This is a genomic window from Microbispora sp. H10830, assembly GCF_014161375.1.
GTDB classification, from domain to species: domain Bacteria; phylum Actinomycetota; class Actinomycetes; order Streptosporangiales; family Streptosporangiaceae; genus Microbispora; species Microbispora catharanthi.
In genome coordinates this window covers 57,672-105,899 of the sequence record NZ_JABBWX010000011.1, presented here as the reverse complement: position 1 = coordinate 105,899, position 48,228 = coordinate 57,672, and the positions used below count along the sequence as shown (strand labels likewise).

The following is a 48,228-nucleotide window of genomic DNA, read 5'->3' as shown; positions in this document are numbered from 1 at the left end:
GTCGTTCAAGGTGGTCGCGCCGCCGGCGAAGGACACGACCGCGCCTCAGGTGTCGGCGCAGGTGGCCGGTGACAAGGACACCAACGGCAACTATGTGGGGTCGGCCACCGTCACGATCTCGGCGAGCGACAGCGAGTCCGGGGTCGACACGGTCGAGTACTCTCTCGACTCGCAGCCGTTCGCGCTCTACTCGAAGGCGCTGACGGTCGACCAGCCGGGGGCGCACCGGGTGAGCTACCGGGCCACGGACAAGGCGGGCAACACCTCGGCGGTGGCGTCGGTGACGTTCACGGTCGTGGTTCCGCCGGCCAAGGACACCACGGCCCCGCAGGTATCGGCCGGCGTGTCGGGCACGAAGGACGCCGACGGCAACTACGTCGGTTCGGCCACCGTGACGGTCTCGGCGACCGACACCGAGTCGGGTGTCGACAAGGTCGAGTACGCGCTGGACGGCGCGGCGTTCGCGGCCTACACGGCCCCGGTCTCGGTGAACAAGACCGGGTCGCACACGGTGCAGTATCGGGCGACCGACAAGGCGGGCAACACCTCTCCGGTCGGGTCGGTGACCTTCAAGGTCGTCGCACCGGAGCAGAAGGACACCACGGCCCCGCAGGTGTCGGCCCAGCTCAGCGGCAGCATGGACTGGGCCTGGAACTACGTCGGCTCCGCCACGCTCACCATCTCGGCGACCGACGGGGAGTCGGGCGTGGCCACGGTGGAGTACTCCCTGGACGGGCAGCCGTTCGCGCTGTACTCCAAGCCGGTGGCGGTGGGTCAGCCGGGGGCGCACACCGTGAGCTACCGGGCCACCGACAAGGCCGGCAACACGTCCAACGTGGGCACGGCGAAGTTCAGCGTCGTCGGCGCCGGACCGGGCTCTGACTGCACGAAGCCGGGCAAGGACAAGGGCTGCAAGGACGACTGAGTTCCTTCAGCCGCAGGCGGCCTCGGTCCGGCGACGGGCCGAGGCCGCCTCTTTTCCCGTCCGCCGCACCCGTGTGGAGTGCGCACGAGGCGCGGCTGGGCATGGTGGTCCTGCGCTCGTTGTCGTACGGATCCCAGCCGGGGCCCGCCAGGGCCCACCGCAGCCCTCGAAGATCATTCGGCCCGGAAGGGGTCGTGCTCGGCGAGGAGCTTGTCGAGCCGGGCCTGGTCCACCCGGCTGACGACGGTCGCCTCCTCCTGCCGGTCCCGTACGCACTTGGCGAGCGTGAACGTCGAGGTCACCACGTACATCAGCCCGAGGGCGAGGAAGGAGCGCACCCAGGTCGTCACCGGGAGGTAGAGGATGCCGAGCGCCAGGCCCACGAGGGAGATCGCGAACGAGATGACGGCCTGGACGTAGAAGGCCGTCGTCGTCGAGGGTTTCACCGGTTTCGCCATGGTGCCATCGTCGGCGGCGTACGCCTGCCGGGACATGAGCGCCGATACTCAGTTACCGGTGAGTACGAACCCCCGCTTCAGTGGTCCGGGTTCAGGGCGTTGCCGATGTACATGGCCGCCAGCATGGTGAACAGGAACGCCTGCAGGAACTGGATGAAGATCTCCAGTCCGGTCATCAGGACGGCCATGGCCACGCCGAGGAGGCCCACCGAGAACCCGGGCACCGTGGGGTGCTCGACGAGGAACCAGAATCCCACCGCGCTGAAGAACGCCAGCAGCAGGTGCCCCGCGAACATGTTCGCGAACAGCCGTACGGCATGCGTGAACGGCGCGAAGACGAACGTGTGCAGCAGTTCGATGGGTGCGTAGAACGCGAGGGCGAGCGGTTTCGGCAGGCCGGGCGGGAACATCAGGCTCTTGAGATATCCGCTCACCCCGTGGTGCCGGAAGCCGAGATAGAGCTTGATCACGTATACGACCACGGCGAACACCACCGGGAACTCGATGTGGGAGTTCACCGGGAACTGCACTCCCGGGATCACGCCGAACAGGTTCCACAGCAGGATCAGGGAGAAGAGGCTGAGCAGGAACGGCATCCACCTCTCGGCGTCCGCGCCGAGGAACGGCCGGGCCACCTGGTCGCGGACGAACAGGTAGCCGTACTCGCCGAGGTGCTGCAGGCCGCGCGGGACGAGCGACGGCCGCGCGAACGCCCCCCACGCGAGCACACACAGCAGGATCACGCCGACCGCGGCCAGCAGCACGGGCTTGTTCAGCCAGTGTGGCGCGCCCGGCCACAGCGGCGGAAAGTCGAACAGCTCGACACCGGGAGCCGTGAAGTCGTCCCCGGCGAGGCTTGCGGGCATGGGGAATCCCCTCGTCCGGCCGTCCAAAAACTGAGTACGACGTACTCACTTTCTCGATGAGAGCCTACATACCCGGTACCGTGTACGCAATAGCGCGACGACCTGGGACGATCAACGATGACGGGCCACGAGAACCTGTGGATGCGACCCGAGCGCCCTGCCCGCGGGCCGCGGCCGAGCTTCAGCCGCGCCGCCCTCGCGCAGGCGGCGATCCGCATCGCCGACGCCGAGGGGCTGGAGGCGATCTCCATGCGGCGGCTCGCGGCCGATCTCGGAGCGGGCACGATGTCCCTGTACCGCTACGTGACGAGCAAGGACGAGGTGTTCGACCTCATGGTCGACACCGTGGTGGGGGAGTACCTGCCGGAGGACCGGCGGCCGCCGGACGACTGGGGCGAAGGACTCCGCCTGCTCGCCTGGCAGGCCCGGCGCACCATGCTGCGTCACCCGTGGCTCGCGCCGCTCGCGGCCGGCCGGCCGCAGGCCGGCCCGAACAGCGCGCGCCTGACGGAGACCGCCCTCGGCATGCTCGACGCTCTCGGCCTGAGCGTCGACGAGATGCTGACCCTCGTGGGCGCGGTCTTCGCGTACGTGCACGGCTATATCCAGAGCGAACTGGCCGAGGCCGAGGCGCTCCGGCGGTCGGGGCTCACGCTGGCGCAGCGGCTGGCGCAGCACCTGTCCTACATCCAGTCGCTCATCGCGACGGGGAACTATCCCATGCTGGAGCGGATGACGAAGGAGGGCGGGCGGGAGTACATGGGCACCGACGACCGCTTCGCGTACGGCCTCGACCGGCTGCTCGACGGCATCGCCGCGGGTCTGCCGCCGCGTGACGGCTCGGAAGGGCCCGCGTCGTCACGGTGACGCCGACGCCCGGTCTCGGAGGCGGGCCCGGTCTCGAAGGGGTACGGATCAGTTCGGGGTGATCTCGTGGAGGCGGCAGACCTGCCGCCAGACGCGCGTGTCGAGCGTGCCCGCCCTGTCCTGGAAATCGGCGACGGGCACGCGGACCGGGCCGGTGAGGTCGAGGAAGCTGTTGTGGTCGGCGTCCGGGTCCCAGGTGCGGGTGGGGATCTCCACGTGGTCGGAGCGGTCGCTGCGGTCCTGGCTTGTGATCTTCAGGACCTCGGCGCCGCCCCGGTGTGTCCTGAGCACCACGCAGGGGCGCACCTTGTGGCCTGGCCCGTCCTCGTAGGGCACGTCGGCCCACCAGATCTCACCCGGACGCGGACCGGCCTGCGTTGCCGCACCGCCGCGCGCGCCCGCTTCGCCACCCGTCGTTCGGCCCGCAGCCCGGCCTCCGCCCCGGCCTCCACCCCGGCCTCCACCCTGGCCTCCACTTCGGGCCCCGGCCCCGGAGGTGGTGCCGCGCCTCGTGCCGGGAGCGGTGCCGCCACCGGGCCTGGTGCCCGGCCGCGCGGTCCGGCCGGCGTGGCCTGACGGGCGGCCGCCCGACGAGGGGCGCGGCGCGGACCGCCGGCGCGAGGTCCCCGGCAGGCGCCCGGTCGCCCCGAGCGCCCCGAAAACGACCAGCACGGCCACGATCACAACCACCCAGATCATGGCCGACAGCCTACGGCTCCCCGCGGACAGCTCAGGTAGGGGAGTCCACCCCCCGCCCGGCGCGCTCGGTTCCGCCGCGCCCTGCCCGCCGCCGCTCCTGCCCGCTCGCTCGGCTCCGGCGGGCGAGTCCGCGCCGTCCGGGGCCCGCGCGCCCGCGCGCGCCGGCACGCGGGCGGGCAGGCCGGTCGCGGTCAGGGGCGGGCGTCCCAGGCGGCGAGGATGCCCGCCTCCTTCTCCGGGGCGATGCCGTGGTGCATCCGGCCGCCGAAGCTGCGCCGCTCCTCGGGAATGTCCTTCAGCCACTCCCAGGTGTCCCGGACGGTCTCCCGCACCGGCCGGCAGGTGAGACCCGCGGCGATGGCCTTCGCCGAGGAGTGCGTCCACACGCCCTCGCTCTCCCCGGTGGCGGACCACAGGGGAAGCTCGGTCCACTGCTCCACGCCCTGGTCGACCAGGAACGCGTCGTCGGCCCAGACGAACTCCGCGTCGGAGCCGGTGACCTCCACGCAGTCGTTCAGCCAGCCGCCGAAGGTGGCGTTGCCCTGCACCCCGCCCGTCATGTAGCGGCCGGTCGTGCCCCTGGCCGCCTGATCGAGGGTGAACGCCGCGATGTCGCGGGCGTCGATGAGCTGGATCGGCCGCGCCGGGTCGCCGGGGGCGAGCACGCGCCCACCCCTGGAGATGCGGGTGAGCCACCAGGGCAGCCGGCCCACGTTCTCGTGCGGGCCGAGGATCAGGCCGGGCTGGATGACCAGGGCACCGCCGTCGAAGTGCTGCTCGACCGCCCGCTCGCAACCTGCCTTCAGCACGCCGTAGTCGCCGAACTCGGCGTCCGCGTCCGGCGGGCACTCGTACAGGGGGAAGGTCTCGTCGACGCCGGACCTGTCCGGCCAGTCGCGATAGGCGGAGATGCTGGAGATGAACGTGTAGTGCGGAGCGTGCCCCGACAGCGTGCGTGCCGACTCCAGGACGACGCGGGGGACGAACCCGCACACGTCGATCACCGCGTCCCACTGCTTGCCGTCGGCGAGCCGCCGCAGGTCGTCGGTGCTCTCGCGGTCGCCGCGCACCGCCTCCACGCCGGGCAGGTCCCTGCCGCTCCTGCCCCGGTTGAACGTCGTGACCTCATGACCGCGCCGCAGCGCCTCGTCCACTATGGCGCGTCCGAGAAACACCGAACCGCCGATGACCAGAATCTTCATAACGGTCATCCTTGGCCCGCCCGCGTCACACGTCTGCCCCGTTTCACGGTCGGCGGACATGATCTGCTGACAGCGGAAGGCGGGCGCCGGGACGCCCCCGGCGCTACCGCACGGCCGTTCCCTCCGGCTCGGCCGTGCGGCGCTCAGCCGGTGCGCAGCTCGGGGACCGGCGTGAAGCGCTCCTGATCCAGCAGGTGCACCCGCGCCGCGCCGATGTCGAAGTACAGGCCCGTGAGCTCCAGCTTCCCTGCCCGTAGGAGGGTGTCCACGAAGGGGTGGGTGCGCAGATTGTCGAGCTGCTGGATCACGTTGGTCCGGCAGAGCCGGTCGAGCGGCCCGGCGTCGTCGTCACCCGGCTCGGCGGCCACGAACCTGGCCAGGCTCTGCCGCCCGTGCCGCAGCCAGTTGCGCAGCGCGGGCAGGTCGGGAACCTCGCCCAGCAGGGCGGCCATCGCACCGCATCCCGAGTGCCCGCAGACCGTGATCGTGCGCACGTCGAGCACCTTCACGGCGTACTCGATCGTGGCCGCGACCGAGTCGTCGGCGGGGACGGCGCCGGCGCGCGGCACGAGGTTGCCGATGTTGCGCAGGGTGAACAGGTCGCCGGGACCACTCGCGGTGATGATGTTCGGCACGATGCGGGAGTCCGCGCAGGTGATGAACAGGTGCGACGGCGACTGCTTGCGGGCCATGCGGTGGAGCACCGGGCGGACCATCGGCGCGGTCCTGCGCTGGAACTCCCGCGTCCCTTCCAGCAGGTCGGGCACGCCCTGCGGCTCGCAGAGCACGGGGACGTCGTCGTGGCTCCCGCCGTCCGCGCCGATCACCGCGTAGGACCCGGCGTCCCCGGTGCCGGCGTGAACGGGACGGGAGTGGCGCCGGTAGGCCCAGGGCAGCCACCAGCGGTCGTGCCGGGGCGGAATCCTGGCCGGGAACAGGCGGACGCCGTTGATCGCGGCGGAGTACCACTCGCCGTGCGGTTCGTCCACGTCGATGACACCGCCGGTGCGTTCGTGCTCAAGCCGCCAGGCGTGCAGCGCCTCGAAGGCGGCGTTGTCCATGAAGTCGAGGTGCAGGTCGAGCTCGACCGCGGCCCCCGCGGGGATGCCGCGCAGCGCCTCGGTCAGCCGGGGCACGCCGAGGAACGTCAGCGACCCGGTGACGACGACCTGCCAGCGCCGCTCGCCCACCTGCCGTGCGTCGACCGAGACCCAGGCAAGGCGGCGCAGGGCGAGCAGGGCGGCCAGCCCGAGGCCGATCGCCACGCCCTCGGCCAGGCCGATCAGCACGACTCCGGCCATCGTCACGAAGTAGACCGGCATCTCGCGGTGGCTGCGCAGGTTGCGGACGTGCCCGAGGTTGACCATCTGCACGCCGATGAACAGCAGCAGCGCCGCGAGCGCCTCCAGGGGGATCAGCGCGATCATCCAGGCGAAGGCCGTGGTGAACAGCAGCACCCACACCCCGTGGAGCACCGTGGACCAGCGGGTGCGGGCGCCCGCCCGCGCGTTGGTGGTCGTACGTACGACGACGCCCGCCACGGGAAGGCCGCCCAGCGCGCCGGACACCGCGTTCGCCACGCCCTGCGCGGTCAGCTCGCGGTCGAGGTCGGCGCGGGGACCGTCGTGCAGGCGGTTGGACGCCACGCAGGTCAGCAGCGACTCCACTCCGGCGAGGAGGGCGACGAGCAAAACGGCCCCGGCGATCGCGTGCCAGTCGCCCTGTGGCATCAGGGGTCCCTGGACCGAGGAGAACCCGCCCTTCAGGTCCACCTTCGTCAGGTCCCAGCCCGTCGCCGCGGCCGTCAGCGTGGCGACCGTCAGCGCGGCGAGCGGGGCGGGCACGGCGCGCAGCCGGGGGATCCGGCCCCACACGAGCAGGACCCCGATCGTCAGCACGCCGATCATGACGGCGTGCGTGTGGTTGTCGAGGATCTGGGCGGGGAGTTCGAGGACGTTCTCCAGCGCGGAGCGCTGCGGCGAACCGCCGAGCACGATGTGCAGCTGGGACAGCGCGATCACCACGCCGACCCCGGCGAGCATGCCGTGGACGACCGCGGGGGAGACCCCGAGCGCCGCCCGCGCCACTTTGAGCCCGCCGAGGACCAACTGGAGCAGGCCGGCCATGACGGTGATGGCGCACGTGGCGCGCCAGCCGTAGGTGTGGACGAGCTCGGCGACCACCAGGGACAGCCCCGCGGCCGGACCGCTCACCTGGACGACGGACCCGCCGAGGGCGCCGGCCACCACGCCGCCGACCACGGCGGCGACGAGCCCGGCCGCCACCGGTGCGCCGGACGCGACCGCTATGCCGAGCGACAGCGGCACCGCCACCAGGAAGACCACCAGCGATGCCGGCGCATCGTGCCGGAGCACGGACTTCCAGTTACGTGGCGAGATCGTGTCGTCACTGATTGTCATGGGCTGACAATATGTCAGCCGCGGAGGCCGTCACCAGGCAGGGAACGGGAAAATCACCGGTAGTAGTCGGGATAGTCGCTCTCCGGGTCGCGGTGGCGGCTGCCCCGCCGCCGCCCGCCCGTCGAGGTGGGGGTGTCGCCGTGGACCTCGTCGTAGGAGGGCCAGCTTCCACCGGCGTTCTGCTCGGGCCACGACGGCTGGGCACCGCCGTATCCCTGCTGTTGCTGCCGGTCGTAGCCGTACTGGCTCTGCCCCGACGGCGCGTCGTAGCCCGCCGACTCGTACGGCGAGGCGGTTCCCTGGGCCGAGCCGGTCACCGTGTCCGAGGCGTCGATCGTCGCCCAGCCCGTGCTCACCTCGTACGACGGGGTGGCGGGCGCGGCGGGTGACGGCGCCGAGGCGGCCGGGTAGCCCCCCTCCGCCGGGTAGGTGGACGAGTAGCCGTCGTAGGCCGGGGTCTGGTAGGTCTCCGCGTTGGGCCAGGAGGACGCGCCGTGCGGCGGTTCCGGGTCGTCGAGCACGTCGCGGGCGCCCGGCCAGGAGGAGGAGCCCGTCGTGGGGGCGGAGGCGGGGACGGGCGGGTAGCTGCCCGCGACCGGCCAGCCGGGGTCGGTGGCGCCGCCGGCGTCAGGGCCGGTCACCGCCGCGCCGGAGCCCGCCGGGTTGGGCGGGTACGACGGCGAGGCGTCGGCCGCGCGGAACGGGCCCGTCGGGGTTCGGGACGAATCGTAGGCGTCGGATCGGGGCGTGTCGTAGCTCGCCGCCCACGCGTCGAAGGATCCGCCGGTCGAGCGGGACGCGGGGTCGGCGAGGGGGTCGCCCGGCGAGGCGGTGGGCGCCGCGGCCTCGAACGCGCCGCTCGTGCGGGCCGGATCGAACGCGCCGGCGGCGAAGGACCCGGTGGCCGGGATGGGGGAGGACGGCGCCGTGTCGTAGCGTCCGTCGGGGGAGCCCGCGCCGCCCTGCGAGGCGAACGGCCCGGTGCCCGCGGGCGTGTCGTAGGCGGGGGCCCCGAACGGGCCGGTGCTCGCCGCGATCCCCAGAGGGTCGGCGCCCGGCTGCGTCCCGTACGAGGCCGTGCCCGCGGACGACGGGAACGGGCCCGTGGCGCGCTGGCTGTCGTAGGAACCGCCGGCCTGCCCGGCCTCGTTCGCGGCGGCCGACGCGGCGGCGCGGCGGGCCGCGGCCCGCGACGAGCGGCCGGACCTGCTCGACCTGCGGTTGGACGCGCCCGACTGGGTTCCGGCGGCGGCCGCGAAGGGGTCGTCGGCCGGGGACGCGGGGGCGCCGCTCACCGCGGGGGAGTCGAACGGGCCGGTCGTGCGGCTCGGGTCGAAGGGACCGGTCGAGGGGGAGCCGGCCGGAGCGGCGGGGACGTCGAGCAGGTCGGGCGTCGGCGCGGAGAAGGTGACGGTCTTCTGGTCGGCGAGAGCCGAGGCGGAGACGGGGGCGGCGGGAAGCACGGGCTCGTCGGCGTCGGCGCGCCGGGCGCGGCCCGGGCGGGCGGGCAGGGGGGCCTGCACGGTCGCGGCGTCGGGGTCGGCCGCCTGGGCCGCGGCGCCGGCCGCGCCCGCGGTCTCGTCCACCGGCCGGGGGGTGGCCATCCTCGCGGCGATCGTCCCCCCGAAGCCGCCGTCGTCGGCGCGTACGCGCGACCAGTAGTCGTCGTCGTAGTCGTCGGCCCCGCCCCACTCGTCCACGCCGCGCTTGCCGCGGGCGGCGGCGGGCTGTTTGCCGCCGCGCTGCGCGGGCCGTGCCGCCTGCCGCCCGCCGGGGCGGGGGGCAGGGCGGGGCGCCGGACGCTGCTTCTCCGGCTCCTCGAAGGCGTCGAACCCCTTGGGGAAGCTCTCGAAGAACGTCTCCTCGGCGGGCCGCCGGGGCTTGGGGCCCTTGTTCTCGGCCATCGCCTTGATGCGCTCGGCGGAGAGAGCGCTCTCTCTGCGGTTCATCGACCGCATGCCCAGCGCCACGACCAGCAGCACGAGAAGCACGACGGCGACAAGACCCACAATGACCGCAGTCATAGCACCACCCTCAAGGCCATGGCCTTTCTGCGGCGCCGGTGAGGTCGCGCGGCCATCGACGCGACCTGCCCCCTTTGACCACCTGCGCTCAGCAATTGGATCCGATTCTGCTCGACCACAATGACCGTTGTCACACCCTAGGTGAAGATTGGTGTAGCACGACTACCTCCGGTGCCCAGCATGTCACTCGATCGTGTTCGCCGTGAGGCGCCCACGGGCGATGGTGTGACTCGCGATGCCCTCCAGGGTCTCCGCGAGGTCGGCGCCCTGCTTCAGGTCGAGCTTCGTGTTCAGCGCGTAGACAGTGAAACGGTAGCTGCCGTCGGCCTGGCATGGGGGCGCATAGCCCACCTTCCCGCTCGACGTCATCCCCTGCCGGGCGCCCCGGGGGACGTCGTCCATGCCCAGCTCGGTCGTCGCGGGGTCGATGTCGAACACCACCCAGTGCACCTCCGGGCCGCTGCGGGGATTGTTGTCGTCGACCACGAGGGCCACCGACTTGGCGCCCGACGTGCCCGACCAGCGGAGAGGCGGGTTGCCCTGCCCCCCCTTACAGGAGTAGTCGTCCGGCAGGGGGGCGCCGTCGCGGAACTGAGGGCTCGACACGCTGATGACGTCGAGGTTCCTCGGCGATCCCCCGCCCAGGATTCCGCAGCCCGTCGCGGCCAGCGTGAGCGCCGTCACCGTGACGGCGGCTCGCGTGACCGCTGATTTTCTCGGCGACCCCATGCCCGATGATGCTACGCGGATTGGACAGGTGCCCCGACCGGATCGCGGTGATCCGTACCGATGACCGGGCCCGCGTGAGCCGTTGACCTCCGTGTTCTCCCGAATCGATCGGTACGTGCGGAGAACCGGTATGTGCGGGTGTGAGGCCCCGGGCGCCCTTATCCGCCACAATCGAGGCATGCAGGGGGACACGCCGGGAGCGGGCATGAGCTTCGCCGTTCTGGGCCCCCTCGACGTACGGCGCGACGGACGGCCGGTCGAGGTCGGCGGGCAGCGGTTGCGGGCCCTGCTGACGCTCCTGCTGCTGGACGCCGGCCGCACCGTCTCCACCGAGGCGCTCGTGGCGGGGGTGTGGGACGACCGCCCGCCCAGCGGCGTGGGGAACGCCCTGCAGGCGCTGGTGTCCCGGCTGCGGGCCACGGTCGGCCGCGGCCTCGTGGTCGGCGGGCCGTCCGGCTACCGCCTGGCCGTCTCCCCCGACCAGGTGGACCTCCACCTGTTCGCCCGCTTCGCGGGGGAGGGCGCCGCGGCGCTGGCCGCGGGCGATCCGGGCCGCGCCGCCGGCCTGCTGCGTGAGGCGCTCGGCCTGTGGCGCGGTGCTCCGCTGACCGACCTGCCGAACGCCGAGGTCGAGGTGGCCCGGCTGGAGGAGCTCAGGATCGCGGCCGCGGAGGACAGGATCGAGGCGGAGCTGGTCCTGGGCCGGCACGCCGATCTGATCTCGGAGCTGCGGCTGCTCGTCACCGCCCATCCGCTGCGGGAACGGCCGCACGGGCAGCTGATGCGCGCTCTCTACGTGGCGGGCCGCCGGGTCGAGGCGCTGGCCGCCTACGAGGAGGCCCGGTCCCTGTTCGCCGACCGGCTCGGGGCCGACCCCTCGCCCGCGCTGGCCGAACTCCATCTCACGATGCTGAGGGGCGAGCTCTCCGAGGAGGGAACCCGGCCGCCACCGCCGATGACGCCCACCGGGTCTGCCCGGAGCGAGCAGGGGCTCGCCCGGCTGGACCGGCCGCCGCCGCGCGCTCCGCGCCGGGGCAACCTGAGGGCCCGGCTGACCAGCTTCGTCGGCCGGGACGACGACGTCGGCAGGATCGGCGGGCTCCTCGCCGCCGACCGCCTGGTCACACTGCTCGGCCCGGGCGGTGCGGGCAAGACGAGGCTCGCGGTGGAGTCGGCCGAGGCGATCGCCGCGCGCGTGCCCGACGGCGTCTGGCTGGTCGAGCTCGCGCCCGTCGGGGAGGCGGCGGAGGTGCCGCAGGCCGCCCTGACCGCGCTCGGCCTGCGCGACACCGGCCTGGTGCCCGTGCGCGCGGCGCCCGCCATGCCGTCCGCGCCGGGCGGGGAGCCCGATCAGGTGACCCGGCTCGTCTCCGCTCTGGCGGCGCGCGACACGCTGATCGTGCTGGACAACTGCGAGCACGTGGTCGAGCCGGCCGCCGCGCTCGCCGACCGGCTCCTCGCCGAGTGCCCCGGCCTGCGCATCCTCGCCACCAGCAGGGAGCCGCTCGGCATCACCGGAGAGCGGCTGTGGCCGGTCGGGCCGCTCGGCGCCGGTCCCGCCGTGCGGTTGTTCGCCGAGCGGGCGGCCGCCGTACGGCCCGGCTATCTGGTGGACGGCGAGCGCGACGCGGTCGAGCGCATCTGCCGCGAGCTCGACGGCATGCCGCTCGCCATCGAGCTGGCGGCCGCCCGGCTCCGCGCGCTGTCGGCCGGGCAGATCGCCGAGCGGCTCGGCGACCGGTTCCGGCTGCTCACCGGCGGAAGCCGTACGGCGATGCCCCGCCACCAGACGCTCCGCGCGGTCGTGGAGTGGAGCTGGGACCTGCTCGACGCCGGCGAGCGCGCGCTCGCGGCGCGCCTGGCGGTGTTCGCGGGCGGGGCCACGCTGGAGGCCGCCGAGCAGGTCTGTGAAGGCGACGTCGACGTGCTCGGCAGGCTCGTGGACAAGTCGTTGGTCGTGTTCGACGGCGGCCGCTACCGCATGCTGGAGACGATCAAGGCGTACGCCGCGGAACGCCTGGCCGAGTCGGGCGACGAGCGGCAGGTGCGGCTCGCCCACGCCGAGTTCTTCGCCCGCCTCGCCGAGGCCGCAGAGCCGCACCTGCGCCGGGCGGAGCAGCTCGAGTGGCTGGCCCGGCTGTCGGCGGACCACGACAACCTGTCGGCGGCCCTCAGATGGGCATGCGAGGAGGCCGAGACGGACCTCGCGCTGCGTCTGGTCGGCGGACTCGGGTGGTACTGGTGGCTGTCCGGCCACCGGCTGGAGGGCGCCCAGCGGTCGGCGGAGGCGCTGACCCTGGCGGGCGGCGACGCGGACCCCGCGCGGCTGGCGCTGGCCCACGCGGTGCACGGCATCATGAGCGCGGGCGGCGAGGGAAATCTGGGGCAGGCCGGGGAGAGCCTGGCGGTCACGGTCCGCTACGCGCGTGAGAGCCGGGAGCGCGTCGCTCCGCACCCGCTCGTGGCGATCGCGGTGCCGGTCATGTCGATGTTCGCCGGCCTTCACGTGGAAGCGGAGTCCCGGCTGGAGCCGCTGCTGCGGCATCCCGACCCCTGGGTGGCCGCATCCGGGCGCATCTTCCGCGCCAACCTCCACTTCAACACCGGGCGTTCGGGGGAGGGCGAGGCCGACCTGCTGCTCGCGCTCGACCAGTTCAGAGCCATCGGAGACCGGTGGGGTGTCGGGAACTGCCTGAGCGTCCTCGCGGAGACGAACGCGATGCGCGGCGATCTCCAGGCGGCGGTACCCGTCATGGAGGAGGCGATCGCGCTCCTGGAGGAGGTCGGGGCCGTCGAGGAGACGCCGTACCTGCGGACCCGCCTGGCCGTCACGCTGAACGCGGCGGGCGACCGGGAGGCCGCGGAGGCGGCGCTGCGGGAGACCGAGCGGCTGTGCGACGCCACCGGCGACCCCGTAGGGCGGGCCGGGGTGTGGCACGTGCGGGGCGACTTCGCCCGGGCCGACGGCGACCACGAATCGTCGCGGCGCCACTACGACGAGGCCGCCCGGCTGTTGAGCTCCACGTGGACGATCCCGCAGTTCCAGGCGACGCTGACGACCTCGCTCGGCATGCTGGCCGAGCAGGAGGGTGACGTCGCGGCGGCACGCGCCCTGCACGACAAGGCGCTGACCATCGCGGTGGAGAGCAACGACGCCCCGGTCATCGGGCACGTGCTCGTCGGGCACGCGGCGCTCGCCGCCCGCGACGGTGACCACGCGCGGGCCGCCGTCATCCTCGGCGGGGCGGAGGCCGTCCGCGGGTTCGTCCACGACCTGAGCATCGACCACCGGAGGGTGGCCGACGCCGTGCGAGCCGTGCTCGGGTCCGCCGAGTTCTCCCGGTGCCGCGAGCGTGGGCGCGCCATGAGGCGCGACGAGGTGCTGGCCTTCGCGGCCGTACGGTGGTGATCGAGCAGGGCCGGGTGGATGTTTCCACGCGTAGAAAGCCGTTCGTGCCCGGCCGTGTGCGCGCCGGGGGCTTCTGCGGCCCTCACTGCGGGCGAACGGCGATCGATTCGGCGGAGAGTGTGACCTCGACGGTGATGTGCGGATTGTCCAGCCGCGGGAGCTGAAGCCCACGCTTGAACTCCTCCGCATCGTCCGGCATCACCTTCGGCTGCACTGTGACCTCGACCTGGCCGGTCTCGTCGTCTGGGTGCGCCATCATCGTGGCCACCTCAGGACGGGATCGGAGCCAGGAGACGACCGTGTCCTGGGCCCGCCGGAGCTCCGCGGCCGAGAATCCCTTGCCGCCGATCAGGGTGACCTCCATGGGGAGGGTCCTGGCCAGCTCGATCGCGCGAGTCGGGATGGGGCCCTTGAAGCCGACGCGCAGCCCCCGCTGGTCGTCGACGTATCTGACGCCGGAGATCTCGTCGGGGAACTCCGCATTGAGTTCGTCGATCACCCGGCTGTCGGACGACTGTGAGCCGAAGCGGTCGATGGCCTCCTCGTAGGAGATGCCCTCCGATTTGGCGACGGCCCCGAGGTCGACCAGCTCGGCGTAGGGAATGCCGTCGATCGCCACGTCCGGGTCGGTCACCGCGGGGTCGTATCCCTCGAAGTCCGTCGGCTTGGGCGACGAGGTGGCAGCCATCCGGGTCGCGTACCGCTTGACGACCTCCTCCAGGGGCCGGCCCGACGCCGCCGCCTCTCGCTTGAGCCGCTCCAGGGTGGGCCGATGCGCTTTGGGCTGATCGGCCCGCGGCAACACGATCGTCTCGGTCCCGGCCACAGTGGTCACCGGACCAGCACCAGACTGGCCGCAGGCGCACAACGACGCAAGCACCGCTATGACGGTCAAACGCGATCGCTTCATACCTAAGGGACGCGTCGCCGGCCTGGAGGGTTCATCCAGGCACCCCATCCAGCGGAGGGCCTTTCAGGCGCGGTTGCGGAAGGCGCGGACGGCGAACGGGGCGAAGACGACGGTGATGCCCGCGGCCCACAGCAGCGAGATCGTGGCGTCCGACGCGACCGGCCCGCCGCCCAGCAGTCCGCGCACGGCGTCCGCCAGGTGGCTGACCGGGTTGACCTCCACCCACTTCTGCAGCCAGGACGGCATGGTGTCGGTGGCGACGAAGGCGTTGCTGGTGAACGTGATCGGCATCATCAGCGAGAACATCAGGATCTGTACCTTCTCCATGCTCGCCGCCGTGACCCCGACCAGCACCGCCATCCACGACATCGCGAGCGCGAACGCCAGCAGCAGCGCGAGCGCGCCGAGCACCCCGGCGATCCCCGTGTGCACGCGGAACCCGAGCACCAGGCCCAGTCCGAGGAACAGGGCGAACGCCCACACCTGCTTCAGCGTGTCGGCGACGATGCGCCCGGCCAGCGGGGCGGAGCGGGAGATCGGCAGGCTGCGCAGCCGGTCGAACACGCCCTTGGTGATGTCGACGTTCAATCCGACGGCCGTGGTCATGCTCGCGAACAGCATGTTCTGCGCGACCAGGCCGGGCAGCGCGAACTGCAGGTAGTCGCCCGTGGACCCCGCGATCGCGCCGCCGAACACGTAGGTGAACAGCAGCAGGAACATGATCGGCTGCACGCTGAGGTCGAGCAGCTCCATCGGGTTGTGCTTGATCTGCACCAGGCTCCGCCAGGCGAGCGTCATCGTGTGGCGCAGGGCCGCCCCCGCGCCCGGCCGAGAGGACACCGCGACCGCGGGCGCGGTCTGGGTGATCGTGGTCATCTTCTCTCCTCGTCGCTTCGTGCGTCCTGTGGCTCCCGTCGCGGCCTCACGCCGCCGCCTCGGCGTCCTGCTCCCCGTCCTCGGCGCGGTGCCCGGTCAGCGCGAGGAACACCTCGTCGAGGCTCGCCCGGCGCAGCGACAGCTCCGCCGCGACCACGTCGAGGTCGTCGAGGCGCCGTACGATCGCGGGGACGGCCGCCGGGTCGCGCACCGGGGCCGTGACCTGGCCATGGGAGACCTCCGGCGTGACGTCGAGCACGTCGGCCACCACGCGGCGGACGAGATCGAGGTGGGCGGCCTCGATGGGCCGCACCTCCAGGACCTGGCCCCCGGTCGCCGCCTTCAGGCCGTCAGGCGTGCCACTCGCGATCACCTTCCCGTGGTCGAACACCACGATGTCGTCCGCGAGCTGGTCGGCCTCCTCCAGGTACTGCGTGGTGAGCAGGACGGTCACGCCCTCGTCCTGGAGGCCGCGGACGACGCCCCACAACTCGGTGCGGCTGCGCGGGTCGAGGCCGGTCGTGGGCTCGTCCAGGAACAGCACCTGGGGGCGGCCCACGAGGCTCGCGGCGAGGTCGAGCCTGCGGCGCATGCCGCCCGAGTAGGTCTTGGCCGCCCTTCCGCCCGCGTCGGTGAGCTGGAAGCGGTCGAGCAGGCCGTCGGCCCGGCGCCGTGCGTCCGGCCTCGTCAGGCCCAGCAGGCGGCCGATCATCACGAGGTTCTCGACTCCGGTCAGGGTCTCGTCGACGGCCGCGTACTGCCCGGTCAGCCCGATGAGTGAACGCACCTGGTGCGCCTGCCGGACCACGTCGAACCCCGCCACGTGCGCCCCGCCCCCGTCCGGCCGCACGAGCGTCGCCAGGATCCGCACGGCCGTGGTCTTCCCCGCCCCGTTGGGGCCCAGAACGCCCAGGAGGCGGCCCTGCGGCACCTCGAGGTCCACCCCGTCAAGCGCTCTCGTCTCGCCGTACCGTTTCTCCAGGCCCTCGGCCTGGATCGCATAGCCCATGGCGTCTCCTCCGATCGTGTGCGCCTCCACTCTGCGGAGCGGCGCTGACACGGCCCTGAGGGCGGCCGTCAGCCGCTGACATATCGCTGACGGCGCGGCCGAGAAGGCGGAGAGAGCCGGCGAGGCCTCAGGGGCGGCGGGCCAAGACTCCGATGTAACCGCTGTTGCTGGGGTCGCCCGGGTACTGGTCGTGGCGGGGACGCCAGAGCTCGACGGGCACGACGCCGGGCTCCAGAACCTCCATGCCGTCCAGCATGGCGGCGAGTTCCTCGGGGCCACGGTGCACGAAGCCCCCGGCGGGGGTCTTGCCGTAGACCGACTGCGCCTGCTCCACCTTGTTCTGGTCGGAGCGCCGGACATAGGTGTGGGAGATGGCGAGGTAGCCGCCGGAGGGCAGCCCGTCCTGCAGATTCGAGACGATCCGGCTCACCTCCGCGTCGTCGGTGAAGAAGTGCAGGACCGCCAGCGCGAGGATCGCCACCGGCCGGTTGAAGTCCAGGTGCGCGCGGACCCGCTCGTCGGCGAGGATCTCGCCGGGCCGCTGCAGATCCCCCTCCACCACGACGGTGTCGGGTGTGTCGGCGAGGATGGCGCGTGCGTGCACGAGAACCGTCGGATCGTTGTCCACGTAGACGGTGCGGGAACCGGGACCGAACATCGCGGCGACCTGGTGCACGTTCTGCTGCGTGGGCAGCCCGGTCCCGATGTCGAGGAACTGACGCACGCCGGCCTCGGCCAATTCCCTGACCACCCGCACCAGGAAGGCGCGGTTGGCGCGGGCCAGCGCGGGGATGTCGTACCCCTGCTCGCGCCCGAGCCGGATGACCTGGTCGGCAGCCTCGCGGTCGGAGGCGAAGTTGTCCTTGCCGCCGAGGAAGTAGTCGTAGATGCGCGCCACGCTCGGGACTTTCGGATCAACACCCTCCGGAACGCGTCCTGTCTCCGTCATTCGTCGCCTTCCGCGCGATCGGTGCTCCAGGTGATGAATCCATGCGTTGACGATCATAGGAGGTCTGGGCGCGCCTCACTCGCCGTACGGCGAGGAACCCGGACGAAGGGGTCATGCGCGGGCAGGAGGACGAGGGCGACGGGCGCACGACGGTGACATCACGGTGCCCTCGGCCTGGCCGGGATACGTGGGCCGACCTGCACCGCGACTCGTGGAAGCCGCGGCGGGGACGCCCGTACGGGCGGGGGCGCCGGGGACCGCCGGCCGGGATCAGGCGTGGGCCGGACGGGTGCGGTGGGCGCGCGTCCAGGCCGGGACGGGCACGGGGCGGAAGAGGAACACCTGGTCGCGCCGCCCGGTGCAGGACTCCTGGGCGAGCTCGGCGCCGGGGGCCACGTCGGGCTCGCCGTACAGCGCTCCCAGGCACAGCCCGGTGTGCAGGGGACGCAGGGCGAACCCCGCCCCCGCGGGCTGCAGCAGGAAGCGCTGGTGCGCCGCCCCGGAGCAGTTCTCGGGAGCGACCAGCGCGCCCGGGCCGCTCAGCGCCTCGTCGACCGTGAGGCAGCCGACGCCCTCCTTGGGATGGTGCCACCGGATCTCGTAGGCGCCGCCGCCGACCGACTGCACATAGGTGTCGGGGACGACGCCCCGGCAGGGCCGCTGCACGGCCAGTGGCCGGTCGGTCCGCTTGTTGCGCTCGCGTCCCTCCCCGACGCACAGGTCGCGATCGGTGACGTGCGACGGGACGATGTGATACCACCCGTCGGGCGGGGTGCGGCCGCTTCCGGCCGTCGGAGCGGCGGGGGAGGCGGAGAGCGGGGTGCGGTCGCTCCCGGCCGTCGCGGCGGCGGCGGAGGTCGAGGGCCGTGCGTCGCCGCCGGCCCAGGAGGCAGGCAGTTGCGCCAGGACCGCGCCCGTGGCGAGGAGCAGGACCAGGACGCCGGCCCCGGCCACGACGAACCGCCACAGCGCCCGGGTGTTCGGCCGTACGGCGTCTCCGCCCGGTCCTGCCAGGTCGCCCGGCACGGCGGGATCCGCGGGTTCGGCCTGTTCGCGCCCGCCGAGACCGCCGGGCTCGAAGCGATCGGCCTGATCGGGCCCGCCGTCCGGGCCGGGCTGCTCCGGCGGTCCGGGCGATCGGTCCGGATCGGCGGCCGCGTCGTGGGGATCGGCCGGAGGCGTCATGCCGGCGGCCAGCCGTTTCCTGTGTGCCACCCAGCGCGCCGTCTCGGCCTCGCCGAGCCCGCAGGCTCGTACGAAGGCCGCCACGAACTCCTCCCTGGGAAGGGTCGTGCGCCCGAGGGCCCCCGCGATCGTGCTGGTGGGCAGAACGTCTCCCGACGCCTTCGCGGCGGCCGTGAGCTGCCGGTAGGTCAGCCCGGACCACTGGCGAAGACGGCCCAGCGCGGCGACGAATTCGGCCGCGGTGGTCACGCCGTCGGGCTGGGGAGGCACGCTGAACGGCCCTGACACGACGATCCTCCCAAGCCACGCTTCGGCGTCGATCCGGGCGAAACACTAACAAAGATCGATGACGCGAGGCAGCCCCCCGGGTCAGCGGATTGCGCCGCCCGGAGGGCCTGGAGGTCGTGCTCGTGTTCCTATCCCTGGTCGCGCTTGGTCACGTAGACGAAGTCACCCAGGTTGAATCCCGCGTCGAGGCCGCGGTCGGCGTCCCAGCGGTAGTGGACGCCGAGCCAGAGCCGGCTGAGGGCGTCCTCCTCTGCGGCCTGCTCGAAACTCGTGAAGGTCCTGGTCTTCGGGTTGGCGTTCGGATCGTCGGTGGGCGCGGTGAAGGTCAGGTCGTGCCCGAACCACCTCTGCATCACGCCCGCCCACGCCCCCGCGAACGTGGCGTGCCCCGATATGTACGCGGGGAAGGGCGGCGAGAAGTGCTGCCCGGCGGCGTTCACCGACAGCGGCTCCCAGGAGGGATCGGGTGTGATGGCGGCGTTGAGGCTCGTGTCGGCCAGCTTGATCGCGCTCTCCGGCCGCCACAGGTCGATCGGCGAGTCGAACTTCGCTCCCCAGGCGACGATCGACGCGTCGGCCAGTGCCATGGACACCAGGTTGAACAGCTCGGCCGTCTCGTTCTGCCTCAGCCCCTTCTGCCTGGCGACCGTCTGGGTGATGGCGAACAGCTGCCCCACCGGCCGATAGGTGCCCTTGCCGTCGTTGGCCCAGAAGAACGCCGCCTGCGTCTGGTCGGCGGACCGCGAGGTGGGGTTCTTCGCCCCGCCGTACGCCTTGACCTCGTTGACCTGCTGCGCGTACTGGGAGCTGCGGACGAGCTGGTCGTAGGAGGTGAAGCCGCCGGGCGGCGGCGGCCGGAACTGCGTGGGGGACGTCATGGCGAACGGCTTGAGCTTCCACCAGTTCGGCGCCACCGCCGGTCCGGAGCCCGTCTGCCGCCACGCGCCCGGGACCGTGCCCTCCGTGTACGAGAGGTCGAACGCCGGCCCGTCCCCCGACCTTTCGGCGATCATCAGGTCGCCGATCCTCTCGCCGTCGGCCCGGCCGCCCTGGACGTAGGAGGACGGCACCGACGAGGGGATCTGCGCGAGCGCGTAGGCCAGGTTGGCGTCGAAGTCGATGTACGGATAGAGGTGTTCGAGCACGCGGTGCGCCGCCGCGTCCATCGTGGCCTCTATCGAGTCGTTGGGGTTCTGCTGGGTGATCTTCGGCAGGTACGTGACCGGCGCGGCCGGCCAGTTCGCGTCGTGGAGGGCGATGTGCAGCATGGCGCCGGCCCGCGCGAGCCGGGTCGGGTCCCCGTCGTGGCTGTATTGCGGGTCGACGCCGTCGCGGGGAAGGGTGCGGATGGTGTCGAGGAAGACGCTGTTCCAGTAGAGCACGTGATCGAAGGCGGACGCCTGCGGCGGTGGCCCCGTGACCGCCGCGTGCGCTGCCTGGGGGAGCGCGACCAGCGTGCCGGCGGTCACGACAGCGGCCGCCGCGATCACGCGTACGTGTTCCCACCGTGATCGTCGATGCAAGGAGAACCTCCGTGGGGAAGGCCCCGAGCCCCGGCCGGGTGCCGGGAGAGGGGTGCATCACGGAAGATCCTTGATCTACGGGATCGAGGACAAGGTTCATGATCGTGCGGAACTGTTCCGTACGGTCCCATACGGCCCTGCTCGGGTGGGATGCCGGGAGAGGCGCGTCTGGTCACGCCGCGAATCGAGCGTCCCGGGACGCGTCCTGAGGCGACGGGGAGTTCGCGGGCACGGCCCGGACAGACGGCGAAGGCCGGCCGGCGAGTTCGCGAACTCGCCGGCCGGCCTTCTCCCGCCGGTCGTGACGACGCCCGGCTCCGTGGACGGCTTCGACTCCGTGGACGGCTCCGCTCCCGGCGCCGGAGGACGCCGGGTCCTGTGCGGTCAGTCCTGCTTGCGCGCGCCGAACATGATCTCGTCCCAGGTCGGCACCGACGCCCGGCGTCCGCGCGACTTGCGGGGCCGCGGGGGAGCCGGCTTCGGCACGGGCGGGGCGGGTGTCTCGGGCTTGGCGTCCTTCGGAGCCTCCTTCTGCGCCTCCTTCGCCCCGTCCTTGGACTCGTCGCCGGGGTGCTGGCTCTTCCCGGCGTTCCCCGTCCGGGGCGCCGGGGCGGCGGCGGGCGCCTGGGCCGCGGCTTCCTGTCGCGCGGGTGCCTGCGCCGCGGGTGCGGCCTCGGCCGCCGACTGCGCGGGCGGCGTGGCCTGTGCCGCCGGGGCCTCTGGCGTGGCCTGTGCCGCCGGGGCCTCTGGCGTGGCCTGTGCCGCCGGAGCCGCGGGCGTGGTGGTCTCCGCCGCCGGAGCGGCGGGAGTCGCCGGTGCGGCCGGAGCGGAAGGCGCCGCGGTGGGCTTCGGGGTGGGCACTGAAGTGGGTGCTGAGGTGGGTGCTGGGGTGGGCGCCGCGGTGCCCTCGGGGGGCGCGCTCGGCGCGGGCACGCTCACCGCTGTGGCGTCCGCGGTGGCGCCCGCAGCGGGTTCCTTCGCGGACTCCGCCGGTGGAGCGGGCGCGGGGACGGCGACGGGAACAGCGGCCGCCGGCGACGCCTCGTCCGTCGCGCCGCCCGCGGCCGGGCCCGCTGTCGTGTCCGTGTCCGTGTCCGTGTCCGCAGCCGCCGCCGTGTCCGTGGCCGCTGTCGTGTCCGTGGCCGCCGCCGTGTTCGTGTCCGTGTCCGTGGCCGCGTCGGGGGCCGACTGCGACGCGGACGCCTCGGCCGATCGCTCGGCCGGAATCGAAGTCTCAGCGGCTGCGGTGGTCTCCACGACGGCCTCCGCGCTCTCGGGGCCGGAGGCGCCGCCCTCGGCGTCCTGAGAGGACGCCGCAGCGGCCACGACGTCCGTCGCCCCGGAGTCCGCAGTGGAGCCCGGAGAGGAATGCGCAGTGGAATGCGCGGTGGAGTGTGCGGTGGAGCCCGGAGTGGAATCCGGGGTCGCCGTGGTGGTCGCGGGCGTCGTGGAGTCCTCGGCGGCCGCCCGCTCCGCGGGCGTCGCCGGACGCACGGCCTCCTGTGTGTCCGCGGCTCCATCGGATGACGTCACGCCGGTGGAGACGTCGGGCGCCACGTTCTGGACGGCGGGCTCCTGCGGGCGGGACGCCGGCCCGGTGACCGCGGTCTCGCCGGCTGCACTGTCCCCGCCGGTCACAGGGGCCGATGCGGCGGCGTCCGCCGCGGGCGTGGGTGTGACGGCATCCACGGGCGGCTGGGACACGGCCTGCGGTCCCGTGGCCCGCGGTCCCGCGGCGTCCTGACCGTCCACGCGGACCGCACCGTCTCCGGCGGCATCCGAGCCCGGAGCGTACGGAACGCCGCCGGTGGCCGGGGCGGGGCCGGCGGGCGTACGCGGAGGAGCGGCCTGCGCGGCGGATCCGGTCTGCGGCGTGGGCTCCACCCTGGGTTCGGCGGCGGGCGGGGGGAGCACGGCATCGGGGGTGGCGATGAGCGACTGCGGCAGCCGGAAGGGCACCGGGGTCAGCTCGGGCCGGTACGCCGCCGGCTCGTCCGAGTAGGGCTCGGGCCGGCCGGTCTCCGCGCGCAGCGGCGGGCTCAGCCGCGGCGGCGCCACGGGCTCGGGGAGCGCGGCGGGCTCGGAGCGTACGGCGGGCACGCTGAGACCCGGCTCGTCGCGACGGTGAGAGGTCTCCTCGGGCAGCGGCGGCACCGGGGCGAGCTTGGACGCGAGACGGGGCACGAAGGGACGCACGGTTGCGTCGTCCCGCTCGGGCTCGACGTACTCGGCCGCCGACAGGCGCATGGCCTCGTCGTCGTTCGGGGTGATGTGGCGGCGGCGCGGGTCGAAGAGCCACTCGGCGTGGCGGGTGTGACCGTTCCAGACGAAGCCGAGCCGCACCCGCCACAGGTTGTCGTCGCGCTTGGCGGAGTCCCAGTCGATCTCGTCGGCGGGCACGCCGCGCCGGGTCAGCCGCTCGGCGACCAGCTCGCCGAGCGTGGGCCCGGGGGTCGTCTCGCCCGGCATCCGGACCGAGACGCGCTGGGCCTGCTGGGCCATGTACTCGCGCTCCTGGAGAACCGGTCCCTCGAACCAGCGGACTCTCTCCACCGGAATGCCCGCGGTGGCCGCGATCTCCTCGGCCGTCTCGCCGGCACGGATGCGCGCCTGGATCTCCTTGGGACGCAACGGGCTCTCCACTTCGATCTCGTACTGGCCGAGACGGGAGAAGTTGCCGCGGACCGCAGCGCGGAGCCGGTCGTCGACGGGCAGCGTGAAGCGCGTGCCCCGCCCGGCCGTCGCCAGGACGAGGTACGTTCCGTCTTCACTTACCGCGACGAGACGGAGCTCCTGCATGCGAGTCCCTTCGTCGTCGTGCTCTGTCTTCCCCCGGACCCTTGAGTCTCTCGCGTGAACCGGTTGCCTTCCAGCACCGTACCCGGCATGTCCGAACATCGCCTCGCCAGGGGGCGAGGCAGGTGTTGTGACCCCGGTCACATTTTTCGTGTTCACCTTTCCGCAACCTGTCGGTCGTCCGGAAGCGGCAGTGCGCAGGCGGCGGCCGCGCCGCCGATCCGGCCCAGAAGGCGAGAGCGAGGGTCGTGTCTCCTCAGGTGGTGCGCGCCCACCGCCCGTCCGTACGGCGCGGGCGTGGCGCACGGCGGCGTGACCGTGCCGTACGCCGTGCGGCCGGACCTGCGGGAGGGTCTCATTCCTCTTGCTCCCTCGGGTTCGAGTGGCGCGCCGGGCTCTGGTGTGCCCGTGCTCCGCAATGTGCCTGCCCGAGGGCCGGCGCGGGCAACGCGACACGCGGAAGACGCCGGACCGTGGAGAGGGACTTTACGCGGCCATGGGGTCAGCCTTCCCGCGACGCGCCGAGCACCCGGTCGAGGTAATCGTTGGAGAACAGCCCGTCCGGGTCCATCTCGCGGCGCAGCGCGAGGAAGTCGCCGAACCTCGGATACACGCCACGCAGGTAGTCCGCGTCGCGGGTGTGCAGCTTGCCCCAGTGGGGCCGGCCCCCCAACCTGACCATGATTTCCTCCACGCCCTCGAAGTACGCGGGGTTGGGCGCCTGGCGGTAGACGTGGCAGGCGACGTACGCCGAGGGCCTGCCGTACGCGGTGGACAGCCAGGCGTCCGAGGGCGGCGTGACCCGCACCTCGACCGGGAAGGTGATCGGCCAGCCCGACCGCTCCACGAGGTCCCGCGTCTCCCGCAGGGCCTGGGCGAGGTGGTGGCGCGGGACGGCGTACTCCATCTCCAGGAAGCGGACCTCGCGCACCGAGGTGAAGATCTTGTAAGAGGTGTCGACGCACTCCGACGAGCCGAGCATGCGCGCGGAGATCCCGTTGATCGCGGGCACCGCGCCGGGGAGGCGGGCCCCGAGAGCGCAGGCCGCGCCGAACAGCGTGTTCTCCAGGAAGACGTTGTCGAGCCAGCGCTTGAAGGCGGCCGGCGGCCGGGCGGGGCCGGGGTGGCGGTCGTTGCGCTTGACCAGGCAGGTGTCGGTGTGCGGGAGCCAGAAGAAGTCGAGGTGGTCGTCGGCCTCCGTCAGGTCGTCCAGCGTGTCGAGGATCCGGCTGAACGCCATCGGCTCGCGGCGGTTGCGCAGCAGGAACGCGGGTTCGACCCGGAACGTGACGGCGGTCAGGATGCCGAGCGCGCCGAGGCCCACCCGGGCCGCGTCGAACAGGTCGCCCTCGCGCACGGTCGTCACGGAGCCGTCGGCGAGCACCATCTCCAGCTCGACGACCTGGTCGGCGAGGCCGCCGACGTGCCTGCCGGTGCCGTGGGTCCCGGTCTGGATCGCCCCGGCGGCGGTCTGGGCCGTGATGTCGCCCATGTTGGCCAGCGCCATCCCACGCCGGTGGAGTTCCTCGTTGAGCGCGTGGAGCGGGGTGCCCGCGGCGACCTTGACCCACCCGTCGCCCGCGTCGAGGACGCCGGTCAGCGCGCCGGGGCGCAGCAGGATGCCGTCGGTGAGCGCGACCCCGGTGAACGAGTGCCCCGTGCCGGTCATGCGCACCCGCCGGCCCGTCTTCGCGGCGTCCCGTACGGCGTCGGCGACCTCGGCCGCCGACGCGGGGGCGCGGACCTCCGCGGGGGTGACCGACTGGTTGCGCGCCCAGTTGACGAAGGCGTCCATGCTCCTCCTCGCCCCGGCGCCTGGCCCGGGGTGAACATGAACACTACTCATGAATCGCCCCGCTGCCTACGGGGCCGGCCTCGGTCTCAGTTCGTGTGCTGGTGACGCACCCGGACCAGCGCCGAGCCGGCGAGGCCCACGACGGCCGCGAGCAGCGCGCAGGCGTAGGAGAAGCCGTACGCGTTGGACGCCCCGAACACGTCGGTCAGCCGTCCGCCGGCCCAGGAGCCCACCGCCACACCGAGGTTGATCGAAGTGGTGATCCACGCCATGCCCTCGTTGAGCTGGGCCGCCGGGACCAGGCGCTCCACCAGCGAGAACCCGGTGATGATGGTGGGTGAGATGGACAGGCCGGCGACGAAGAGCGCCAGCGCCATGACCCGCACGTCGTGCATGAGCAGCACCGGCGTGAGCCCGGCGGCGAACAGCGACAGCCCGCGGACGAACCGGGCGCGCAGGCTGATCCTCCACTGCCGCGAGCCGTACCACAGGCCGGAGACCGCGCTGCCGCACGCGATCGACGCGAGCAGCAGACCGGCCGCGGCCTTGCTGCCGTGCTCCTCCGCGAAGGCCACGGTGGTGATGTCGACGGAGCCGAACACCGCGCCCATGGCCAGGAACACCGCCGACAGCAGCGCCACGCCCGGGATCGCGATCGGGGACCCGGCCGCCCCCCGGTGCCGCACGGCAGGCGGTTCGGTGGCGCGGAGCGAGGCGAACGCCACCGTGCCCGACACGGTCAGCACGATCGCGGCGATCAGGCCCGCGTAGGGGTTGATCGCGATCGTGAGGGCGGTCACGAAGGCGGGGCCGCCGACGAAGATCACCTCGTCGGCCACGGACTCGAACGAGAACGCGGTGTGCAGCTTGGCGGGGTCGCCGAGCACGTGCGACCACCGGGCCCGGACCATCGAGCCGAGCGAGATCCCGGTGGCCCCGGCCGCCGCGCCGGCGGCGTACAGCGTCCATTCGGGAGCCCCGGCGTGCGCGCACAGCATCAGGGTGGTGAGCGAGCAGCCGTGCAGCAGCACCAACGGGAGCAGCACCCGCGCCTGGCCGAACCGGTCCACCAGCCGCCCGGTGAGGGGCCCGGCCACGGCGACCGCGATCGAGAAGGTCGCCGCCACGGCCCCCGCCTTCGCGTACGAACCGGTGATGGCGGTGATCAGCAGGATGACGCCGATGCCGAGCATCGACATGGGCGCCCGCCCGACGAACCCCGCGATGACGAAGCCCTTGACTCCGGGCGTGCCGAACAGCCCGCGATACGGCCCGACCATGGTGTGTTTCCCCTTCGGCACTGTGGTGCGTGTGCGTCCGGGCCGGCCGTTCGACAGCGGCGGCGGCCCCGGACGGTCCCGGGACACGCGGACGGCGTTTGTCTCCGTTTTGACCATCGCCCACCCGCATATCATGAGGCAAGTGATTTTTCCGCGTCGGGGGTGGAGGGGCTGAGGTGAGGTCGTCCACTCATTCCGCCTCCATGCGGCTCCGCCCGATCGTGACCGGCCTCGCGGTCGTGATCCTGAGCGTCATCGCCGCGGGCACCGCCTTCCTGGTCACCTGGCCCGGTGACGGCGCGCTGGCGGCCGGCGGCGGCCGGGCGGAGACGGACCGTACGCGGGCCGACAACCCCCTTCCGGCCGCGCGGGCGACGGCGGGAAGCCTCATGCCCGACCGTACGCTGCCGTCGAGCGCGCCCGTCGTCGGCGGGCCCGGCGTGCAGGTCACGCTGCCGCACCTCCTGGCGATCTCCCCGAAGCGGGTGTCGCAGAGCACTCTGTTGAAGATCGCCAAGCTGCGGCACGTGCAGAAGGTGGCGGTCGCCGACGGCGGCGCCGTGCACGTGTCCGGCACGGCCCTGCGGCTGCTCGCGGTCGACCCGGCCACGTTCCGGTCGTGGACGCCGAAGAACGTGGCCGATCACCCGGAGGTGTGGAGCGCGCTCGCGCGGGGCGAGATGGTCGCCGACGCGGCCACGGTCAAACGTCTCGGCATGGTGCTCGGCGCGGAGTACCAGATCGACCGGGGCCCCCGGCTGCGCGTCGCCGCCTCGGCCTCGCTCGGGCTGCCCGGCGTCGACGGCCTGGTCAGCCAGGACCTGGGCCGCAGGCTCGGCTTCCCCGGCGGCGTCGTGGTGCTGGTCCACGGCGACCCGGGCAAGGTGAGCGACAAGGCGGTCGCGCGCCTGCTCGGCAAGGGCGCGCAGGTCGAGAGGGTCGGCGCGGCCGCCGTCCGGCCGCGGGCCACGGCCACGCCGGGGCGGGCCCTGGTGGGACGGCCCACGAGCTACCTGGACCTCTACCAGCGGTCCGCCACCGTCTGCCCCGGCCTCTCGTGGACCGTCCTCGCGGCCATCGGCCAGGTCGAGAGCAGCCACGGCCGCAACAACGGCCCCTCGTCCGCGGGGGCGCTCGGGCCGATGCAGTTCATGCCCGCCACCTGGAAGGTGTACGGCGTGGACGGCGACGGTGACGGCGAGGCGGACATCTGGAGTCCCTACGACGCGGTGCCGTCGGCCGCCAAATACCTGTGCGCCAACGGGGCCGGCGCGGGCGGCGACAAGCTCAGGAAGGCCGTGTGGTTCTACAACCACTCCTGGGACTACGTGAACAAGGTCCTGTCGCTCGCGGAGGCGTACGCCCGCACGTACGCCTCCTGAGGCGAGGGAGGGACCCGCGACGGCGGGTCCTGCCGTCCCGTTCCGGCGCCGCTAACGGCCGGGCCGGTGGGCGGGCCGGACGGGCGCCGGGCAGCAGGTCGCCGCGCACGGCGCGGGCTCGGGCTCGGCGAGCAGTTCGCCCACCATCGACACGAACCGCGGGTGGGTGCCCGCGGTCGAGGCCCTGGTGAGGGCCATGCCGAGCTTCTCGGCCGTGGCCGCGGCCTCCACGTCGAGGTCGTAGACGACCTCCATGTGGTCGGAGACGAACCCGATGGGCACGAGGACGGCCGACCGGACGCCCTCGGCGTGCAGCGCCTCCAGGTGGTCGCAGACGTCGGGCTCCAGCCAGGGCACCTGCGGCGGGCCGCTGCGGCTCTGCCAGACCAGGTCCCAGGCCCGCCCCTCGTCGACGTGCGCGGTCACCAGTTCGGCGGCCCGCCTGAGCTGCGCCTCGTACGCGCCCCCCGCGGGCCCGGCCGTGCGGGCCATGGAGACGGGGATGCTGTGCGCGGTGAACACGAGGCGGGCCTGTTCGCGGGCGTCGGCGGGCAGCCGGTCGAGGGCCTCGCGGGTGTGGTCGGCCATCGCCGCGACGAATCCGGGATGGTCGTAGTAGTGGCGGAGCTTGACGATCTCGGGCGCGCCGGGGACGGCGGCGCGGGCACGGGCGATGTCGTCGAGGTACTGCCGGCAACTGGAGTAGGAGCTGTAGGCCGCGGTGACGAAGGCCGCCGCCTTGCGGACGCCGTCCTCCTTCATCCGCAGGACCGTGTCCTCGAGGAACGGGTGCCAGTTGCGATTGCCCCAGTAGACGGGCAGGTCCACGTCGAGCGCGGCGATCAGGTCGCGGCACTGCCGGTTGATCGGGCTGACCCCGCCGAACCTCTGGTAGTGCGCCTCGACCTCCAGCAGCCGCTCGCGCGGCACGCCCCGGCCGCGCACGACGTTCTCCAGGAACGGCATGACGTCCTCGGGTTTCTCCGGCCCTCCGAAGGAGACGACCAGCAGGGCGTCGTATCCGTTGGTGCTCCCCATGCGCCACACCTTACGCGGACGGTACGACGGTTCCGCCCGCGCCTGTATCGCTTGGGTGGTGCGTGCGTCAGCGAGTAGGTTCGAGCGGTGAGCCAATTTCCGGACATCCGCGAATACATGGCCCTTGCGCGCGTGAACGCCCTGCGGCTGTCGCCCGACGGGACCCGGCTCGTGTCCGTGGTCCAGTCGCTCAACCCCGACGGCAAGTCGTACGGCGCCGCGCTGTGGGAGATCCCCCAGGACCCCGGAGGCGAGCCCCGCCGGCTGACCCGGTCGGCGAAGGGAGAGACGGGGGCCGAGTTCGCCCCCGACGGGACCCTGTTCTTCGTCTCACGGCGGCCCGACGAGACGGCGAAGGAGAGCGGCGGCGACACGGCCGCACTGTGGCTGCTGCCCGAGCGCGGCGAGCCGGTGCGCGTCGCCACCCGCCCCGGCGGTATCGGCGGCGTGCGCGCGGCGGGCGGCGCGGTCGTCTACACCTCCGAGGTGCTGCCCGGCGACGCCGCCACCGAGGAGGAGCGGCGCAAGGCCCGCGAGGAGGCCGGGGTCAGCGCGATCCTGCACGAGGGCTACCCGGTGCGCTACTGGGACCACGACCTCGGCCCGGCCGAGACACGGCTGTTCGCCGGCCGCGCCGTACGCGAGGGCCTGGAGGACGTGCGCGATCTCACGCCCACACCCGGCGGCGCCCTGAACGAGCACCTGTCGTTCGACCTCACCCCGGACGGGCGGACCGTGGTCGCGACCTGGCGGGTGCCGCTCCCGAACGGCGACGTCCGCTGGGACCTGGTCGCGATCGACGTCGCGGACGGGTCGCGGCGCACGCTCGCGACGTCCGAGGGGCACGACTTCGCCGGGCCGGTCACGGTGTCGCCGGACGGGCGGCGGGTCGCCTGCGTGCGGGAGCGGCACGGCGCCGAGGAGACGCAGGTCGCCCTCGACCTGTGGGTGATCGACCTGGCCACCGGTGAAGGGCACGCGGTCGCCCGGGAGATCTTCCCCGTGTCGGTCGCGTGGGCGCCCTCCTCGCGGGAGCTCTTCTTCGCCGCCGACCACCGGGGCCGCAGGCCGGTCTTCCGGGTCGGCACAGAGGCCGGCACAGAGGGCGGCACAGAGGGCGGCATCGAGGGCGAGCCCACGCGGCTGACCTCGGACGACGGCGCCTACGCCGAGCTGTGCCCGGCGCCCGACGGCTCGGTCTACGCCCTGCGCGGCGCGATCGACTCGCCGCCGCGGCCGGTGCGGATCGCGGCCGACGGCTCCGTGACGACCCTGCCCTCGCCCGTGCCGCCGCTGGACCTGCCCGGCACGCTGACCGAGGTGACCGCGACGGCCGAGGACGGGACCGAGATCCGCGGCTGGCTGGTCGTCCCCGCGGAGGCGACCGCCGAGGACCCCGCGCCGTTCCTGCTGTGGATCCACGGCGGTCCGCTGTCGAGCTGGAACGACTGGAGCTGGCGCTGGAACCCCTGGCTCATGGCCAGGCACGGCTACGCCGTGCTGCTGCCCGACCCCTGCCTGTCCACCGGGTACGGCCAGGACATGATCAAGCGGGGCTGGGGCGACTGGGGGCCGGTGACCCACGCCGACCTCATGGCGATCACGGACGAGTGCCTCAAGCGGCCGGAGATCGACGAGCAGCGGACGGCGGCGATGGGCGGCTCGTTCGGCGGCTACATGGCCAACTGGGTCGCCGGGCACACCGACAGGTTCCGGGCGATCGTGACGCACGCCTCACTGTGGAACCTGGACCAGTTCGCGGGCACCACCGACGGCGCGAACTACTGGCAGCGGGAGTTCGGCGCCCTCGGGTCCGCCCGCTACGCCCGGTTGTCGCCCCACCGGTGGCTCGGCGAGATCAGGACGCCCATGCTGGTGATCCACGGCGACAAGGACTACCGCGTGCCGATCGGCGAGGGCCTGCGGCTGTGGTGGGACCTCCAGCGCACGGGGGTCGAGTCGAAGTTCCTCTACTTCCCCGACGAGAACCACTGGGTGCTCAAGCCCGGCAACGCGATCGCCTGGTACGAGACCGTTCTGGCCTTCCTCGCGCAGCACGTCCTGGACGAGGGGTGGACTCGGCCGCCGTCCCTGAGCTGACCGTTGAATGGCGGTACACCCTGATTTGGGAGGATGTCATCCATGCGGCCGACGCCCGAGCCGGGCGTCGGCCGCTTCGATGTGAGCACGTACGAGGAGGGGGCAGGCCAGGATGGACGAGCGGGAGTACCGGCATGACCGCGCGCGGGCGGAGGAGCTGCTGGAGCTGGCGACCGGCATAGCGGAGGAGGCCGGCCAGATGCTCCTCGCCAAGCGGCCCGCGCGGCCCGAGGTGCTCGCCACCAAGTCGAGCCCCACCGACGTCGTCACCGCGCTCGACCGGGCCGCGGAGGAACTGATCCGCGGCAGGATCGCCGAGGCCAGGCCACGCGACGCGATCCTCGGCGAGGAGGGCGGCGACACCCCCGGTGAGGGAGGCGTCCGGTGGGTGGTCGACCCCATCGACGGCACGGTCAACTTCCTGTACGGCCTGCCGGACTGGGCGGTCAGCATCGGCGTCGAGGTGGACGGTGAGATCGTCGCCGGAGTGGTGCACAACGTGCCGCGCGGCGAGTCGTTCACCGCGTCCAAGGGCGGCGGCGCCTGGCTGAGGGGCGAGCGGTTGCGCTGCAACACCGGTGTCCCGCTGGCCAAGGCGCTCGTCGCCACCGGGTTCGGCTACGCGGCGGGGCGGCGCCGGGTGCAGGCCGAGGTGCTGGCGCAGGTGGTGCCTCAGGTCAGGGACATCCGGCGCGGCGGCTCCTGCGCGGTCGATCTCTGCTCGGTCGCCGCGGGCCGCGTCGACGCCTACTACGAGCGCGGCGCCAACTACTGGGACCACGCGGCGGCCGGCCTGATCGCCGTGGAGGCCGGAGCCCGCCTCGGCGGCCTGAACGGCAGGCCGGTCAGTCCCGACATGGCGCTGTGCGCGGCCCCCGGGCTCTTCGAGGAACTGCACGACCTGCTCGTTCCCCTCGACCCCGAGCGCGACTGAGGCCTCCAGCACGTGAGGACCCCCGAGGCACGTGAGGACCCGAGGCACGTGAGGACCCGAGGCACGTGAGGACCCGAGGCACGTGAGGACCCGAGGCACGTGAGGACCCGAGGCACGTGAGGACCCGAGGCACGTGAGGACCACGGACGCGACCGGGAATCCGGGAGCTGAGACCGTCCGCGGGTTCCGACCCGGGCGCGAGCGGCGGCCGATCACCCGCACGTCGGTCTCGGAGCCGCCGTGAATTCGCGCCGCGTTCGCGCGGTCTTCGCGCTGACTTCACGCTGACTTCACCCTGTGCACAGGCGAGGGGGCCCGCCGTACGGCGGGCCCCCTCGTCAGTGTCGGTTCCGGTCAGCGCTGGATGTCGATGCCGTGATCCTCGGCGAGGCGGTGAAGGTCCTCGATCTCGGCGGTGAGGGTGTCGGCGAGGAAGTCGTCCCCGCTCGTGGTGGCCTCTTCAAGACCCTTGTAGGCCTGGTCGAGCCTGGTTTCGATCGTGGTCGTGAACTCGCCCATCTCACCTTCTTTCTCAGGGGGCGAAACGTGTCACGGGGGGCTATGGCACGGGTCCTACGGAGAGGCGCGCCCTTCCCCGGCACACGACAATGGAGGGTGTCACGGGCCTACCCATGTCCGGGTCGGGCGTAAACCTGTGAATTTCTGTGCTCTACGTCACGTAGAGCGCCGGAACCGCTTACCGGCGGCTTACGTCGAATATGGCCACAATGAGGGGCGTCGTACCAGCTAGGAGGACTTGATGCGCGTGCTTGTGGTGGAGGACGAGCGGGTGCTCGCGGACGCGATCGCCACCGGCCTCCGCCGGGAGGCGATGGCCGTGGACGTCGCCTACGACGGCGCCGCCGCCTTGGAGAAGACCGGCTACATCGACTACGACGTGATCGTGCTCGACCGCGACCTGCCCAAGGTGCACGGCGACGAGGTGGCCCGCCGCCTGGTCGCCCAGCGGTCGGCCTCGAGGATCATCATGCTGACGGCCGCGGGCGACGTGGACGACAAGGTCGAGGGGCTGGAGCTGGGCGCCGACGACTATCTGGCCAAGCCGTTCGTGTTCATGGAGCTCGTGGCCCGGGTGCGCGCGCTCGGCCGCAGGTCCGCGCCGCCGCTGCCGCCCGTGCTCGAACGCGCCGGCATCCGGCTCGACCCCGGCAAACGCCAGGTGACGAGGGACGGGGTCGAGGTCAACCTCACCAAGAAGGAGTTCGCGGTGCTGGAGGAGCTGATGCGGGCCGAGGGCGCCGTCGTCAGCCAGGAGGACCTGCTCGACAAGGCGTGGGACGAGAACATCGACCCGTTCACCAACGTGGTCAGGGTGACCATGATGACGCTGCGCAAGAAGCTGGGCGATCCGCCGGTCATCGAGACCGTGCCCGGTGTCGGGTACCGGCTGTGACGACCCGCGCGACCACTACGTCCCGGGGGAGGGGGCCCTGTGAGCGAACCGCGTGACGCCTCCGAGGGGAGGACGCCCCGGATTCTCCCGCCGCCCGGCGAATCGGACGCCGCCACGATTTCGCCGGACGTGGTGGCTCCGGCCGGCGGGCAGGCCCCGGCGGGTCGCACCCGGCGGATGTCGAACCCGATGGGCACCGGTCCCTACCGCAGCCAGGTGCCGCCGCCGCCCAGCGGCCCGCCCGCCTGGGACGGCCCGCCGCCCCTGGTCGCCCACCCCGTGCAGCGGGGCAACCTGCTCAACGAGATCAGGTCGCTGCAGAACCGCATCAGCATCCGCTGGCGCCTGACCCTCACGTACGCCGCGCTGGTCTTCGTCGCCGGCGCGCTGCTGGTGATGGTCATGTACGTGCTGATCGGCCAGGCGATCGACATCGGCTGGCAGAGTGTGCCGCAGATCATCTTCCCGCGGGGGAGCGTGCCGCAGGAGTGGATCGACGAGGCCAACCACCAGTTCGCCCAGTCGCAGGCGGAGGTCACCGCGGTGGCGCGGGCCGAGCTGCTGAAGCGGGCGCTGCTGGCGCTGCTGGGCGTGGGGATCCTGGCGCTGATGCTGGGATACGTCGTGGCGGACCGGGCGTTGCGGCCCGTCATCAAGATGACGGCGACCGCGCGGAAGCTGTCGGAGACCTCGCTCGCCCACGAGCGCATCGACCTCCAGGGCCCCGACGACGAGCTGAAGGAGCTGGCCGACACCTTCGACGCGATGCTCACCCGGCTCAACACCGCCTTCGACGCGCAGCGGAGGTTCGTGGACAACGCCTCGCACGAGCTGCGGACGCCGCTGGCGATCAACCGTACGGTGCTGGAGGTCGCCCTGTCCGACCCCGAGGCGTCGGACGACCTCAAGGTGCTGGGGCGCACGCTCCTCGGCACCACCGCACGCAACGAGCGGCTGATCGAGGGCCTGCTGCTGCTCGCCCGCAGCGAGCGCGAGCTGTCGGTGCGAAAGCCCGTGGACGTCCAGGAGGTCGCCAGGACGGCGGTGGAGCAACTGGCCCCCTTCGCCGGGGAAGAGGGCGTGACGGTCGAGCACGACCTCCACCCGGCGGCCACGACGGGCGACCCCGTCCTCATAGAACGCTGTGTCTCCAACCTCGTAGAGAACGGCATCAAGCACAATCTCGGCGAGTCCGGAAAAGTGTGGGTCCGGTCGGGAATTGTCGACGGGGGTGCGGTTGTTCAGGTCGCGAACACGGGACCGCACGTTCCCGCGTACGAGGTGGAGAGCCTGTTCGAGCCGTTCCGGCGCTTGAATGCCGACCGGGTTCAGTCCGCCAAGGGCGCGGGTCTCGGCCTGTCCATCGTGCGCGCGATCGTCCGCGCGCACGGCGGAACGGTCGCCGCCGTCCCCCGCGACGGGGGCGGTCTCGTGGTGACGGTGCGTCTCTCCGGAGCCGGGGCATCTCCGGGGACGCCGCAGTCGGCGCGCTGATGGAGCGTGCACGCCGCACATGTGGTTGGATGTGCCGTCGAACGCGGTGGGGATACCGCCGATACTGTGGTTTTCGCCATATTTGGCTAACCGCAGCCCCCGGTGGGATGCCCCTCGCGTGTCGGAAGGTTCAGTGTTCGTTCAAGCGGGTACCGAATGCACAATTTACCGGCCCCCGCGGGCACAACACCGGCCTTCCGAGCGTTATCCACGCGCGACACAGGCGCAGGCAGATAGATGAGGGGGATGGAGTAGCAGATGGCTACCGACTACGACAGCCCGCGTAAGACCGACGACGATCTGAACGAGGACAGCCTCCAGGAACTCCAGGCGCGCAGGAGCGACAAGTCGTCGGGCAGCATCGACATCGACGAGACCGATCTGGCCGAGTCGTTGGAGCTGCCGGGGGCGGATCTGTCGAACGAGGAGCTCTCGCTGCGGGTGATTCCTCGGCAGGCCGATGAATTCACCTGCTCGCGGTGCTTCCTGGTGCACCACCGCAGCCAGCTGGCCTCGGAGAGGAACGGCCAGCAGGTCTGCCGCGAGTGCGCCGCCTAGGAGACCCTTGGGAGGGTCCGTGACTTCATCAGCGGATGAATCAAACAACGAGGTGGCCGACCTGGTCGGCAAACTCGTCGCCCCTGAGGAGACGGACGGGGCCGAGCGGCGTCGGCTGCTCGGCCGCCTCAGCGGGGCCTTGGCAAGGTCCGCCAGGAAGGCACGTGGACGGGGAGTCGGCCGGGGCCGGTGGCTGGCCGACGTCTTCATGAACATCGCCCCGCGGTTACCGGTCAGGGACTACGAGACGCTGCGGGAACACCACTACGGGCTCACCGGCGAGCAACTCGCCGACGATCTCGTCCGCACCGCCGCGAAGGCGACGACGGCGGTCGGCGCGGTCGGCGGAGCGCTCGCCGCGGCCGAGTTCGCCGCCCCGCCGCTCCTGCTTTCCGCACCCGCCCAGATCGTGGCCGAGACGCTGGTCGTCGCGGCCATCGAAGTGAAGCTCCTCGCCGAACTGCACGAGGTGTACGGCGTGAAGGTCCCCGGCAACGGCACCCAGAGGGCGGCCGCGTTCGCGCTCGCCTGGTCGAAGCAGCGGGGCGTCAACCCCCTCGCCCCCGGCTCGGCCACGCTCGCACTCGGGGCCGCCGCCAAGACCGCCCTGCGCAACCGCCTGATGCGCACGCTCGGCCGTCACCTCACCACGCTCGGCCCCTTCCTCACCGGCGCCGTGGCCGGCGGCGCGCTGAACCGGGTCGCCACCAGGAAACTCGCCGCCGCCGTGCGGGCGGATCTGCGCCGCCAGCGGGCCCTGCCGCCAGGCTGACCCCCTGCCGCCCGGCTGACCTCCTCCCTCCGGGCCGATCTCCCCTTCCGTGCCGGTCCCCGTCCCGCGGTCCGGGTCCTTTCCCGTTAGGTCTCCGACCCCCTGGTGACGCGCGGCGGCCCCGGTGCCCGTCCCAATCGGCACTCTCCGGCCGTCCTGATCTTCCAGATAGAGAAGTGTCACCGATTGGTCTAAACCTCTTGCCGACCCCGTATGAGCTGCGTGAGATCATTCTCACAGTCACAGGCGTGGATTGTGCACGTTCTTACGGGTATGGGGGTCACTGGTGACTTTCCGTATGGTGGTCACAGGCGACCACCTGGAGGGGATTCATGCGTGGCACCAGCTCATTTCTGATCGTCGCGAACCGGCTGCCGGTCGATCGCGTGGGCGAGAACGAGTGGCGGCGCAGCCCGGGCGGGCTCGTGACCGCCATCGCGCCCGTCATGCAACGCCGTGACGGGGCCTGGCTCGGCTGGACCGGGGCGGCGGGAGAGGAGCTGAAGCCTTTCGACCACGACGGGATGCACCTGATCCCCATCCCGCTGTCGCAGCTCGAGGTCGAGCTGTACTACGAAGGCTTCTCCAACGCCACACTGTGGCCGCTCTACCACGACGTGGTCGCCACGCCCGTCTACTCGCGTGTGCTCTGGGACGCCTACCGGGCGGTCAACGACCGGTTCGCCCGCGCGGCCGCGGACGCCGCCGCGCCCGGCGCGGTCGTGTGGGTTCAGGACTACCAGCTCCAGCTCGTGCCCGCGATGCTGCGGAAGCTGCGGCCCGACCTGAAGATCGGGTTCTTCCTGCACATCCCGTTCCCGCCGGGCGAGCTGTTCTACCAGCTGCCCTGGCGCAACGAGATCCTCGAAGGACTGCTCGGGGCCGATCTCGTGGGCTTCCAGCGGCCGGGCGGCGCCGCCAACTTCCTGCGCCTGTGCCGCCGGCTGCTCGGCGTGCAGTACCTCCGCAACGCGATCCAGCTCGAGGACCGGACGGTCCGTGCCGAGTCGTTCCCGATCTCGGTCGACTTCGGCGAGCTGGACCAGCTCGTCCGGGAGCCGCGCGTCCAGCAGCGGGCCAAGGAGATCCGCGCCGAGCTGGGCGATCCCGAGCACGTGCTGCTCGGCGTCGACCGGCTCGACTACACCAAGGGCATCGGCCAGCGGCTCAAGGCGTTCGGCGAGCTGCTCGACGACGGCTCGATCAAGCCGGACGAGGCGGTCTTCGTGCAGGTCGCCACGCCCACCCGCGAGCGGGTCGCCGAGTACATCCGGCTGCGCAACGACATCGAGCTGCGGGTGGGCCGCATCAACGGCGAGCACGGCGTGCTCGGCCGCATGCCGATCTCCTACCTCCACCAATCGTACAACAAGGAGGAACTCGCGGCGCTCTACTGCGCGGCCGACGTCATGGTCGTCACCCCGCTGCGCGACGGCATGAACCTCGTCGCCAAGGAGTACGTCGCCTGCCGCCACGACCTGCGCGGGGCGCTCGTGCTGAGCGAGTTCGCCGGGGCGGCCGACGAGCTGCGCCAGGCCTACATGGTCAACCCGTACGACATCGCCGGCATGAAGCGGACGATGCTGGCGGCGATGCGGGCGACCCCGCACGAGCTGGCGCGCCGGATGCGCTCGCTCAGGCGCAGGGTCGCGACCTACAACGTGGACAGGTGGGCCAGCGACTTCCTCACGGCCCTGGAGTCCGGGGAGCCGGCCGCTCCTAGGGAGTGAGGTCCCGGGCGGCGTCCTTCCAGGAGCGCCACTTCTTCGCCGCCGACCGCGTGACGACGATCCGCGTGATCTCCATGCCCAGGCCCATCACCACGGCGTACGCGATCGCCTCGCCGAGCCCGATGTCGGGGGAGTCGGCGCTCGCCGGCGGCTTCTTGCCGGTCGCCTTCTCCCACGCGAACGACAGCACCTTGCGCGAGCAGAAGCCCACCGCCAGGCCGAGCAGGCCGCCGACGATCCGCCACTGCATGTCGGGCTTGTCCGTCGCGCCGAGTTCGCGCTTGGCCTCCCGAGCCATGTCCGCCATGATTCCTCCTCGATAACGACCTTAGTGTCTCCCCGCGGGGTGACGGTCCACGCCATACCATGTGGTGGCATGACCGAACAGCGACTCCCCGCAGCCATGCCCGAGAAACCAACACTCGACGGCTTGGAGGCGGTATGGGTAGCGCGCTGGGAGGCCGAGGGCACCTACCGGTTCGACCGATCCCGGAGCAGGGACGAGGTCTACTCCATCGACACCCCGCCGCCCACCGTGTCCGGGTCCCTTCACGTGGGGCACGTCTTCTCCTACACGCACACGGACACGATCGCCCGCTACCAGCGGATGCGGGGGCGCGAGGTCTTCTACCCGATGGGGTGGGACGATAACGGCCTGCCCACCGAGCGCCGCGTGCAGAACCACTTCGGCGTGCGCTGCGATCCCTCCATGCCGTACGACCCGGGCTTCACGCCGCCGGAGAAGCCGGACGCCAAGCGGCAGGTGCCGATCTCGCGCCGCAACTTCATCGAGCTGTGCGAGCGGCTGACCGCCGAGGACGAGAAGGCGTTCGAGGAGCTGTGGCGCCGCCTCGGCCTGTCGGTGGACTGGTCGATGACCTATGCGACCATCGACGCCGATGCCCGGGCGGCATCCCAGCGCGCGTTCCTGCGCAACCTCGCCCGCGGCGAGGCGTACGTCGCCGAGGCCCCGACTCTGTGGGACGTGACGTTCCGCACGGCGGTGGCCCAGGCCGAGCTGGAGGACCGGGAGTGGCCCGGCGCCTTCCACCGCATCGGGTTCGAGCGTCCGGACGGCGACGGCGCCGACGGCATGGTGTGGATCGAGACGACCCGGCCCGAACTGATCCCGGCCTGCGTGGCGCTGGTCGCCCACCCCGACGACGAGCGTTACCGGCCGTTGTTCGGCACCACCGTCCGCACCCCGGTCTTCGGGGTCGAGGTGCCGGTCGTGGCCCACCACCTCGCCGAGCCCGACAAGGGCTCGGGCATCGCGATGATCTGCACGTTCGGCGACGTCACCGACGTGACCTGGTGGCGCGAGCTCGACCTGCCCACCCGGCCGGTCATCGGCTGGGACGGCCGCCTGCTCCCCGAGCCGCCGCAGGGCGTCCCGGCCGAGCCGTACGCCGAGCTGGCCGGCAAGACCGTGCACAGCGCGCGCGAGCGCATCGTGGAGATGCTGCGCGAGTCCGGCCACCTGGACGGCGAGCCGCGCAAGATCCAGCGGCCGGTGAAGTTCTACGAGAAGGGCGACCGGCCTCTCGAGATCGTCACCACCCGGCAGTGGTACATCCGCAACGGCGGCAGGGACGCCAAGCTGCGCGCCGAGCTCCTGGAGCGCGGCCGGGAGCTGGAGTGGCACCCGCCGCACATGCGGGTCAGGTACGACAACTGGGTGGAGGGCCTGGCGGGCGACTGGCTGATCTCCCGTCAGCGGTTCTTCGGCGTGCCGATCCCGGTCTGGTATCCGCTCGACGCCGACGGCGAGCCGATCTACGAGGCGCCGGTCGTCCCGCCGGAGTCGGCGCTGCCGGTGGACCCGTCCAGCGACGTCCCGCCCGGCTTCTCGGAGGACCAGCGGGGCAAGCCGCTCGGCTTCACCGCCGACCCCGACGTCATGGACACCTGGGCGACCTCCTCGCTGAGCCCGCAGATCGCGGCCGGGTGGGAGCGCGACGACGACCTGTTCCGCCGCGTGTTCCCGATGGACCTGCGGCCCCAGGCCCACGAGATCATCCGCACCTGGCTGTTCTCCACCATCGTGCGGTCGCACCTGGAGCACGGCGGGCTGCCCTGGCGGCACGCGGCGATCTCCGGGTGGATCCTCGACCCCGACCGCAAGAAGATGTCGAAGTCCAAGGGCAACGTGGTCACGCCCATGGGCCTGCTGGAGGAGTACGGCTCCGACGCGGTCCGCTACTGGGCGGCGAACGGGCGCCCCGGCACCGACACGGCGTTCGACACCGGGCAGATCAAGATCGGCCGCCGGCTGGCCATCAAGATCCTCAACGCGTCGAAGTTCGTGCTCGGCTTCCGGTCCGAGGGCGGCGGCGAGGTCACCGAGCCGGTCGACCTGTCCATGCTCGCCGCGCTGGGGGCGGTCGTCGCCGAGGCCGCCGAGGCGTTCGAGTCGTACGACTACACCAGGGCGCTGGAACGGACCGAACGCTTCTTCTGGTCGTTCTGCGACGACTACGTGGAGCTGGTCAAGGCCCGCGCGTACGACGGGGACGCCTCGGCAGTCGCCGCCCTGCGGCGGGCGCTCGGCGTGCTGCTGCGGCTGTTCGCGCCGTTCCTGCCGTTCGTGACCGAGGAGGTCTGGTCGTGGTGGCGCGAGGGCTCGGTGCACCGCGCCGCCTGGCCGTCCCCGGACGAACTGCCCGAGGCGCGATACGGCGATCCCGCGGTGCTGGACGCCGTGGCGGAGGTGCTCCGCCGGGTGCGGCGGGCCAAGTCCGAGGCGCGGCTGTCGATGCGGGCCGAGGTCGCCCGGCTGACCGTGTCGGGGGACCAGACGGACCTCGTCCGGGCGGCCCAGGACGACCTGTGCGCGGCCGGCAACGTCGAGGAGTTCGTCCTCGAACCCGGTGACGGCCCGCTCGACGCGGTCGCCGAGCTAGGTCGTGTCCCGTGAGGCCACCGCCGGCCACCGCCGCGCCCCCGGGGTGACGACGGTGGCCGGCGACGCTTTGGGGCGTTCCAGGGCATTCCCGGGCGTTTCTGTGCGCGGCCGGGGGTCCGCGGAGGGTTGGTGGCGAAACGACCGCCATACGCGGGTAAAACGACTGCGCGTCCCGCCCGCCGACATGCCAGGCTGGATCCGTGATCCCGTCTAACCGCAGTACCACCGAGAGGGTTCCGCCGACACTGGCCACGATGGCCGCGTGGAGCTGGCGGCTGCTGCTGCTCGGCGGGATGGTCTACGTTCTGTGGCTGATCATCGAGAGAATCAGCTTCGTCGTCATGCCGGTGGTGGTCGCGCTGCTGCTCGCGGCCCTGCTTCACCCGCTGACCCGGCGGCTGCGCGCCACCGGGCTCCGGCCGATCTACGCGACGTGGATCACGATGCTGCTCGGCCTCGCGCTGATCGTCGGCATCGGGTTCCTGATCGGCGTGCGAGCGAACGAGGAGTTCCCCCGGCTGGTCCTGCAGATCCAGGTGACCGTGCGCAACGTGCAGGACTGGCTGCTGCACGGGCCCCTCCATCTGAAGGAGGCGCAGATCGCCGACTTCGTGGACCAGCTCAGCAGCCAGGTGACCCAATACCGCAGCCAGATCACCAGCACGCTGCTGAGCGGCGCCACCGCGGTCGTCGAGGTGCTCACCTCCATCGTGCTGATCCTGTTCGTCACCTTCTTCCTGCTGAAGGACGGCGACCGGATCTGGACCTGGTTCCTGCGCTCCTTCGGCCGCGCCGCGCCGCGCGTGGACCGGGCGGGCCGTGCCGCCTGGGCGACGATCTCCCACTACGTGCACGGCACGGTCGCGGTCGCGGCCATCCACGGGCTCGTGATCGGAGTGGTGCTCGCGGGGATGCAGGTGCCGCTGTGGGCGCCCCTCGCGGTGCTGGTCTTCGTGGCCAGCTTCATCCCGATCGTCGGCATCCTGTTCGCGGGCACTATCGCGACGCTGGTGACCTTCGGCTCCCGGGGCTGGTTCCTGGCGCTGATCTTCGTGGGCATCCTCGTGGTCGAGCAGCAGCTGGAGAACCACGTGCTCCAGCCGCTCATCGTGGGCCGGGCCCTGGAGTTCCATCCCCTGGCGATCATCCTCGTCCTCGCGGTGGGCGGCGTGCTCGGCGGCATCGCGGGCGCCGTGGTGGCCGTGCCCCTCACGGCGGTCATCTACCGCGCGCTGCCCGAACTGCGCCGCGGCCAGCCGGCCATCGAGCCACCGGCCGAAGGCGGCCCGCCCGGCGCCGCGGAGGCCGGAGCCGGGGACGTGCCCCCGCACCCGGAGGCCGGCGCCGAGGAGCTCGCGCACTCTCACGCGTCCCAGCCCGCCGCCTCAGGGCACAGCGAGCAGAGCGGACAGGGCGGGCAGGAGCCGGAGACGGCACGCCCGTCCTCCGGAGTGGGAGAGGCGGTGTCCCCCCAGCGCAACGGGTAGGGTCTTGCCTCATGAGCGACCGCATCAGGGAACACGTCGAGGCCGCCCGGTGAGCGTCGAGATCCTGATCCACCGGCTCGACCCGGACCTTCCGCTCCCGTCGTACGCGCATCCGGGCGACGCCGGGGCCGACCTGTACGCGGCGGAGGACGTCGAGTTGCTGCCCGGCGAGCGGGCGGTTGTGCGGACCGGCGTCGCCATCGCGCTGCCGGACGGGTACGCCGCCTTCGTCCATCCGCGTTCGGGCCTGGCGGCCCGGCACGGCGTCACGCTGGTCAACGCGCCGGGCACGATCGACGCCGGCTACCGGGGCGAGATCAGGGTGACGATGATCAACACCGATGCCAAGGACCCGGTACGGCTCCGGCGCGGCGACCGCATCGCCCAGCTCGTCGTCCAGCGGGTGGAACGGGCCGCGTTCTACGAGGTCGACCGGTTGCCCGGCTCCGTACGGGGCACGAACGGGTTCGGCTCGACGGGGAGCTGACACCGCGGGGCCCGGGAACCGGGCCACGATGCGAGGAGAGTGAGAGAAGTGGTGCGACGCCGGCAACGCGCGGAGGAGGAGACCGCACAAGCCGTCGTGCGGGGGGAGAGCCTCGCCCCGGCGCGGACGACGGGCCCCTGGGACGCCGATGACGACTACCCGCAGGCCGAGCGCGTGGACCTGGGTGGCCTGCGCCTGCCGGTCGGCCCCGGATTCGAGATCCAGCTCAGCATGGCGGGCGACCAGGTCGACGGTGTGATCGTCCTGGTCGAGGAGAGCGCCCTGCAGGTGAACGCCTTCGCCGCGCCCAAGCGCAGCGGGATCTGGGACGAGGTACGCGCCGAACTCGCCCGTGAGGTGGTGGCCGCCGGCGGCTCCGCCGAGGACCGGGACGGCCCGTTCGGCCCCGAGATCGCGGCCGAGGTGCCCGCGCAGGGCCAGGCGCAGGGACGGCAGCCGGTGCGCTACGTCGGCGTCGACGGGCCGCGCTGGTTCCTCCGCGCCGTGATCAGCGGCAGGGCGGCGGTCGACCCGGAGGCGGCGCGGATCCTGGAGGACGTCGTGCGCGGCATCGTCGTCGTGCGCGGTGACGAGCCGATGCCGCCCAGGGAGGCGATCCAGCTTCGTCTGCCCGCCGAGGCCAGGCAGGCCATGGAGGAGCAGCAGGGATCCGGGCGGGAGGAGTTCCGGCCCTTCGAGCGCGGTCCGGAGATCAGCGAGATCCGCTGACCCCCGTCCGGGATGCGCCGGTTGACCGAATCGGGGGCAAGCCCATCCTGACCGTCCTTCTGGCCCGTAAGCGGCTCACGTATGCTGCGGTGGGAAACGACCGGCCTAGGCTGGAGCCAGGACGACGAATCCCTCCGAAGGGGATCGCGAACGAGGAAGCTGGGTGAGTGACCGATGGGCACGCCGGAGCCTGCCAGACGCGGCGGACTGCGGGGCTTCTTCCGAAGGCTGGCCACCAGCCAGGCCGAACTGGAGGCCGCCGAGCTCCAGGAGGACCTGGAGCAGCAGGGGGCCACTCCCATCGCGCGGTGCGGTGAGCGCCAGCGGACGTGCGTGGCGGGTACGCTGCGCACCGTGACCCTCCGCCCGCGCGGCGGCGCGCCCGCCCTCGAGGCGGAGCTGTACGACGGTTCGGACGTGATCGACCTGGTCTGGCTCGGCCGCCGGAAGATCGCCGGCATCGAGCCGGGCCGGGTGGTGCGGGCCGAAGGGCTGGTCAGCGTCCAGGACGGCCGCAAGGTCATGTTCAACCCCCGCTACGAGCTACGCCCGGCCGGTGGCCCTTGATCTCTCAGGAGACCGTATGAGCACAGCGGACATGACGGCCCCCGCGGCGCACGCCACCGTCGAGGCGGCGGTTCGCGCCCAGATGAGCAAGGCGCTGGGCGGCAGGCGCGGGATCGTCGAGGCGGCGGTGCCCACGATCGCCTTCACCGGCACGTGGATGGGCACCAACGAGCTGAAGGCCTCGCTGATCGTCGGCGTCGCCTCGGCGGTGGTGCTCCTGCTGGTGCGGCTCGCGCAGCGCACGACGCCGCAGTTCGTGCTCAACAGCCTCGTCGGCATCGGGATCGGCGCGTTCTTCGCGGCACGCACCGGCGACGCCAAGGACGTGTTCCTGCCGGGGATCCTCTACAACGCGGCCTACGCCGCCGGCATGCTGCTGTCGATCGTGGTCCGCTGGCCGATCGTGGGCTTCCTGATCGGCTCGGTGACCGGCGACCCGACGGCCTGGCACAGCGACACCGCGCTGGTCCGGCTGTGCTCGCGGCTCACGTGGCTGCTCATGCTGCCCTGCCTGCTGCGGGTGGTGGTCCAGCTGCCGCTCTACTGGGCGGACCAGGTGACCGCCCTCGGCGTGGCCAAGATCGCCCTGGGCTGGCCGCTGCAGGTCGCGGGGCTCGCCGCGATGGTGTGGGTGCTCGCCCGGGGCCGCACCCCGCTCGAGCCGCCGGCGCAGCCGTCCGTCTGACACTCAGGCGGAAACGACTCAGGCCCCGGGCACGCGCCCGGGGCCTGAGTCGTGTGCGGGTCAGGGACGCTCGTGGGCCGACAGCAGCTCGGTGAGCTCCTGCTCGACCTCCTGGCTGGCCACGAACAGCAGCTCGTCGCCGGCCTCCAGCGGGTCGTCGGCCGAGGGGACCAGCACCCGGCCCTCGCGCAGGATCGCCACGAGGGCGGCGTCCACCGGCCACGGCACCGACCCCGCCCGCTGGCCCACCACCGGGGCGTCATCGGCCAGCGTGAGCTCCACCAGGTTGGCCTGGCCCTGCCGGAAGGTCATCAGGCGCACCAGGTCGCCGACGCTGACGGCCTCCTCGACCAGGGCCGACAGCAGGCGCGGGGTGGAGACGGCGACGTCCACGCCCCACGACTCGTTGAACAGCCACTCGTTCTTGGGGTGGTTGACCCGGGCGACCACCCGCGGCACGCCGTACTCGGTCTTGGCGAGCAGCGAGACCACGAGGTTGACCTTGTCGTCGCCGGAGGCGGCGATCACGACCTGGCAGCTGTTCAGCCCGGCCTCGTCCAGCGAGGAGATCTCGCAGGCGTCGGCGAGCAGCCACTCCGCCCGCGGCACGCTGTCGATCTTTATGGCGCGGGGGTCGATGTCGATGAGCAGGACCTCGTGCCCGTTCTCCAGGAGCTCCGCCGCGATGGAGCGGCCGACGGCTCCGGCGCCGGCGATGGTGACGCGCATCAGTGCTCCTCGTCGGACGGCGGGGCGGACAGCACCTTGTTGATGCGGTCCATGTCGTTCTCGGCGGCGACCAGGTGGAGGAGATCGCCCTCCTGGAGGACGGTCGCGTCCTTCGGCACGAGCGCCTCGCCCATACGGTTGACGAAGGCCACCCGCGCGCCGGTGACGTCCTCGATCACCCTGGCCCGGGTGCCGATCCAGCCCTGGTGGAAGGCCACCTCGGCGAGGACGACCGTGCCGGTCGGGTCCCGCCAGAAGGGCTCGGCGCCCTCGGGCAGCACCCGGCGCAGGATCTGGTCGGCGGTCCAGCGGACCGTCGCCACGGTGGGGATGCCGAGCCGCTGGTAGACCTCGGCCCGGCGGGGGTCGTAGATGCGGGCGACCACGTTGTCCACGCCGAACATCTCCCGCGCGACCCGGGCGGAGATGATGTTGGAGTTGTCCCCGCTGCTCACGGCGACGAAGGCGGCGGCCGAGGCGATGCCGGCCTCTTCGAGCACGTCGCGGTCGAAGCCGATGCCGGTGACCCTGCGGCCCCGGAAGCCGGCCCGCAGCCGCCGGAAGGCCTGCGGGTCGCGGTCGATCACGGCGACCGAGTGCCCGTTGTCCTCAAGGATGTGCGCCAGAGTCGAGCCGACCCGTCCGCATCCCATGATCACAATATGCATGCTCCCCCGCCGTGGCTTGTGGCGGTCTCCTAATGCAGACAGTATGTCGCCACTGCCGGGCACCGCATGACCCGGGCACGGCGCCGGGGGACTAGGCTCAACAGACGTGTCGAAGGTGCCAGATCTTGTCAAGCGGCTCCTCGTGGGGCGGGCTCTGCGGAGCACCGCGCTCCACCATCAGCTGCTGCCCAAGCGCGTGGCACTGCCGGTCTTCGCCAGTGACGCGCTGTCCTCGGTGGCGTACGCGCCGCAGGAGATCCTGGTCATCCTGTCGATCGGCGGGGTCAGCCTCTACAGCGTCAGCCCATGGGTCGCGGCGGGCGTCGTCCTCGTCATGCTCACGGTGGTCGCCTCCTACCGGCAGAACGTGCACGCCTATCCCAGTGGCGGCGGCGACTACGAGGTGGCGACGACGAACCTGGGACCGACCGCGGGCCTGACCGTCGCGAGCGCCCTGCTCGTCGACTACGTGCTGACCGTGGCGGTGTCGGTCGCCAACGGCGCCGACTACGTGGGTGCGACGATCCCCTTCGTCGCCGAACACCGTCCACTGGTCGCGATAGCCATCGTCGCACTCTTGACGATCATGAATCTGCGCGGCCTCAGGGAGTCGGGTGTCGCGTTCGCCGTTCCCACCTACGCCTTCATGATCGCGGTCATCGGCATGGTCGCGTGGGGCCTGTTCCGGCTGATCGTGCTCGGCGACGACCTGCGCGCCCCCACCGCCGACTACCGCATCATCGGGCAGCAGGCCGATCTCGCTGGATTCGCGATGGCGTTCCTGGTGCTGCGCGCCTTCTCGTCCGGATGCGCCGCGCTCACCGGTGTCGAGGCGATCAGCAACGGCGTGCCGGCCTTCCGCAAGCCCAAGAGCAAGAACGCCGCGACGACGCTGCTCATGATGGGCCTGATTGCGGTCACGATGTTCAGCGGGATCATCTTCCTCGGCCTCCAGTCAGGCGTGAAGCTGACCGACCCGGCGTTCGTGGCCAGGAACATCATCATCGACGGGCACCCGGCCGGGCCCGGCTACTACCAGCAGCCGATCATCGCGCAGGTCGCCTCGGCCGTCTTCGGCCACGGCTCGTTCCTGTTCGTCGTGATCGCCGCGGTGACCGCCCTCATCCTGTTCCTGGCGGCCAACACCGCGTTCAACGGTTTCCCGGTGCTCGGCTCGATCCTCGCCCAGGACCGTTACCTGCCGCGCCAGCTCCACACCCGGGGCGACCGCCTCGCGTTCAGCAACGGCATCGTCATCCTCGCAGCCGGGGCCTGCCTGCTGATCTGGGCGTTCGACGCGGACGTGAGCAAGCTGCTCAACCTCTACATCGTCGGCGTGTTCGTCTCGTTCACCCTCAGCCAGATCGGCATGGTCCGGCACTGGACCCGTCACCTGAGGACCGAGACCGACGCGAGGGCGCGCTTCCACATGATGCGCTCGCGGGTGATCAACGGCTTCGGCGCGGTCATGACCGGGCTCGTGCTCGTCGTCGTGCTCGCCACCAAGTTCACGCACGGCGCGTACATCGTCTGCATCGCGATGCCGGTGCTCTTCCTCATGATGAAGGGCATCAGGAGGCACTACGACCGGGTCGCCGAGGAGCTCGCCGCGCCGGAGGGGCACGAGGCCGACGAGTCGCTGCTGCCCGCCCGCAACCACGCGATCGTGCTCGTCTCGAAGATCCACAAGCCGACGCTCCGCGCGCTCGCGTACGCCAGGGCGACCCGCCCGTCGAGCCTGGAGGCCGTGACCGTCAGCGTGGACGCCGACGAGGCGAACAGGCTCAGGGAGGAGTGGGACCGGCGCGGCATCGAGGTGCCGCTCAAGATCCTCGACTCGCCGTACCGGGAGATCACCGGCCCGGTGCTCGAGTACGTGAAGTCGCTGCGGCGGCGCTCGCCGCGCGATGTCGTGACGGTCTACATCCCCGAGTACGTGGTCGGCCGCTGGTGGGAGCACCTCCTGCACAACCAGAGCGCGCTGCGGCTCAAGGGGCGGCTGCTGTTCAAGCCCGGGGTCATGGTCACGAGCGTGCCGTTCCAGCTCGCCTCCTCCGACCGCCTCAAGGGCCGCAGGGAGCCGTCCGCTCCCGGCGCCTCCCGCCGCTCCTACCAGTCCCCACCGAAGGACACGCAGATCAAGGCATGACCGACACGAAAGAGGCCGACATGGGCGGCGAACGGCTCGAACTGACGGTGGACGCCGTCGCCAACGGCGGCTGGTGCGTGGCCAGGCACGAGGGCCGGGTGGTCTTCGTCCGGCACGCCCTGCCAGGCGAGCGGGTGGTCGCGGAGGTCACCGAGGAGACCGCGCGGTTCCTGCGGGCAGACGCGGTCGA

Annotated in this window: 40 protein-coding genes (1 of these 40 cut by a window edge); 19 read left to right on the top strand and 21 right to left on the bottom strand. The window is 72.2% G+C overall.

Annotated features, from left to right (window positions below):
• A partial coding sequence (locus tag HHX35_RS26425; RefSeq protein WP_182901423.1) for an OmpL47-type beta-barrel domain-containing protein occupies positions 1–925 on the top strand: 925 nt, incomplete at its 5' end.
• 173 nt (positions 926–1,098) lie between these two features.
• Here the strand turns inward: HHX35_RS26425 and HHX35_RS26420 are convergent.
• Entirely contained in the window at positions 1,099–1,383 is a 285-nt protein-coding gene (locus tag HHX35_RS26420) for a YiaA/YiaB family inner membrane protein (RefSeq protein ID WP_220505908.1), read from the bottom strand.
• A 77-nt stretch (positions 1,384–1,460) separates the two neighbouring features.
• Positions 1,461–2,249 (bottom strand): F0F1 ATP synthase subunit A, encoded by a 789-nt coding sequence (gene atpB, locus HHX35_RS26415; protein ID WP_182901421.1) that lies wholly within the window; start codon positions 2,247–2,249, stop codon positions 1,461–1,463.
• 117 nt (positions 2,250–2,366) lie between these two features.
• On the opposite strand from atpB, the gene HHX35_RS26410 reads away from it, so the two are divergent.
• Entirely contained in the window at positions 2,367–3,116 is a 750-nt protein-coding gene (locus tag HHX35_RS26410; RefSeq protein ID WP_182901420.1) for a TetR/AcrR family transcriptional regulator, read from the top strand.
• A gap of 48 nt (positions 3,117–3,164) precedes the next feature.
• Here the strand turns inward: HHX35_RS26410 and HHX35_RS26405 are convergent, their stop codons facing one another.
• From HHX35_RS26405 to HHX35_RS26385, 5 genes are all read right to left on the bottom strand, one after another.
• Positions 3,165–3,815, bottom strand: a complete 651-nt coding sequence (locus tag HHX35_RS26405) for a type II toxin-antitoxin system PemK/MazF family toxin (RefSeq protein ID WP_182901419.1) — start codon at positions 3,813–3,815, stop codon at positions 3,165–3,167.
• 191 nt (positions 3,816–4,006) lie between these two features.
• Positions 4,007–5,017 carry an NAD-dependent epimerase/dehydratase family protein gene (locus HHX35_RS26400; protein WP_182901418.1) on the bottom strand — a complete coding sequence of 337 codons (1,011 nt, stop codon included), beginning with the start codon at positions 5,015–5,017 and terminating at the stop codon, positions 4,007–4,009.
• A gap of 143 nt (positions 5,018–5,160) precedes the next feature.
• Positions 5,161–7,437, bottom strand: coding sequence for a SulP family inorganic anion transporter (locus tag HHX35_RS26395; protein WP_182901417.1), 2,277 nt, complete (start codon positions 7,435–7,437; stop codon positions 5,161–5,163).
• A gap of 53 nt (positions 7,438–7,490) precedes the next feature.
• Positions 7,491–9,461 carry a hypothetical protein gene (locus HHX35_RS26390; RefSeq protein ID WP_182901416.1) on the bottom strand — a complete coding sequence of 657 codons (1,971 nt, stop codon included), beginning with the start codon at positions 9,459–9,461 and terminating at the stop codon, positions 7,491–7,493.
• 183 nt (positions 9,462–9,644) lie between these two features.
• Entirely contained in the window at positions 9,645–10,190 is a 546-nt protein-coding gene (locus HHX35_RS26385; RefSeq protein ID WP_139574618.1) for a YbhB/YbcL family Raf kinase inhibitor-like protein, read from the bottom strand.
• Positions 10,191–10,368: 178 nt separating this feature from the next.
• Between HHX35_RS26385 and HHX35_RS26380 the strand changes: the two genes are divergently transcribed.
• Positions 10,369–13,599 carry a BTAD domain-containing putative transcriptional regulator gene (locus HHX35_RS26380; RefSeq protein WP_182901415.1) on the top strand — a complete coding sequence of 1,077 codons (3,231 nt, stop codon included), beginning with the start codon at positions 10,369–10,371 and terminating at the stop codon, positions 13,597–13,599.
• A gap of 82 nt (positions 13,600–13,681) precedes the next feature.
• On the opposite strand, the gene HHX35_RS26375 is transcribed toward HHX35_RS26380, so the two are convergent.
• The 9 genes from HHX35_RS26375 to HHX35_RS26335 form a co-directional block, all read right to left on the bottom strand.
• The gene (locus tag HHX35_RS26375; protein WP_182901414.1) at positions 13,682–14,434 is read right to left on the bottom strand and encodes a hypothetical protein; all 753 of its coding nucleotides are present in this window, start codon (positions 14,432–14,434) and stop codon (positions 13,682–13,684) included.
• A 138-nt stretch (positions 14,435–14,572) separates the two neighbouring features.
• Positions 14,573–15,385: an ABC transporter permease gene (locus tag HHX35_RS26370; protein ID WP_182901413.1), complete on the bottom strand. Its 813-nt coding sequence runs from the start codon at positions 15,383–15,385 to the stop codon at positions 14,573–14,575.
• Between the two features lie 46 nt (positions 15,386–15,431).
• The gene (locus HHX35_RS26365; RefSeq protein ID WP_182901412.1) at positions 15,432–16,394 is read right to left on the bottom strand and encodes an ATP-binding cassette domain-containing protein; all 963 of its coding nucleotides are present in this window, start codon (positions 16,392–16,394) and stop codon (positions 15,432–15,434) included.
• A 127-nt stretch (positions 16,395–16,521) separates the two neighbouring features.
• Positions 16,522–17,343: an SAM-dependent methyltransferase gene (locus HHX35_RS26360; RefSeq protein WP_182901411.1), complete on the bottom strand. Its 822-nt coding sequence runs from the start codon at positions 17,341–17,343 to the stop codon at positions 16,522–16,524.
• A gap of 270 nt (positions 17,344–17,613) precedes the next feature.
• Entirely contained in the window at positions 17,614–18,816 is a 1,203-nt protein-coding gene (locus HHX35_RS26355; protein WP_182901410.1) for an XRE family transcriptional regulator, read from the bottom strand.
• A gap of 128 nt (positions 18,817–18,944) precedes the next feature.
• On the bottom strand, positions 18,945–20,339 hold the full coding sequence (locus HHX35_RS26350; protein ID WP_182901409.1) for a vanadium-dependent haloperoxidase: 1,395 nt from the start codon (positions 20,337–20,339) through the stop codon (positions 18,945–18,947).
• 384 nt (positions 20,340–20,723) lie between these two features.
• Positions 20,724–23,138: a septation protein SepH gene (gene sepH / locus HHX35_RS43765; RefSeq protein WP_259405420.1), complete on the bottom strand. Its 2,415-nt coding sequence runs from the start codon at positions 23,136–23,138 to the stop codon at positions 20,724–20,726.
• A gap of 499 nt (positions 23,139–23,637) precedes the next feature.
• The gene (locus HHX35_RS26340) at positions 23,638–24,930 is read right to left on the bottom strand and encodes a D-arabinono-1,4-lactone oxidase (protein ID WP_182901408.1); all 1,293 of its coding nucleotides are present in this window, start codon (positions 24,928–24,930) and stop codon (positions 23,638–23,640) included.
• Between the two features lie 86 nt (positions 24,931–25,016).
• A complete protein-coding gene (locus HHX35_RS26335; RefSeq protein WP_182901407.1) occupies positions 25,017–26,210 on the bottom strand; it encodes an MFS transporter in 1,194 nt (397 codons plus the stop codon).
• Positions 26,211–26,386: 176 nt separating this feature from the next.
• Between HHX35_RS26335 and HHX35_RS44765 the strand changes: the two genes are divergently transcribed.
• Positions 26,387–27,592 carry a lytic transglycosylase domain-containing protein gene (locus HHX35_RS44765; RefSeq protein WP_310739319.1) on the top strand — a complete coding sequence of 402 codons (1,206 nt, stop codon included), beginning with the start codon at positions 26,387–26,389 and terminating at the stop codon, positions 27,590–27,592.
• 51 nt (positions 27,593–27,643) lie between these two features.
• Here HHX35_RS44765 and HHX35_RS26325 read toward each other — a convergent pair whose 3' ends face one another.
• On the bottom strand, positions 27,644–28,630 hold the full coding sequence (locus tag HHX35_RS26325; RefSeq protein ID WP_182901406.1) for a ferrochelatase: 987 nt from the start codon (positions 28,628–28,630) through the stop codon (positions 27,644–27,646).
• A gap of 117 nt (positions 28,631–28,747) precedes the next feature.
• On the opposite strand from HHX35_RS26325, the gene HHX35_RS26320 reads away from it, so the two are divergent.
• Positions 28,748–30,730, top strand: a complete 1,983-nt coding sequence (locus tag HHX35_RS26320) for an alpha/beta fold hydrolase (protein WP_182901607.1) — start codon at positions 28,748–28,750, stop codon at positions 30,728–30,730.
• 112 nt (positions 30,731–30,842) lie between these two features.
• Positions 30,843–31,664, top strand: coding sequence for an inositol monophosphatase family protein (locus HHX35_RS26315; protein ID WP_182901405.1), 822 nt, complete (start codon positions 30,843–30,845; stop codon positions 31,662–31,664).
• Between the two features lie 354 nt (positions 31,665–32,018).
• Here the strand turns inward: HHX35_RS26315 and HHX35_RS26310 are convergent, their stop codons facing one another.
• Positions 32,019–32,183 carry a hypothetical protein gene (locus HHX35_RS26310; RefSeq protein ID WP_167530612.1) on the bottom strand — a complete coding sequence of 55 codons (165 nt, stop codon included), beginning with the start codon at positions 32,181–32,183 and terminating at the stop codon, positions 32,019–32,021.
• Positions 32,184–32,424: 241 nt separating this feature from the next.
• Between HHX35_RS26310 and HHX35_RS26305 the strand changes: the two genes are divergently transcribed.
• The 5 genes from HHX35_RS26305 (at position 32,425) to HHX35_RS26285 (ending at position 37,632) form a co-directional block, all read left to right on the top strand.
• Positions 32,425–33,078 (top strand): response regulator transcription factor, encoded by a 654-nt coding sequence (locus tag HHX35_RS26305; protein ID WP_182901404.1) that lies wholly within the window; start codon positions 32,425–32,427, stop codon positions 33,076–33,078.
• A gap of 39 nt (positions 33,079–33,117) precedes the next feature.
• Entirely contained in the window at positions 33,118–34,572 is a 1,455-nt protein-coding gene (locus HHX35_RS26300; protein ID WP_310739317.1) for a HAMP domain-containing sensor histidine kinase, read from the top strand.
• 258 nt (positions 34,573–34,830) lie between these two features.
• Positions 34,831–35,130, top strand: coding sequence for a DUF4193 domain-containing protein (locus HHX35_RS26295; protein ID WP_182901403.1), 300 nt, complete (start codon positions 34,831–34,833; stop codon positions 35,128–35,130).
• 19 nt (positions 35,131–35,149) lie between these two features.
• A complete protein-coding gene (locus tag HHX35_RS26290) occupies positions 35,150–35,902 on the top strand; it encodes a hypothetical protein (protein WP_310739316.1) in 753 nt (250 codons plus the stop codon).
• A 332-nt stretch (positions 35,903–36,234) separates the two neighbouring features.
• Positions 36,235–37,632, top strand: coding sequence for a trehalose-6-phosphate synthase (locus HHX35_RS26285; RefSeq protein ID WP_182901402.1), 1,398 nt, complete (start codon positions 36,235–36,237; stop codon positions 37,630–37,632).
• Here the strand turns inward: HHX35_RS26285 and HHX35_RS26280 are convergent.
• On the bottom strand, positions 37,622–37,939 hold the full coding sequence (locus HHX35_RS26280) for a DUF4235 domain-containing protein (RefSeq protein ID WP_225898017.1): 318 nt from the start codon (positions 37,937–37,939) through the stop codon (positions 37,622–37,624). The genes HHX35_RS26285 and HHX35_RS26280 overlap by 11 nt on opposite strands.
• A gap of 69 nt (positions 37,940–38,008) precedes the next feature.
• Between HHX35_RS26280 and valS the strand changes: the two genes are divergently transcribed.
• The 6 genes from valS to HHX35_RS26250 all read left to right on the top strand — a co-directional run bounded on the left by valS (position 38,009) and on the right by HHX35_RS26250 (position 44,492).
• Positions 38,009–40,549: a valine--tRNA ligase gene (gene valS, locus HHX35_RS26275; protein WP_182901401.1), complete on the top strand. Its 2,541-nt coding sequence runs from the start codon at positions 38,009–38,011 to the stop codon at positions 40,547–40,549.
• Between the two features lie 242 nt (positions 40,550–40,791).
• A complete protein-coding gene (locus HHX35_RS26270; protein ID WP_182901400.1) occupies positions 40,792–42,024 on the top strand; it encodes an AI-2E family transporter in 1,233 nt (410 codons plus the stop codon).
• A gap of 49 nt (positions 42,025–42,073) precedes the next feature.
• Complete coding sequence (dut, locus tag HHX35_RS26265) at positions 42,074–42,511, top strand: dUTP diphosphatase (protein ID WP_030505484.1); 438 nt, start codon at positions 42,074–42,076, stop codon at positions 42,509–42,511.
• A 48-nt stretch (positions 42,512–42,559) separates the two neighbouring features.
• Positions 42,560–43,240, top strand: a complete 681-nt coding sequence (locus tag HHX35_RS26260; protein WP_182901399.1) for a DUF3710 domain-containing protein — start codon at positions 42,560–42,562, stop codon at positions 43,238–43,240.
• A gap of 174 nt (positions 43,241–43,414) precedes the next feature.
• Complete coding sequence (locus HHX35_RS26255; protein ID WP_182901398.1) at positions 43,415–43,807, top strand: OB-fold nucleic acid binding domain-containing protein; 393 nt, start codon at positions 43,415–43,417, stop codon at positions 43,805–43,807.
• Between the two features lie 16 nt (positions 43,808–43,823).
• Positions 43,824–44,492 (top strand): DUF3159 domain-containing protein, encoded by a 669-nt coding sequence (locus HHX35_RS26250; RefSeq protein WP_182901397.1) that lies wholly within the window; start codon positions 43,824–43,826, stop codon positions 44,490–44,492.
• Positions 44,493–44,552: 60 nt separating this feature from the next.
• Here the strand turns inward: HHX35_RS26250 and HHX35_RS26245 are convergent, their stop codons facing one another.
• Both HHX35_RS26245 and HHX35_RS26240 read right to left on the bottom strand, forming a co-directional pair.
• Entirely contained in the window at positions 44,553–45,221 is a 669-nt protein-coding gene (locus HHX35_RS26245) for a TrkA family potassium uptake protein (RefSeq protein ID WP_182901396.1), read from the bottom strand.
• Entirely contained in the window at positions 45,221–45,889 is a 669-nt protein-coding gene (locus HHX35_RS26240) for a TrkA family potassium uptake protein (protein ID WP_139574636.1), read from the bottom strand. Before HHX35_RS26240 ends, HHX35_RS26245 begins: the two co-directional genes overlap by 1 nt.
• Before the next feature lie 106 nt (positions 45,890–45,995).
• Here HHX35_RS26240 and HHX35_RS26235 point away from each other — a divergent pair, with 106 nt between their 5' ends.
• On the top strand, positions 45,996–48,038 hold the full coding sequence (locus HHX35_RS26235; protein ID WP_182901395.1) for an APC family permease: 2,043 nt from the start codon (positions 45,996–45,998) through the stop codon (positions 48,036–48,038).
• On the top strand, positions 48,035–48,228 hold the 5' portion of the coding sequence (locus HHX35_RS26230) for a class I SAM-dependent RNA methyltransferase (protein WP_259405419.1). 1,075 nt of this gene lie beyond the right edge of the window; 194 of the gene's 1,269 nt are visible here — the first part of the coding sequence; the start codon lies at positions 48,035–48,037; its stop codon lies beyond the right edge, outside the window. Before HHX35_RS26235 ends, HHX35_RS26230 begins: the two co-directional genes overlap by 4 nt.

Coding starts and splice junctions, on each gene's coding strand:
- HHX35_RS26420 (WP_220505908.1), bottom strand. CDS start 1,383: ATGGCGAAACCGGTGAAACCCTCGACGACGACGGCCTTCTACGTCCAG.
- atpB (WP_182901421.1), bottom strand. CDS start 2,249: ATGCCCGCAAGCCTCGCCGGGGACGACTTCACGGCTCCCGGTGTCGAG.
- HHX35_RS26410 (WP_182901420.1), top strand. CDS start 2,367: ATGACGGGCCACGAGAACCTGTGGATGCGACCCGAGCGCCCTGCCCGC.
- HHX35_RS26405 (WP_182901419.1), bottom strand. CDS start 3,815: ATGATCTGGGTGGTTGTGATCGTGGCCGTGCTGGTCGTTTTCGGGGCG.
- HHX35_RS26400 (WP_182901418.1), bottom strand. CDS start 5,017: ATGAAGATTCTGGTCATCGGCGGTTCGGTGTTTCTCGGACGCGCCATA.
- HHX35_RS26395 (WP_182901417.1), bottom strand. CDS start 7,437: ATGACAATCAGTGACGACACGATCTCGCCACGTAACTGGAAGTCCGTG.
- HHX35_RS26390 (WP_182901416.1), bottom strand. CDS start 9,461: ATGACTGCGGTCATTGTGGGTCTTGTCGCCGTCGTGCTTCTCGTGCTG.
- HHX35_RS26385 (WP_139574618.1), bottom strand. CDS start 10,190: ATGGGGTCGCCGAGAAAATCAGCGGTCACGCGAGCCGCCGTCACGGTG.
- HHX35_RS26380 (WP_182901415.1), top strand. CDS start 10,369: ATGCAGGGGGACACGCCGGGAGCGGGCATGAGCTTCGCCGTTCTGGGC.
- HHX35_RS26370 (WP_182901413.1), bottom strand. CDS start 15,385: ATGACCACGATCACCCAGACCGCGCCCGCGGTCGCGGTGTCCTCTCGG.
- HHX35_RS26365 (WP_182901412.1), bottom strand. CDS start 16,394: ATGGGCTATGCGATCCAGGCCGAGGGCCTGGAGAAACGGTACGGCGAG.
- HHX35_RS26360 (WP_182901411.1), bottom strand. CDS start 17,343: ATGACGGAGACAGGACGCGTTCCGGAGGGTGTTGATCCGAAAGTCCCG.
- sepH (WP_259405420.1), bottom strand. CDS start 23,138: ATGCAGGAGCTCCGTCTCGTCGCGGTAAGTGAAGACGGAACGTACCTC.
- HHX35_RS26340 (WP_182901408.1), bottom strand. CDS start 24,930: ATGGACGCCTTCGTCAACTGGGCGCGCAACCAGTCGGTCACCCCCGCG.
- HHX35_RS26335 (WP_182901407.1), bottom strand. CDS start 26,210: ATGGTCGGGCCGTATCGCGGGCTGTTCGGCACGCCCGGAGTCAAGGGC.
- HHX35_RS26325 (WP_182901406.1), bottom strand. CDS start 28,630: ATGGGGAGCACCAACGGATACGACGCCCTGCTGGTCGTCTCCTTCGGA.
- HHX35_RS26320 (WP_182901607.1), top strand. CDS start 28,748: ATGGCCCTTGCGCGCGTGAACGCCCTGCGGCTGTCGCCCGACGGGACC.
- HHX35_RS26315 (WP_182901405.1), top strand. CDS start 30,843: ATGGACGAGCGGGAGTACCGGCATGACCGCGCGCGGGCGGAGGAGCTG.
- HHX35_RS26310 (WP_167530612.1), bottom strand. CDS start 32,183: ATGGGCGAGTTCACGACCACGATCGAAACCAGGCTCGACCAGGCCTAC.
- HHX35_RS26305 (WP_182901404.1), top strand. CDS start 32,425: ATGCGCGTGCTTGTGGTGGAGGACGAGCGGGTGCTCGCGGACGCGATC.
- HHX35_RS26295 (WP_182901403.1), top strand. CDS start 34,831: ATGGCTACCGACTACGACAGCCCGCGTAAGACCGACGACGATCTGAAC.
- HHX35_RS26285 (WP_182901402.1), top strand. CDS start 36,235: ATGCGTGGCACCAGCTCATTTCTGATCGTCGCGAACCGGCTGCCGGTC.
- HHX35_RS26280 (WP_225898017.1), bottom strand. CDS start 37,939: ATGGCGGACATGGCTCGGGAGGCCAAGCGCGAACTCGGCGCGACGGAC.
- valS (WP_182901401.1), top strand. CDS start 38,009: ATGACCGAACAGCGACTCCCCGCAGCCATGCCCGAGAAACCAACACTC.
- HHX35_RS26270 (WP_182901400.1), top strand. CDS start 40,792: ATGGCCGCGTGGAGCTGGCGGCTGCTGCTGCTCGGCGGGATGGTCTAC.
- HHX35_RS26255 (WP_182901398.1), top strand. CDS start 43,415: ATGGGCACGCCGGAGCCTGCCAGACGCGGCGGACTGCGGGGCTTCTTC.
- HHX35_RS26250 (WP_182901397.1), top strand. CDS start 43,824: ATGAGCACAGCGGACATGACGGCCCCCGCGGCGCACGCCACCGTCGAG.
- HHX35_RS26245 (WP_182901396.1), bottom strand. CDS start 45,221: ATGCGCGTCACCATCGCCGGCGCCGGAGCCGTCGGCCGCTCCATCGCG.
- HHX35_RS26240 (WP_139574636.1), bottom strand. CDS start 45,889: ATGCATATTGTGATCATGGGATGCGGACGGGTCGGCTCGACTCTGGCG.